Raw genomic sequence first — 57,671 nt, forward strand, 5'->3', positions numbered from 1 at the left:
GGGGAGCTTCACGCAGCACTAGTCGAAGGCGCGGGGGAGCTGCTGGAGTCGCTGCGTCTCGTTGACGACTACCGTGGCGAGGGCGTTGCTGACGACTCGAAGAGCCTGACGTTCGCGCTGCGCTTCCGTGCACCGGATCGCACGCTGACGGCCGCTGAAGCAACCGAAGCGAAGCTCGCCGGCGTGGCTGTCGCGGCCGAGCGGTTCGGGGCGACGCTGCGCGAGTGAGAGCGTCCGCACTGGTAACACGTGAGCGGCATGAAGGCTGCACTCGCCATCGCTGTAGATGACAGGCCCCGCGACGCGGCCTTTTTCGTCGAGTCTGCGCTCCATGATCTGCAGTGCGCTGACGTCGACCTCAACCGGTACGACGCGAATCGTGCGGCTCGGATTGCGGATGCTGTTGCCCTCGCTCGTCGCAACCCCGGGGTGTACGTCCATGAGGTGGGCTCAGACGCGGCAGATCTCGCGGAGCGTGCGGCGGTCTTCGATATTGCGATGAGACTTAAGAGCTCCGAAGCGTATGTGAAGAGCGTGCTGTTCGTCGCGCGAGATGCAATGTCGCACTTGCCGGCGCTGTGGAGTCATGCTCGTGATGGCTTCGTGTCGATGTACCTCGTTGAGCGCACCGTGGGCGCATTGCTGAAGGTTCGAGCCCCCGCTCGCGCTACGCGCGAAGAGCACGATGCCGAGCGCGAAGCAACGCGGCTGATTGATGAAGCGACCTCAGATTGGGCGTTCACCTGCTCGCCGTCCACCTTCTTGCGTAGGCTTCGCACGCTCGTCGAGCGGCTAGCCCCCGAGTCTCCCGAGGTTGAACATGCGCGTGCTCGTCGCGACCGCCGCATGACGGTGCAGCACGAGGACAACGGGATGAGCTGGCTCAGCATCTACCTGCCGACGATCGAAGCACTGGCGATCAAACGTCGGGCCACCTCGACAGCGAAGCATCTGCAGAAAGATCCACGTGAGATTCGCACGCCTGATCAGCTTCGCGCCGACTTGTGCTCTGCCTGGCTACGCGGCGTCGGTACCGATCGCGCCGTCGAAACGAAGATCTTCGTCACGATTCCCTTCCAGCTGCTGGAAGGTGGCGGTGGGATCGCTGATCTCCCCTTGCCTCAGGCAGAGATCGTCGGTCACGGGCCGATCGATTCGCTCACGGCCAAGCAGCTTTTCCTCGAAACGAGCGTCTTTCGTCGAGTGATCGTCGATCCGATCAACAGCGTTGTTCTCGATATGGATCGTCGAAGTCGTCGGGCAACACAGACACAACGAGACTGGCTGATTCTTCAGCACGGCACATGCGCCAGAGACGGATGCGATCGTCTGGCGTTGGATGCCGACATCGATCATGAAACGCCCTGGGTGCAGGGCGGCAAGACGAACGTCAACGAACTCCGGCCGCTGTGTCCGCGCGACCACGTGAATCGACATCGCACTCGAGCGATCTACCGATCGCGCCCCGATCGCTCAGTCCAGGTCATCACGCCAACTGGTTTTCACAGCAGCGCACCGTCGCCTGTCAAGGATGTTCTGGCTCCCTTCTGAGCAAATCTGGTGGGGTGTAACACCGTCTGCAGTCACTCGATTTGCAGTTCTCCGTAAACCAGCGCTACTGTCACGACATGCCTTCGGCCGTATCCGCCTCCTCGACGCTCGCTCCGAGCGTCGTTGTTGTGCGTCGACGCCGCAGCCGTCTGGGCGGCCGCCGACTCTAGCGACCCGGAGAAGTCCTACCGCACCTGCGGTGTGGATACCGGTGTCGCCGTATCGGCCTCTGACCCCACGACCGTTAAGGTAGAACCATGACGTATACCGTCGCCGTCTCCGGCGCATCCGGCTATGCGGGCGGCGAAATTCTGCGCCTGCTCGCGAGTCATCCCGATATCGAGATCCGCACCGTCACCGCGCACTCGAACGCGGGCCAGCCCCTCATTGAGCACCAGCCGCACTTGCGTTCGCTCGCGCATCTCACCCTGCAAGACACCACGCCCGAGATCCTCGCCGGGCACGACATCGTGTTCCTCGCGTTGCCGCACGGTCAGTCCGGCCAGTACACGGATGCCCTCGGCGAAGTCCCGCTGATCATCGACGCGGGCGCCGACCACCGCTTGACATCACAGGAATCCTGGGACGCGTTCTACGGCGGAATCTTCCACGAGCCATGGACATACGGTGTCCCCGAACTCCTTGTCAGAGATGGAAAGCAGCGCAAAAATCTCCGCGGGGCCACGCGCATCGCAGCCCCCGGATGCAACGCCTCCACCGTGAGTCTCAGCCTCGCGCCCGGCATCGCGGCCGGCGTCATCGACCCGAGCGACATCGTCACAGTCCTCGCCGTCGGACCATCCGGCGCAGGTAAGAGCCCTAAGACGAACCTGCTCGCCAGCGAAATCCTCGGCAGCGCAAACCCGTACGCGGTCGGCGGCACACACCGCCACATCCCCGAGATTCAGCAGTCGCTCACCGCCGCAGGCGCCGACCAGGTCCGCATCTCATTTACTCCGGTGCTCGTCCCGATGACGCGCGGCATCCTCGCCACCTCGACCGCACCGATCGTCGACGCGTCACTGATGCGGAGATTCGCGCCGCCTGGGAGAGCGCGTACGGCGACGAGAAGTTCGTCCAGCTCCTTCCCGCAGGCCATTTCCCTCGCACAGCCGACGTGCTCGGTGCGAACACCGCACTCATCGGCCTCGCCATTGACCGCGCCGCAGGCCGCGTCGTCGTCGTCACCGCTGTCGACAACCTCGTCAAGGGCACCGCTGGTGCGGCCATCCAATCCATGAACCTCGCGCTCGGTCTGCCCGAAGACCGCGCACTCTCAGTGAACGGAGTTGCACCATGAGCGTCACCGCCCCCGCAGGATTCGAAGCCGCAGGAGTTGCCGTCGGACTCAAGTCGAACGGCAAGCCCGACGCGCTGTCGTCGTCAACCGTGGACCACGCAAGATCGGCGCCGCCGTATTCACGAGCAACCGTGCCAAAGCGAACCCGATCATCTGGTCGCAGAAGGTGGTCATCGACCGCACCGTTGAGGCCATCGTCCTCAACTCCGGCGGCGCGAACTGCTTCACTGGCAGTTTTGGTTTCCAGACCACGCACCAGACTGCGGAGAAAGCTGCCGAGCTCCTCGACGTCAGCGCCGGCGACATTTTGATCTGCTCCACGGGGCTCATCGGCACGGGCGATGAGGCATTCCGCGCGAAGGTCCTTGCCGGCACAGAGCAGGCGATCGCCGAGCTCTCCGCAGAGGGCGGCGATCTCGCAGCCCAGGCGATCATGACCACCGATACCGTCGCGAAGACCGCGATTCTCGAGCGTGACGGCTGGACGATCGGCGGAATGGCCAAGGGTGCCGGGATGCTGGCGCCGGGCCTCGCCACGATGCTCGTCGTGATCACCACGGATGCTGACCTCGAGGCGTTGGACGCCGACGAAGCACTGCGCCGCGCGACCGCGCAGACATTCGACCGTCTCGACTCCGACGGGTGCATGTCGACAAACGATCAGGTGACGTTGCTTGCCAATGGCGCCAGCGGCATCCGCCCGGAGACAGACGACTTCGCAGACGCGCTGACCGAGCTCTGCCAGGAACTCGCGGTGAAGCTGCAAGGTGATGCCGAAGGCGCGAGCCACGACATCACGATCCGGGTCACGAACGCGGTGAGCGAGCAGGATGCCGTCGAAGTCGGCCGCTCCGTGGCCCGCAACAACCTTTTCAAGGCTGCGATCTTCGGTAACGATCCGAACTGGGGACGCGTGCTGGCAGCCATCGGCACTACGAACGCGCAGTTCGATCCGTACAACGTCGACGTCTCGATGAACGGCGTTCGCGTCTGCACAGCCGGCGGCCCCGACCGCCCGCGCGAAGACGTCGATCTCACCCCGCGAGCCACAGACATTCTCATCGACCTGCAGGTCGGCGACGCCGAGGCAACGATTCGCACCAACGACCTCACCCACGACTACGTGCACGAGAACAGCGCATACGCCTCATGACAGATATTCAAGACACCAGTCCCGATCTCGCCGAGCTCAAGGCGACGACACTCATCGAGTCACTGCCGTGGCTGAAGAAGTTCCGCGACCAGATCGTCGTGATCAAATACGGCGGCAACGCCATGATCAGTGATGAACTGCAAGAGGCTTTCGCGCAGGACATCGCGTACCTCCGCTATGTCGGCGTGCAGCCTGTCGTCGTGCACGGTGGCGGCCCGCAGATCTCCAATATGCTCGACCGCCTCGCGATCCCCAGCGAGTTCAAGGGCGGTTACCGCGTCACCAGCACCGAGGCGATCAGCGTCGTACGGATGGTGCTCACCGGGCAGGTCAATCCGCAGTTGGTGGCGAAGATCAACTCGCACGGTCCGATCGCCACAGGGCTCAGCGGTGAAGACGCTGGACTCTTCGGCGGACGTCGCCGCGGCGTCATCATCGATGGCGCCGAGGTCGATCTTGGGCGCGTCGGCGACGTTGTCGAGGTCGATCCGACCCCCGTGCTCGATCACCTGGCAGCCGGTCGCATCCCCGTCGTCTCCAGCATTGCGCCAGACCTCGATAACCCAGGACAGTCGCTGAACGTGAATGCGGATGCTGCGGCATCCGCTCTCGCTGTCGCGTTGAACGCCGCCAAACTCGTGATCCTTACGGATGTGGCTGGGCTCTACGCGGACTGGCCGAATCGGGAGTCGCTCGTCTCGCACATCACATCCACTGACCTCATCGACATGCTCCCAAAGCTCGAATCGGGAATGATCCCGAAGATGCGCGCGTGTCTCGAGGCCGTTGAAGGCGGGGTGGACGCAGCCGCGATCATCGACGGCAGGCTGCCGCACTCGGTGCTCGTCGAACTATTCACCAGCAGAGGAATCGGAACTGAAGTGGTACTCGCAGAAGCAGGAGTGACGGCATGACCGTTTGGCAGGATGACGTCGCACGCGACCTCGTGCAGAACGCGGGGGACCGGTTCGCGCTGCTCACCCGCGGCGAAGGTTCGTACCTTTGGGACGGCGACGACAATCGCTACCTCGACTTTCTCGCTGGTATCGCGGTCACCGCGCTCGGTCACGCCCACCCGGTGTTCGTCGACGCGATCTCGAAGCAGGCGGCAACTCTCGCGCACGTGTCGAACTACTTCGCCACGCCGCCGCAGCTGGCGCTCGCCGCACGCCTGAAGCGACTCGCCGGTGCTGGCATCGATGGCCGCGTGTTCTTCTCGAACTCGGGTGCCGAAGCGATCGAAGCAGCATTCAAGCTCGCTCGCCTGCATGGCGGTGCCGATCGCCCTCGCATCCTTGCGTTGGACAATGCCTTCCACGGCCGCACGATGGCTTCCCTCGCCCTCACCGCGAAAGAGGCGTACCGTGCGCCGTTTGAGCCGATGCCCGGTGGTGTCGAGCACATTCCGGCGACGATCGAAGCGCTCGAAGCAGCGCTGGATGACCGTGTCGCCGCGGTGTTCGTTGAGCCGATCCAGGGCGAAGCTGGCGTCGTCGAACTGCCCGACGGCTATCTCGCCGCCGCGCGATCGCTGACGCTGAAGCACGGCGCGCTGCTCATCGTGGACGAGATTCAGACCGGAGCCGGTCGTACCGGCGCATGGTTCGGGTTCAACCATGAAGGCATCACCCCGGATGCGATCACCGTTGCCAAGGGCATTGGTGGCGGCTTTCCGATCGGCGCGCTCATCACCTATGGGGCGGCCAGCGCGTTGTTCACCCCCGGATCGCACGGCTCGACGTTCGGTGGTAACCCGCTCGGAACGGCCGTCGCAGACGCCGTGCTCGCAGAGATCGAAAGTGCGGGACTCGTCGAGAACGCCGCCGCACGTGGTCAGCAACTGCGTGCCGTGATCGAAGGCATCGAATCGCCGCTCGTTAAAGGCGTGCGCGGCCGAGGCCTGCTCATCGGCGTCGGACTCACCGCGCCGGTCGCCGGCGCAGTGGTCGACGCCGCACAGAAGCGCGGGCTGATCGTGAACGCCGCCAACCCCCAGACCGTGCGCATCGCGCCGGCCCTGAACATCGGCGATGCCGAGATCGAAGAATTCCAGACGCTGTTCGCGGCAGCCCTTGCCGACGTGCAGGCCACGGTGTCTGCCGACGCACAAGCCACGATGACAGCATCCGAGACCGGAAAGGTTCCCGCATGACCCGCCACCTGCTGCGTGATGATGATCTGACACCCGCCGAGCAGGCAGAGATCCTCGATCTCGCCGTCGAACTGAAGAAAGACCGCTGGGCAGACAAGTCGCTTGCCGGTCCCCAGACGGTCGCGGTCATCTTCGACAAGTCGTCGACTCGCACCCGTGTCTCCTTCGCCGTTGGGATCGCCGACCTCGGTGGCTCACCGCTGATCATCACGACCGCAAGCAGCCAGCTCGGCGGTAAAGAGACGCCCTCTGACACCGCTCGCGTGCTCGAGCGTCAAGTTGCCGCGATTGTGTGGCGCACTTATGCGCAGTCAGGGCTCGAGGAGATGGCCAAGGACACGCGCGTGCCGGTCGTCAACGCGCTGTCCGACGACTTCCACCCGTGCCAGCTACTCGCAGACCTGCTCACCATCCGCGAACACAAGGGTGAGCTCAAGGGGCTGACGCTGACGTTCTTCGGTGACGGGCAGAGCAACATGGCGCACTCCTACGCGCTCGCCTGCGTCACAGCGGGCATGCACGTGCGCATCGCGTCTCCGGAGTCCTACGCGCCCCGCGCTGACGTCATTGAGGCAGCAGATCGCCGTGCCGCAGAGACCGGTGGATCGATCACACTCTTCACCGATGCGGTTGAGGCCGCGGCAGGCGCCGACGTGATCGTCACCGATACGTGGGTGTCGATGGGCAAGGAAGAAGAGAAGCTCGCACGGATCCGTGACCTCGGCGGCTACAAGGTGACGCCAGAGACCATGACGCTCGCCGACCCCGAGGCGATCTTCATCCACTGCCTTCCCGCTGACCGCGGCTACGAAGTCGACTCCGAAGTCATCGATGGTGCACAGAGCGTCGTCTGGGATGAAGCGGAGAACCGTCTGCACGCGCAGAAGGCGCTCCTGGTCTGGCTGCTGCGCGAGGGCTGACTTCATGCCGGGTCATTTCGGGACACGTTGGGCACGTCTGAACGGACCGGCACGGATCTCCGGCGTCGACCTTGCGCGTGGCCTCGCCGTCTTGGGAATGTTCGCCGCTCACCTGCTCGTGACGGCGGAGAGCTGGGTATGGTCTGAACCCGGAACGTGGCTCGCGATCGTCGATGGGCGATCGTCAATCTTGTTCGCCACGCTTGCTGGCGTTTCGATCGGATTGGTCACGGGCGGCCGCACGCCGCTCGGCCCAGAGCAGATGAACGTCGCGCGCGGGCGGCTGGCGATGCGAGCTGGCGTGCTCTGGGTGCTCGGCATCCTGCTGATCCTCACCGGGGTGCCGGTGTACGTGATCCTCCCCGCCTACGCGATCCTGTTTCTGATCGTGTTGCCGCTCACGGGACTCAAGGCAGGACCGGTGCTGTGGACCGCGGCGGTGCTTGGCATTGTCATGCCCTTCATCCAACCGCTGCTGGATCGGCTACCCATCTGGCAGGGACCGTTCGCCCTAGAGCTCGATGCGGCCATCGGCTGGCACTACCCATTCACAGTGTGGGTCGCCTTTGTGCTCGCAGGGCTCGGCATCGCCAGAGCAGGCGTCACCCGGCTGAGCGTGCAAATTCGAATGCTGGCGATCGGCGCAGCTCTCGCAGCCATCGGTTACGGACTCGCGGAGCTCTCCCCTCCGGCCATGAATGAGTACTGGCTCGCGGTCTGGACTTCCGAGCCGCACTCGGCCGGTATCTGGGAGGTCATCGGCTCGGGCGGATTCGTCATCGCCGTTCTTGCCTTGTGCCTGCTCATGTGCCGGATCCCGATGTTGAAAGCGGTGACGCTGCCGCTGAGAGCAACGGGCGCTATGCCGCTCACGGCATATGTGATGCAACTGCTCGTATGGACCGCCATTGCAGTGTGGGTACTGAATGACACCGGAAATCTGTTCGGCTTCCGAGAGCTTGACCCGTTCTGGCCGCTCACTCTCGGCACGATCATTGGCTGCACGCTCTGGGCGCTGCTCATTGGCCGCGGTCCGCTGGAGTGGGCGCTCGAGCGAACCTCGAGGATCGTCCGGAGTGCCCCGAGTCAGGTCGGTAGGCTGGACGAATGAGCGACGCGAAGAACGACGGCACGAACGAAGGCGCTCTCTGGGGTGCACGATTCGCGAGCGGACCGTCGCCTGAGCTGGTAGAGCTGAGTCGATCCACGCACTTCGACTGGATTCTCGCCCCGTATGACATCGCTGGCTCCCACGCGCATGCGAAGGCGCTCGCCGCGGCCGGGTATCTCGAGCCCGACGAAGAGCAGCAGATGCATGCAGGTCTGGATGCTGTGGCCCACAAGGTCGCCGACGGCACGCTGCGCCCCGTCCCCTCCGACGAGGACGTGCACGGTGCACTAGAGCAGGCGCTGATCGTTGAGCTCGGTGCAGAACTCGGCGGACGCCTTCGCGCAGGCCGCAGCCGCAATGATCAGATCGCCACGCTGGTGCGGATGTACCTCATCGACCACGCCAAGGTCATCGCCCGTGACATCCTGCGCGTCATCGACGCTCTTGTCGCTCAGGCCGAAGCACACCCCAACGCGATTCTGCCCGGCCGTACGCACCTCCAGCACGCGCAGCCCGTGTTGCTTGCTCACCATCTGCAGGCACACGCCTGGCCGCTGGTGCGCGAGCTCGAGCGTCTCGTCGACTGGCGCGTCCGTGCCGGCGCCTCGCCCTATGGTGGGGGAGCGCTCGCCGGCTCAACGCTCGGTCTTGACCCCGCACTCGTCGCCCGCGAGCTGGGTCTTGACCGCCCGGCCGAGAACTCGCTCGATGGCACCTCTGCGCGTGACGTCGTTGCAGAATTCGCCTTCATCACGGCGATGACCGGCATCGACCTCTCACGCCTCAGCGAAGAGATCATCCTCTGGAACACCCGCGAGTTCGGGTTCGTCACGCTGCACGACAGCTACTCGACCGGGTCGAGCATCATGCCGCAGAAGAAGAACCCCGACATTGCCGAGCTCGCGCGGGGAAAGTCCGGTCGCTTGATCGGTAACCTCGCGGGTCTCATGGCCACGCTCAAGGGACTGCCGATCGCGTACAACCGCGATCTGCAGGAAGACAAAGAGCCGGTCTTCGACTCGGTGAACACCCTCGAAGTCGTCCTGCCCGCTTTCGCTGGTATGGTCGCCACGCTCACGTTCGACACCGCGCGGATGGCAGAACTCGCGCCGCAGGGCTTCTCGCTTGCGACCGATGTGGCGGAGTGGCTGGTCAAGCGTCGCGTGCCGTTCCGCGATGCTCACGAGATCTCGGGCGCGCTGGTCAAGGCATGCGAAGCACAGGGGATCGGTCTGGAGGATGCATCGGATGAACTGCTCGCGCAGGTCTCGCCGCACCTCACCCCAGAAGTACGCGAGGTGCTGAGCATCGAAGGCTCGGTGGCATCTCGCACCGGCGCCGGTGGCACAGCCCCTGTGCGCGTCGAGGAGCAGCGGGCCGAGCTGATCGCTCGTGCCCAGTCCGCGGCCCACGCCCTCGGGCTGTAGGACGCTCGACCACACCGCCCATTGCCAAGACGCAGATACCTTGAGATACTTCTTCACAAGTATCTCTTAGTATCTCAAATCTGGAGCGCCGATGCAGCCGAGCCCGTACACCCCCGGGTGAGATCGCTCGAGCCGTTCCTGGCCGAGGCGAGCGGATCGAGGAGTTCAACGAACGACTCTCGCTCATGGTCGACCTGCAGCGGCTGATCGGTCGCATCCATGTCGCCTTCGGCGAACGCGGCATCGGCAAGACCTCGCTGTTGCGCGCGTATCAGCGCCTCGCCGAAGAGCGTGACGCGCTGTGCATCTGGGTAACAGCGGGGGAGAGCGGCGGACTGGTCGCTCAGATCATCGACGGCATCCGCGAAGCCACCAGCTCATGGCCGCAAGAGGCGGCGAAGTCAGTCCGTAAGCATCTGGACGAACTCACCGTCACCGTCGGTTTCCCAGGCGTTGCCTCGGTCAGTGCGAAGAGCACGCAGAATCCACCGGTCGAGGCCGTCGGCGCCAGAGCGCTGGAAAAGCTGATCCGCACGACCACCGCAGATCGCAAACGCGTGAAGGCCTTGATCCTGTTCATTGACGAAGTGCAGTCTGCTGATGCCGACGGCATCCGCACCCTCGCTTACGCGTGGCAGCACCTGCAGGCTGAGGCATCCGATATTCCCGCTGCCGTCTATGCCGCCGGCCTCCCCAACGCACCAGAGCAAATCGCGGATGCCGTCACCTTCAGTGAACGCTTCGCCTACCGGCCACTCGAGATGTTGACGGTCGGCGCACAGGTCGCGGCGCTCCGTGAACCGGCCGCTGAACTCGACGTGGCGTGGGAATCTGAAGCACTCGAGCTCGCGGCCGAACTCGCCGCCGGTTATCCCTACGCCGTGCAGCTGTACGGTGACGCCGCCTGGGTGGCAGCCGGGCGACCGGATGCGGGCAGTACGATCACCGCGCGCAACGTGAAGACTGCGCAGACTAGCGTCGACCGCGACCTCCGAAATCTATTCGCCGCTCGCTGGGCCAACACGACTCCCAACCAGCGACGATTCCTCACCGCGGTCGCTTGGTTACAGGAGAAGAGCGACAGCGTCGATCGGGCAGACCTCGCCGAAGTACTCGACGTGAGTTCTCGCAGCCTTTCCTCTGTGCGTTCGCGCCTGATAGCGAAGGGCTTGATCCGCTCTGAAGGGCACGGCCGCGTGACGATTCCCGTCCCCGGCTTTGCCGGCTACATCCGTGAACTTGAAGACGATCCGCGGTAGGTGAGTGCCTCCTCGGCGCTGATAGCCTGGAACGCGTGTCAATTCCCGCTCTGACGACTGCCGCCCCCGCGATCGACCCCACGTTTGAAACGTGTGGGACGAACTCGTCTGGCGTGGCCTCGTCCACGTGTCCACTGACCAGGAGGCGCTGCGCGCCCTTCTCGCTGGCGACCCGATCACTTATTACTGCGGGTTTGACCCGACCGCACCGAGCCTGCACCTGGGTAACCTCGTGCAGCTGCTCCTGCTGCGTCGTCTTCAGCTTGCCGGGCACAAGCCGCTCGGTCTCGTCGGAGGCTCGACCGGCCTCATCGGCGACCCTCGGCCGACAGCAGAGCGCATCCTCAACACCCGCGAAACCGTGGAGGAATGGGTCGGACGGCTGCGGACACAGGTCGAGCGCTACCTCAGCTTCGAGGGTGACAACGCCGCACGCATGGTGAACAACCTCGACTGGACCGCGCCGATGTCGGCCATCGACTTCCTTCGTGAGATCGGTAAGCACTACCGTGTCGGCACGATGTTGAAGAAGGACGCCGTCGCTGCGCGCCTGAACTCCGATGCGGGCATCAGCTACACCGAGTTCAGCTACCAAATCCTGCAGGGGATGGACTTCCTCGAGCTTTACCGTCAGTACGGCTGTGTCCTGCAGACCGGTGGGAGCGACCAGTGGGGAAATCTCACCAGCGGCACCGACCTCATCCACCGCGTCGAGGGCACATCTGCGCACGCGATCGGCACCCCGCTGATCACGAACAGTGATGGCACGAAGTTCGGCAAGAGCGAGGGCAACGCGATCTGGCTCGACGCCGAGATGTGCAGCCCGTACCGGATGTACCAGTCTGGCTGGGCACCGCGGATGCCGACGTCATCGAACGTCTCAGGATCTTCACGTTCCTCACCCGGGCGGAGATCGAAGAGTACGCGCAGCTCGTGGAGACCGAACCGTTCCGTCGTGTCGCGCAGAAGCGTCTGGCCCTCGAAGTCGGCGTCACCGTGCACGGCGAAGCTGCCACAGCCGCGGTCATCGCGGCATCCGATGCACTCTTCGGCCAGGGCGACCTGACCGCATTGGACGCCAGCACGCTGCGCACTGCCTTGGAAGAACTCCCGAATGCCACGGTTGAGACCGGCAGTGCAGTGGTGGATGCGCTCGTTGCCACCGGACTGGTGTCGAGCCTGTCCGATGCGCGCCGCGCCATCAAGCAGGGCGGCGTTTCGCTTGACGGCGCAAAGGTCGAGGACGAGTCGGCCACCGTGCATGGCACTTTGCCCGGCGGCGTATCGGTGCTGCGTCGAGGGAAGAAGACGCTGGCAGGCGTGTTCCTCAGCTGACAGGCATGTCGGCCGGTAACATCAGTCACCGTTCGGTGAGGACTGAAGGAGACTGATCGCCATGCCCAAGGAAGCTTTGTTCCGCCGCCCCGGGCGCGTCGGCTGCAAGTCGACGATGTCCTTGTGGTGAAGAAGTCACGTCTTCGGACAGCAATCAGCGGCACTGTCGTCGGAAACTTCATGGAGTGGTTCGACTTCGGTGTGTATGGCTACCTCGCCGTCACCCTCACCACCGTGTTCACCGGTGATCTCGAGGGCGGACTCGGACTGCTGCTCACTCTGTTCGGATTCGCGATCTCATTCCTGGTGCGTCCGCTCGGTGGCTTCGTGCTCGGACCGCTCGGCGACAGAATCGGTCGTCAGAAGGTGCTGTTCTTCACGATGGCGATGATGGCTGCCGCCACCGCGCTGATCGGGGTTCTGCCCACTTCTGCGCAGATTGGCCTGTGGGCGGTCGTCCCTCTGTACCTGCTGAAGATGATCCAAGGCTTCTCTACGGGTGGCGAGTACGCCGGTGCGACGACATACGTGTCGGAGTTCTCGCCGGACCGCACTCGCGGGTACTGGTCTTCGTTCCTTGACGTCGGCTCCTACATCGGCTTCGCCGCTGGAGCATCCGTCGTCGCGCTCACCACGTGGATCGTGGAGTCTTCCGCCGGTGCGGACGGAATGGTCGACTTCGGATGGCGCATCCCGTTCCTCGTCGCCATCCCGCTCGGCGTTGTCGCGATCTGGTTCCGACTCAAGATTCCCGAGACTCCGGCATTCGAAGCCGAGCAGGCGTCTGCCGTGGCCGAGGATGCTGAGAGCAACGATCCCATGGCTCGACAGGGTCTTCTCGGCATCTTCCGCCACCACTGGCGCGTCATCCTCATCGGCATCGCGCTGGTCTCAGCCACCAACACTGCGGGGTATGCGCTCACGAGCTACATGCCCACCTACCTCGAGACCGAGGTCGGCGTATCGAACCTGATGGCAGCACTCGCCACGGTTCCGGTGCTGGTGGTGATGAGTGCGTGTCTGCCGCTCATCGGCAAGCTCTCCGACAAGATCGGACGTCGTCCGGTCTATGCGATCGCTGTCGGATCGACCCTGGTACTCATGATTCCTGCGTTCATGGTGATGCAGATCGGCGAAGAGTGGGCCGTGCTGGTCGCACTCATGATGGTCGCTATCCCCGTCGCCTTCTACGTCGCGATCTCGGCATCGGCGCTGCCCGCGCTGTTTCCGACAGCGTCCCGCTTCGGTGCGATGGCGGTCGCTTACAACCTTGCGGTTTCGCTCTTCGGCGGCACGACCCCGTTGTTCAGCCAGGCGTTGATCGAACTGACCGGCAACACCTATATGCCGGCGTTCTACATCATGTTCTTCGCTGCGCTCGGCGGGGTCGCACTGCTGACTATGAAAGAAACCGCGCAGCGTCCGCTCCTTGGCTCGTTCCCGACTGTGGAGACGCGGGAGGAAGCGGTGGAGATCGTCGAACACCAGGACGAAAATCCATTCATCGACACGAACACGATGCCTCTTCCTGTCATCGAACCTCCTGCTGAGCCCGTGGGGCGGTAGTGCCTTTCACTCCGAGTCACGCGCTGATTGCACTCCCGTTCCTACGCACGCGGCTGGTGCCTGCGGCGATTGCAATCGGCGCGATGACACCAGATCTGCCGTTGTTTTTGCGCGGCATCGGAATCAACTACGCCTTCACCCACACGCTCGGAAACGTCGTGTGGACGGCGCTGGTCGCGTTCGGGCTGTTCTTGATCTGGCGGGTGCTGTTGCGGCCGGCCGTTGGTGAGCTCTCGCCTGGGTGGTTGGCATCGCGGCTCCCGGCAGAATGGGGCATTGGTTCCCGCCTTGCCGCGCAAGAGGCCGTCGGTGTCGGACAGGGTCGGTGGTATCCGTTGCTACTCGCAGCATCCTTGCTCCTGGGAGTTGCCTCGCACATCGCGTGGGACCTGTTCACGCATGCCGACCGCTTGGGCAGCCGCCTCTTCCCAGTGCTCGCGCAACAGTGGGGACCTTTGCAGGGCTTCAAGTGGCTGCAGCACGGGTCGAGCATCGTTGCGTTGGTGATCCTCGGGATCTGGGCACTGATGTGGTTGCGACGCCGGGTGCCGGGCGAATCTGTGAACCGGATGCTGCCCACGTGGGTGCGGGTTGCGTGGTGGGGGTCACTACCGGCCATTCTCGTTGCCGCGGTGGTGTTCGGACTTGCGGCCTACGGCCCGTTTACCGCGGAATTCACGCCGCAGCACCTGGCATACCGGATGCTTCCACCGGCGTGCGCGATCTGGGGTGTGCTGACGCTGGCGCTCTGCGTCGCGGTGGGCGCTGTTCGCGCACTGCGCCGCTGAGTCGCAAACTCGGAGCATCACCAACTCGGAGCATCACCAGCCCACGTGCGGGGCGGAGCGAAAGTGAATCCAGGCAGCGCGGCGCGCGCCGTCGTCACTGCCTGCCCGCTGACATCGAACTGCTGACTGTGGTCGGCGACGTCGACCTCGCGTTCCGGTTCGGGGTCCTGGAGGCGAGGCATCCCGAGCAATTCTGCGGCGATCCGGCGCAGGGAGGTGCTGACGTGCCAAGTTCCGCCCTCTTGAGCCTGCCGCGTAATCGCTCGACAGACGGATGCCGCGAGCAGGTAGCCGGCACTGTGATCAAGCGCTTGCGCGGGGAGGGCACCCGGACGCCCGCCGTCGGGGGACTCAATGAGAGCGATCCCCGACTCCGCCTGTACGAGGCTGTCGAAGCCGGCGCGGTCCGGTTGATCGACGCCCCAGGCGCTCAACTGAGCGATCACGAGTCCGGGGTGACGCCTGGCGAGGTGTGCCGGCGACAGCCCGAGACGCGCGAGCGCGGCAGGTCGATAGCCGAGGACGATGACGTCTGCGGCCTCGAGCAGGTCCGTCATCTGTGTCGAAGTTGCGTCCAGCAGTGCAGAGCGTTTGCCGTGACCGGTATCGAGGTGTTGCCAGTCGATCTCCGGTAGGTGCGGGGGATCGATGCGCAGAACGTCGGCACCGAGCAGAGCGAGAGTACGAGTGCAGACCGGGCCTGCGATCACCCGTGTGAGATCGAGAACGCGGATGCCGTCGAGTGGCGTTGTGACGTTCGGTCGAACTTCTCTTGTGCGTGGCGCAGCCTCGTCGATGCGACGGACATCGACCAACGGTTGGTCGCGTAGCGCAGCGTCGCGCGCGCGGTCCTCAGCCTTGACCGCGACGGCGAGGCCGCCGGCGCGGGTGATGCGTTCCACACACGTGTGCACAGTCGAGCCTGCGAAGAGGGCGCGGATCTCGTCTGGGTCAGCTTTCGCGGACACCTCAAGAGCCGAGCGGAACGCACGCGCATGGTGGGGGTAGTTGCCATGTGTGCGCACCCAACCATCGGATGCTGCCCAGAAGCCGGAGTACGGGGACCAGACTGTGGGCGCGCGGCCGTCGACGAGGAGAATCCGATCGCTGCGGTATGCCATGGCGATCCGGTCGGGATCGGGGGAGTGGAGATGCGAATCTTCTCGACCAGATGCAAGCGACGCTGCCGTCACACTTGCCCACGCGAGCGCTCCGACGGCGAGGCGAGAGGGGAGCGGTACGGGGTGAACAGGATCGGGAACCGTACGTGCGATCTCTCGATCAAGCCCGAGATCGGAGGCGATGCGAACGAGGAGTTCGCGGCCCGCGTTCGTATCGTCATTCATGGCGCGATCGTACCCGTCGGAGCCGTCCAGAACACGGAAAATGCCCGTGATCAGGAGTGTTCTTTTTCGGCGGCTCGGCGACACGCCCGGCGGAGGGCCTGGATTTGCCCACTCCAGCAGATCCCACGTAAGTTATTACTTGTTCGCCCCACAGGGTTGAGCGAGGGCCGAGGCCCAGCTCCCCTCAAGCGGTAGACAACTCCACTCCCAGAACATCAGCTTCGGCAGATGATCCGGGAAGGAGATTCAGCCTGTTTCTGGACAGCTGGTCACGTCGAGTTCTGCTCGGCGCGTCAGTTTGACAAACGGAACAAGCTGGGTAAGATTGAGAAGTTGCCTTCGGGCCTGACTGTGATGGTTGGGTCGTGGGAGCGTCCGATCCTTGAGAACTCAACAGCGTGCACTTGTCAAATGCCAAATTATCCTCGTCCATTGACCTTTTGGGTTGGTGGTTGAGAATTCCTTTGGATCAAAGACCAGCTTCCGGGGTTGGCATTTTAAATGAAGTCAGTTTGATTCATTTCTTTGGTCAGTTCAAACTCGCTGCTCACACCTTTTTCCGGTGTGTTCAGTTTTTTTTCTTTTACGGAGAGTTTGATCCTGGCTCAGGATGAACGCTGGCGGCGTGCTTAACACATGCAAGTCGAACGGTGAACTAGGAGCTTGCTCTTGGGGATCAGTGGCGAACGGGTGAGTAACACGTGAGCAACCTGCCCCTGACTCTGGGATAAGCGCTGGAAACGGCGTCTAATACTGGATACGAACAGCGACCGCATGGTCAGTTGTTGGAAAGATTTATTGGTTGGGGATGGGCTCGCGGCCTATCAGCTTGTTGGTGAGGTAATGGCTCACCAAGGCGCGACGGGTAGCCGGCCTGAGAGGGTGACCGGCCACACTGGGACTGAGACACGGCCCAGACTCCTACGGGAGGCAGCAGTGGGGAATATTGCACAATGGGCGCAAGCCTGATGCAGCAACGCCGCGTGAGGGATGACGGCCTTCGGGTTGTAAACCTCTTTTAGCAGGGAAGAAGCGAAAGTGACGGTACCTGCAGAAAAAAGCACCGGCTAACTACGTGCCAGCAGCCGCGGTAATACGTAGGGTGCAAGCGTTATCCGGAATTATTGGGCGTAAAGAGCTCGTAGGCGGTTTGTCGCGTCTGCTGTGAAATCTGGGGGCTCAACCCCCAGCCTGCAGTGGGTACGGGCAGACTAGAGTGCGGTAGGGGAGATTGGAATTCCTGGTGTAGCGGTGGAATGCGCAGATATCAGGAGGAACACCAATGGCGAAGGCAGATCTCTGGGCCGTAACTGACGCTGAGGAGCGAAAGGGTGGGGAGCAAACAGGCTTAGATACCCTGGTAGTCCACCCCGTAAACGTTGGGAACTAGTTGTGGGGTCCATTCCACGGATTCCGTGACGCAGCTAACGCATTAAGTTCCCCGCCTGGGGAGTACGGCCGCAAGGCTAAAACTCAAAGGAATTGACGGGGACCCGCACAAGCGGCGGAGCATGCGGATTAATTCGATGCAACGCGAAGAACCTTACCAAGGCTTGACATATACGAGAACGGGCCAGAAATGGTCAACTCTTTGGACACTCGTAAACAGGTGGTGCATGGTTGTCGTCAGCTCGTGTCGTGAGATGTTGGGTTAAGTCCCGCAACGAGCGCAACCCTCGTTCTATGTTGCCAGCACGTAATGGTGGGAACTCATGGGATACTGCCGGGGTCAACTCGGAGGAAGGTGGGGATGACGTCAAATCATCATGCCCCTTATGTCTTGGGCTTCACGCATGCTACAATGGCCGGTACAATGGGCTGCAATACCGTGAGGTGGAGCGAATCCCAAAAAGCCGGTCCCAGTTCGGATTGAGGTCTGCAACTCGACCTCATGAAGTCGGAGTCGCTAGTAATCGCAGATCAGCAACGCTGCGGTGAATACGTTCCCGGGTCTGTACACACCGCCCGTCAAGTCATGAAAGTCGGTAACACCTGAAGCCGGTGGCCTAACCCCTCGGGGAGGGAGCTGTCGAAGGTGGGATTGGTAATTAGGACTAAGTCGTAACAAGGTAGCCGTACCGGAAGGTGCGGCTGGATCACCTCCTTTCTAAGGAGCAACTGGCAGCTTCGGCTGTCCAGACCCCAGATCGAGAACATACGTTTCTCGCTGGGAGCTCATGGGTGGAACATTAGACAAGATGCTGGAGGAAGGTTTCCTCTCTTAGTACATCGCCTTTGGGTGATCGGAACGGGGGTGGGAGTTGGGTGCCGGCATATGCACGCTGTTGGGTCCTGAGGGACCGGAACCGATCGTTGTCCTTTTGGGGGCGGGGGTTGTGACTGGTTTTTCTGGACCTTTTGCTGTTTCTGACCGTTGGTTGGGGATGGTTTAAGGTACCGCCCGTACTTTGAGAACTACACAGTGGACGCGAGCATCTTGCAGCTGATCTTCGGATCGGTTGCACAAGATGATCTTAAAGATCATTAGTCAATTTCAGATACACACCTTTCGGGGTGTGTGTCGAGTTTTGATTCAAACTCATGTATCAAGTCTTTAAGAGCAAACGGTGAATGCCTTGGCATCTGGAGCCGAAGAAGGACGTAGCAATCTGCGATAAGCCTCGGGGAACTGATAAGCAAGTTTTGATCCGAGGGTGTCCGAATGGGGAAACCCCGCTGGGCGGCGTGCCGACCTAGTGCTCCCGCCTGAATATATAGCGGGTAGAGGGAACGTGGGGAAGTGAAACATCTCAGTACCCACAGGAAGAGAAAGCAACCGCGATTCCGTTAGTAGTGGCGAGCGAAACCGGATCAGGCTAAACCGAGTGTGTGTGATATCCGGCAGGAGTTGCATATTCGGGGTTGTGGGACTTTTCAGTCATCTCTGCCGAGATGGCGGTGTTACAGAAGCGTATAGACGAACGGTCTTGAAAGGCCGGTCATAGAGGGTGCCAACCCCGTAGTCGAAATGCGTGTTCTGGCGCGAAGAGTATCCCAAGTAGCACGGGGCCCGAGAAATCCCGTGTGAATCTGTCAGGACCACCTGATAAGCCTAAATACTTCCAGATGACCGATAGCGGACAAGTACCGTGAGGGAAAGGTGAAAAGTACCCCGGGAGGGGAGTGAAATAGTACCTGAAACCGTTTGCTTACAAACCGTTGGAGCCTCCTTAGTAGGGGTGACAGCGTGCCTTTTGAAGAATGAGCCTGCGAGTTAGCGATATGTGGCGAGGTTAACCCGTGTGGGGTAGCCGTAGCGAAAGCGAGTCTGAATAGGGCGATTCAGTCGCATGTCCTAGACCCGAAGCGAAGTGATCTATCCATGGCCAGGTTGAAGCGTGTGTAAGAGCACGTGGAGGACCGAACCCACTTAGGTTGAAAACTGAGGGGATGAGCTGTGGATAGGGGTGAAAGGCCAATCAAACTTCGTGATAGCTGGTTCTCTCCGAAATGCATTTAGGTGCAGCGTTGCGTGTTTCTTGCCGGAGGTAGAGCTACTGGATGGCCGATGGGCCCTACAAGGTTACTGACGTCAGCCAAACTCCGAATGCCGGTAAGTGAGAGCGCAGCAGTGAGACTGTGGGGGATAAGCTTCATAGTCGAGAGGGAAACAACCCAGACCACCATCTAAGGTCCCTAAGCGCGTGCTAAGTGGGAAAGGATGTGGAGTTGCTTTGACAACCAGGAGGTTGGCTTAGAAGCAGCCACCCTTGAAAGAGTGCGTAATAGCTCACTGGTCAAGTGATTCCGCGCCGACAATGTAACGGGGCTCAAGCACGCCACCGAAGTTGTGGCATTGATATTATTGGTAGGCCTTCGTGGTCCAGCCGTATTGATGGGTAGGAGAGCGTCGTGTGGCCAGCGAAGCGGCGGTGTGAACCAGCCGTGGAGGCTACACGAGTGAGAATGCAGGCATGAGTAGCGAAAGACGTGTGAGAAACACGTCCTCCGAAAGACCAAGGGTTCCAGGGTCAAGCTAATCTTCCCTGGGTAAGTCGGGACCTAAGGCGAGGCCGACAGGCGTAGTCGATGGACAACGGGTTGATATTCCCGTACCGGCGAAGAACCGCCCAAGCTAATCCAGTGGTGCTAAGTATCTGAATCCTCATGACCGGATCCCTTCGGGGTGATGGGGTGAGGCCTAGCGTACGACCCCATGCTGGTGCGGTTAGCGTATTAACAGGTGTGACGCAGGAAGGTAGTCCATGCCAGGCGATGGTAGTCCTGGTGCAAGTGCGTAGGCCGAACGGTAGGCAAATCCGCCGTTCACATAGGCTGAGACACGATGCGGATAAAAAGTGGATGATCCTATGCTGCCAAGAAAAGCATCGACGCGAGGTTCTAGCCGCCCGTACCCCAAACCGACTCAGGTGGTCAGGTAGAGAATACCAAGGAGATCGAGAGAATCGTGGTTAAGGAACTCGGCAAAATGCCCCCGTAACTTCGGGAGAAGGGGGGCCTTCGGCGTATAGGGATTTACTCCCAAAAGCGTTTGGAGGCCGCAGAGACTAGTGGGTAGCGACTGTTTACTAAAAACACAGGTCCGTGCCAAGTCGCAAGACGATGTATACGGACTGACGCCTGCCCGGTGCTGGAAGGTTAAGAGGACCGGTTAGCCGTAAGGCGAAGCTGAGAATTTAAGCCCCAGTAAACGGCGGTGGTAACTATAACCATCCTAAGGTAGCGAAATTCCTTGTCGGGTAAGTTCCGACCTGCACGAATGGCGTAACGACTTCCCAACTGTCTCAACCGCGAACTCGGCGAAATTGCATTACGAGTAAAGATGCTCGTTACGCGCAGCAGGACGGAAAGACCCCGTGACCTTTACTATAGCTTTGTATTGGTGTTCGGTGTGGCTTGTGTAGGATAGGTGGGAGACTGTGAAACCGTGACGCCAGTTATGGTGGAGTCATTGTTGAAATACCACTCTGGTCATATTGGATATCTAACTTCGAACCGTAATCCGGTTCAGGGACAGTGCATGGTGGGTAGTTTAACTGGGGCGGTTGCCTCCCAAAAAGTAACGGAGGCGCCCAAAGGTTCCCTCAACCTGGTTGGTAATCAGGTGTCGAGTGTAAGTGCACAAGGGAGCTTGACTGTGAGACTGACAGGTCGAGCAGGGACGAAAGTCGGGACTAGTGATCCGGCAGTGGCTTGTGGAAGCGCTGTCGCTCAACGGATAAAAGGTACCTCGGGGATAACAGGCTGATCTTGCCCAAGAGTCCATATCGACGGCATGGTTTGGCACCTCGATGTCGGCTCGTCGCATCCTGGGGCTGGAGTAGGTCCCAAGGGTTGGGCTGTTCGCCCATTAAAGCGGTACGCGAGCTGGGTTTAGAACGTCGTGAGACAGTTCGGTCCCTATCCGCTGCGCGCGCAGGAAATTTGAGAGGATCTGACCCTAGTACGAGAGGACCGGGTTGGACGAACCTCTGGTGTGTCAGTTGTTCCGCCAGGAGCACCGCTGATTAGCTACGTTCGGGATGGATAACCGCTGAAAGCATCTAAGCGGGAAGCCGGCCTCAAGATGAGATTTCCATACCCCTTGTGGGTGAGAGGCTCCCAGCCAGACTACTGGGTTGATAGGCCAGATGTGGAAGCACGGTAACGTGTGTAGCTGACTGGTACTAATAAGCCGATGACTTGATAACACACCAATGTTTGTTGGTGCTACGCGTCCACTGAGTGGTTCTCGATGTACGGTCGAGAACCCTAAAACGACACACTTGCACGTGTTTTGTGCGTGTTTGTGTGTTCCTTTAGGTTTGATTGAAACATCAATAGTGTTTCGGCGGCCATAGCGTGAGGGAAACGCCCGGTTACATTCCGAACCCGGAAGCTAAGCCTCATAGCGCCGATGGTACTGCAGGGGGGACCCTGTGGGAGAGTAGGACACCGCCGGACTTCTTCGTTGAAATGGCCACCCAAAGCTGGGTGGCCATTTTGCGTTAACAGACCAGAAAGGTCTTCACATGGCTCGTCGCCTCACTGTATTCGCTGCGCTCATTCTGACCGGAGCTGCCCTAACTGCGTGCAGCGGTGGCTCTGGCACCGTGAGTGCGAGCAATGAGTTCGACCTCGTCCAAGCCGGTACCCTTACCGTCGCCACTGAAGGAACCTACCGTCCGTTCAGCTTCCATGAGGGCGGCGGCACTGGCGACCTCGTCGGCTACGACATTGAGATCATCGAGGCGATCGCCGACAAGCTCGACCTCAAGATCGAGTTCAAAGAAACGCAGTGGGACGCGATCTTCGCTGGCCTCGACGCGAATCGCTTCGACCTCATCGCGAACCAAGTGACGATCAATGACGACCGCGAAGCGAACTACCTCCTCAGCGACCCGTACACGGTCTCGCACGGAGTGATCGTTGTCCCCAAGGACGACACGACCATCACCTCATTCGATGACCTTGCTGGCAAGACCACCGCACAGTCACTCACCAGCAACTGGTACACGCTCGCTACCGACAGCGGCGCAAAGGTCGAGCCTATTGAGGGTTGGGCGCAGGCCGTGCAGCTGCTGCAGCAGGGTCGCGTCGACGCGACTATCAATGACGAACTCACGTTCCTCGACTACGAAAAGACTGAGGGTCCCACCGGCCTGAAGATCGCAGCCGAGACGGATGACGCCGGCGAGCAGGCTTTCGCATTCACGAAGGACAAAAAGGTTCTCGCTGAGGCTGTCAGCGGTGCGCTCGCTGAGCTGCGCGCAGACGGCACCCTCGCTGATATCAGCACCAAGTACTTCGGCGTCGACGTCAGCGAGTAGCCATGGATCTGTGGGAATTGTTCCTGAACTCGATCGGGCCGATCGCTCTGGCGGGTCTCACCGGGACGATCCCACTCGCGCTGATCTCCTTCGCGTTCGGGCTCATGCTGGCGCTCGGCGTAGCGCTGATGCGCATTTCCGAGCACCGCCTTTTGTCGGGTATCGCTCGCGTCTACATTTCGATCATTCGCGGCACACCGCTTTTGGTGCAATTGTTCGTAATCTTTTACGGCATGCCTTCCATTGGCATTGTCGTAGACCCATGGCCCAGTGCCATCATCGCGTTCTCGCTCAACGTCGGCGGCTATGGCGCTGAGGTGATTCGCGCAGCGATTCTCTCTGTTCCCAAGGGCCAGTGGGAGGCGGCATACACGGTAGGTATGGGCCGTTCCCGTACATTGGCGCGGATTATTCTGCCGCAGGCTGCTCGAGTGTCGGTGCCGTCGCTTTCGAACACCTTTATCTCGCTGGTGAAGGACACTTCGCTTGCATCGCTGATTCTCGTTACAGAGCTTTTCCGCATTTCCCAGCAGATAGCGGCATTCAGCTATAAGTTCATGGTTGTCTATCTGACCGCTGCGCTTGTCTACTGGGTAATCTGCCTCGTGCTTTCAATGGGCCAGGATGTGCTGGAGAAGAGGCTGGATCGTCATGTCGCGCGCTGATCGCACCGCTGCACCGCTGCTAACTGCACGGGGGCTGCGCAAGAGCTTCGGAAACAACGAGGTTCTCAAAGGCGTCGACCTCACTCTCCACCGCGGCGAAGTCGTCGTGCTGATCGGGCCGAGCGGTTCTGGAAAGACGACGGTACTTCGCTCGCTCAACGGCCTCGAAACACCGGATGCCGGCATCCTCACTCTCGACGGCGGACCAGAGATGGACTTCACCTCTCGTCCATCCAAGAAGACCCGCTTCGCTCTGCGGGACCGCTCTGCGATGGTGTTTCAGCACCACAACCTGTTCCCGCATCTCACGGTATTGAGCAATGTGATCGAGGGCCCGTGGCGCGTGCAGGGCGTGCCGAAGGACGAGGCGGTTGCGGCGGCCAGAGAACTGTTGGCGCGCGTTGGCCTTGACGACAAGGAAGACGCCTATCCGCACGAGCTCTCCGGTGGTCAGCAGCAGCGGGTCGGCATCGTGCGGGCGCTCGCGCTGCGTCCAGATCTACTGCTGTTCGACGAACCCACGAGTGCGCTGGATCCGGAACTCGTTGGCGAGGTTCTGCTCGTCATCAAGGAACTCGCAGACGAAGGATGGTCGATGGTGGTTGTCACGCACGAGCTTGCCTTCGCGCGTGAAGCGGCAGACCACGTGCTCTTTCTCGACGGCGGCGTCGTCGTCGAAGAGGGCACTCCGCAGCAGCTCTTCACCGCACCTACGCACGAGCGTACCCAGCGGTTTCTCACTCGCATCATGCGTCCTCTCGACGGCGTCTGACACCCGCGAGAGTTCAACGGCCTGTGACGACTGGCACCACCAGGCTCGCGGCAATCCCGATCATGATCACGGCGATCACCCCGTCGAGGATGCGCCATGCTTTCGGTGTGTTTAGCCAGCGGCCGAGGTAACGGGCTCCGTAGCCAAGCGCCGAGAACCAGATGATGCTGGCGGCGACGGCACCGGACGCGAACAACCACCGCCCATCTCCGTGCGTCGCGGCGATCGATCCCAGCATCAGCACCGTGTCGAGGTACACGTGCGGGTTCAGCCACGTCAGCGCCAGAACCGTAAGTATCACTGACGCGAGCCGGCTGCTGGAAGCAGCATCCGCTCTTTCACCATCGCTCACCCGCAGGGCCTCGCCCTCGCCGCGAAACGCCCGCCGTGCGGCAAGTAGCCCGTAGCCAAGGAGGAAGGCGGCTCCCAGTAGACGTGCGACGTCGACGAGCCACGGCATCGTCTCGAGCAGGTAGCCGAGCCCCGCGACTCCGACGACGATGAGGACGGCATCCGACAGGGCGCAGATCACGACAACGGCGAGGACATGCTCGCGGCGGATGCCCTGGCGCAGGATGAAGACGTTCTGCGCGCCGATCGCGATGATGAGGGAGAGGCCGAGGCCGAGGCCAGCAAAGAAGGAGAGCACACGTCGACGCTAGAGCAGTCCGTGCATTAGCGCCAACGATGCTTGCTACAGAAGCATTAGCCTGAGTTATGTGAGCGTGATGACACCGGAACTAGCGGCGACCGTGGCCGCCATCGTCGATGAGGGCAGCCTTGATGCCGCAGCGCGAACGCTGCATATCACGCCGTCCGCGGTGAGCCAACGGCTGAAGTCTCTGGAGCAGCAGCTCGGACGAATCCTTGTCGTGCGTAGCAAGCCCGCGCGCGCCACGCCTGCAGGCGAAGCTGTGGTGCGGATGGCGCGCCAGATTGCGCTTCTTGAACACGACACCCTTTCCGAGTTCGGGGTTGGCGATTCCGAGCGGAGAGTGAGCGTACCCCTGGCGGTGAACGCCGACTCAATGGCTACGTGGTTTCTCGCGCCCCTCGCGCGTCTGGCAGCGGCGCACGACATCGATTTCGACCTGCACCGAGATGATCAGAACTTCACAGCGCGCTTGCTGGAATCTGGCACAGTGATGGCGGCCGTGACCTCAGAGTCAGCCCCTGTTTCTGGCTGTGCGGTGACCCCGTTGGGAGTGCTCAGCTACGAAGCTGCAGCCACGCCAGCCTTCGTTGCCCGCTGGTTCTCGGGCGGCGTCACGATCGAAGCGCTGCAGCGGGCGCCGTTCGTCGACTTCGATCGACGTGACGCGCTGCAACGCGAGTGGCTACGCGCCCACGGCGTCAGCGAGCGCGGGGTTCCACGACACTATGTGCCTGCATCGCATGACTATGCGCAGGCTGTCACACTCGGACTCGGGTGGGGCATGCTTCCGCGGAAGCAAGCTTCGACAGCGGTCGCATCCGGCGCGTCGTACGCCTCGGCGGCGAACCGCTGCGCGTGCCTCTCTACTGGCAGCAGTGGAACCTGCAATCGCCACTGCTCGACGCCATCGCTGCAGAGGTGGCGGCGGAAGCTCGGCGGGCGTTGGAGCCCTAGTCGGCGAGGGCGAGCGCGCGAAAGGCATCGCGCTCGCGGAGGGCATCGCGGCGGCTGGGTGCGGCGTTGATGCCGGCCGTCGGGGGACGCTGGCCGGTAGTGCGGTGGTAGAGCTCGTCAATGAGTCGCGTCGCGAGCCCGACGAGCTGCCCGATTTCGCGGTCGTCACGATCGATCCACACGCAGCGCGGCTCGTCATGGATGGGTCGGAAGTTGTCGTGCTCTTCCCAGACGAACAGCGTGCGCTCAGCACCGAGCACGTGCTGCTGCCACCAGCCTGACGAAGGTAGGTGCGCGGAATCGTCCGCCAGTTCTTGTTGGTGGTCTTAATCTCAGCGAGCAGTACGCGCCCGCCAGGATCCTGAACGACACCATCCGGCGTGGCCAGGTGTCGAGGCTCGGCCTCGGCGCGGAATAACGCAGATGAGGGCTGGATGCCATGCGTCGCGGCGACCCAGGCGGCGATCTCCGGCTCCCGAAGCCGGCCGTGATCGGTGTAAGCGTTGCCGCCGAAGCGTGCTCCACCGCCGAGTTTCGCGTCAGCGGCACGACTGATCGACTTATCGCTGGTAAGTCCTGCAACATCGGTTGCGGTGATGCCGCGTGCACGTGCTCGGAGCCAGGCGACGCGGTCGCGGGAGTCCGCCACGATGCGCGCCTGAAGTTCCGAATTCACCCTTCGAGGCTACCCCGAGGCACAGACTCTGAGCGCCCTGCCGCGCCGGAGCGGGCGTCACCGGAGCTCAGCGCAGCGACGGCCAGCCCTCGGGCAGCGTGGCCCCCGCGGGATATTCTTCGAGCGGCACTTCATGATTCGTCCAAGCGGCTTGAATGGGCTCGATGATTCGCCAGCACTGCTCCGCAGCATCCCCGCGCACAGAGAGCATCGGATCGGCGTCAAGGATGCCGGAGAGCACTTCAGCATAGGCGAGCAGCGCACCCTTGCCGAGATCTGCGGTGAGAGCGACGCGCTCAAGCTCAAGGGGGTTATCGGCGCCATTGACATTGAGCTCGAGAGACATCTGGTCAGGGCCCAGTGAGAAACGCAGGATCGCGCCCTCGGTCGATCCGACAAGCCCGACCGGAACATGCCGTACGGCGCGGAACCGAACGACGATCTCTCTGGCCGGGTTGTCGAGCGCCTTCCCTGAACGGAGCGTGAACGGCACACCGGCCCAACGGGCGTTGCGCACTTCGAACGTCGCCTCGGCGAGTGTCTCGGTCTCGCGCTCGGGCTTTACATCTGGCTCATCCACATACGACGGCTTCTTGTCGCCGTCGATGGTGCCGGCGGTATATCGCGCCCGGCGTGAGGATGCAGCGGGGTCGTCGTTCCACACCTCGGTCGCGCGCAGCACTGCCGAAGTCGCGCCTCGGAAGTCGACCTCATCGAGTGTGGCTGGCTGCTCCATCGCGAGGACGGCGAGCACCTGCAGCAGGTGGCTCTGGATCATGTCGACGAACGCGCCCGCACCGTCGTAGTAAACCGCGCGTCCTTCGAGCCCGAGCTTCTCGTTGTAGATGATCGCGATCGACTCGATGCTCTCCGCAGACCAGAGCGGCTCCAAGATGCGATTCGCGAAGCGGGCGCCGAGCAGGTTCAACGTGGTGGATTTTCCTAGGAAATGATCGACGCGGAAGATCTGCTTTTCCGGCACGAGCTGAGCGAGCCGGATGTTCAGCGCGCGAGCGCCGGCTTCGTCTGTGCCGAATGGTTTCTCCAACGCCAGCATTGCGCCATCCGGAATGATCTCCGCAGTGAGAGCGTCACAGGCCTTCGCAGCCACGGCCGGAGGCACTGCGAAATAGATCGCCACCTGACCCTCAAGTCCCTGCAGCAGAGTCGTCAGATCAGCGGCCTGGGTGATGTCCGCCTGGTGGTACTCAACGGTGACGCGGTCGACAGCGGCCTCAGCATCCGCCGAGCCGAAAGACGTGCGCACAACTTCACCGAGCTGGTCATCGGTCCACTCCTGCGTGCCGGCGCCGATCAAACGCACGGTGCGCTTCGGCTCCGTCGTGAGCAGCTGACCAAGAGCGGGGAGGAGCAACCGGGAGGTCAGATCACCGGAAGCACCGAAGATCACGAGCGTGGTCGTATCAGCCATGCCCCTACCGTACGCGACGGAGCGTCTCTGAGAATAGGGTCGGTAGCGGGGTGGAAGCCGCGTTCTCACCCGGCCCCACCCCGCAATCGCGGTTCAGTATGCTGCGGCGCCCGACTCTGCGACCGAATGATCCTGCTCGCCAGAGCCTCCGCTCACTCCGACCGCGCCGACGACGACTCCGTCGCGTGACAGGGGGATTCCACCGGCGAAGATCGCAACCTTGCCGCCGTTCGTGTTCTGGATGCCGAAGAACTGCTGCGTCGGCTGCGAGTTGTCGCCGAGGTCCTTCGTCGAAATGTCGAACGCCTTCGAAGTCCATGCCTTGTTGATCGAGATATTGACGCTGCCTATCCAGGCGCCGTCCTGTCGTACGTGAGCGACGAGGTTGCCCCCGGCGTCGACCACTGCGATGTTCATCGGCTGGCCGATTTCATTCGCGCGCTTCTCTGCAGCAGCGATGACGCGACGAGCGTCTTCAAGAGTGACTGACATGTGTGTTCCTTTCGTTGCGGGTTTAGGCCTTGATGTAGCCGTTGGGGTTGAGTACGTACTTCTTGGCAGCGCCCTGATCGAACTCGGCGTACCCTTGCGGGGCATTTTCGAGACTGATCGGGGTCGCATGAACTGCCTTTGCGATCTGCACCTTGTCGTGCAGGATCGCCATCATCAGTTGTCGGTTGTACTTCATGACAGGGCATTGACCCGTCGTGAACGACAGCGATTTAGCCCAGCCGGTGCCGAAGCTGATCGAGAGCGACCCGACCTTCGCCGCCTCATCGATTGCGCCAGGGTCGCCTGTCACATAAAGCCCCGGAATGCCGAGCGCGCCACCTGCCGCTGTGACGTCCATGAGCGAGTTCAATACGGTCGCGGGTGCTTCCTGCGCTGCGTGTGAGCCGTGTCCACGCGCTTCGAAGCCGACAGCATCGATGCCGCAGTCAACCTCAGGAACACCGAGGATCTGGTCGATTTGGTCCTTGGGGTCGCCCTTCGAAACATCAACCGTCTCGCAGCCGAACGAACGCGCCTGCGCGAGACGTTCCTCGTTCAAGTCGCCGACAATCACTGCGGCCGCGCCGAGTAGTTGCGCGCCGACAGCAGCGGCCAGACCGACCGGTCCTGCGCCGGCGATGTAGACAGTTGATCCGGGGCCGACGCCAGCGGTGACCGCGCCGTGGAAGCCTGTCGGGAAGATATCGGAGAGCATCGTCAGGTCAAGGATCTTCTCGAGAGCCTGGTCGCGATCAGGGAATTTGAGAAGGTTCCAATCGGCGTACGGCACCAGGACGAATTCAGCCTGCCCGCCGACCCAGCCGCCCATATCCACATACCCGTAGGCGCTGCCGGGGCGATCGGGGTTCACGTTCAGGCAGATGCCGGTCTTGCCTTCCTTGCAATTGCGACAGCGCCCACACGCGATATTGAAGGGCACCGAGACGATGTCACCCACCTTGATGAACTCGACGTCCGGACCCACCTCGACTACCTCACCCGTGATCTCATGACCGAGCACAAGACCCGCCGGCGCCGTCGTGCGACCGCGCACCATATGCTGATCGGATCCGCAAATGTTCGTCGCCACCGTCCGCAGAATCGCTCCATGCGGAACCTTGCGCCCCACATTCGCGGGGTTCACGCCCGGGCCGTCCTTCAGTTCGAACTCGGGGTAGGGCGTGTCGATCACTTCAACGACGCCTGGCGCTTTGAAAGCAACGGCTCGATTCGTAGCCACGTCAGTTCTCCATTCCCGGGCTGCACCGCCCGTTCACCGGTGGGGCTCATCGCCCCTCGCATTGAGCTTCGTCCGTACTTGTGAGTAGTGCTATCCCTCACTTGGATCGTCTTCTCCACCCAAACGGGTGGTGAGCTACGGTAGCGGCATGCCTGACGGTGAATTTGAGCATCTGCCACGTCTGTCCGTCGCTATGCGTGCGCAAACGCTTGCGGATGCGGCGTCCCCCGACGACTTGCGGCTGGCACGAACGTCATCGGGTGAACGCATGGAAGTTCTCACCGAACTCGTCGACGAGTACTCCACCACCCTCGAATCGATCCTTGCCGTCCTCAGATCCAGAAGGACAGATGATGGGGCAGCTCGGTCGGTAGCCACTGCGATCGCGGCATCCGGCCTTGTCCACCTTCGGACCGCCAGCGATCGCGTACGCACGTCGGCGGAGGAGCCGGTCACAACCGCATTCGAACGGCTCCGTGAGGACCTGCGACCGCTCGTACGCTACCGAGACATTGATGTGCAGTTCATCGAGCCACCCGAGGATGGGCGTCCGCTGCCGAGCGAAGTTGCCCACGGGGCTCGAGCTGTGGTGCGTGGGTCTGTCCTCGCGCTGATCGACAGCCCGGAGGTCGAACGCGTCCGGGTTCAATGGGGCTGCGATGGCACGAATCTTCTCATCGACGTGCGTGATGACGGACGCGGCGATACTTCCGACGATTCCGTGTCGATGCAATCGGTGAGTCAGCGTATCCACGCACTCGGAGGCCAGATTTCAATGACCGCGACCCCTGGCTGGGGAACTGAAATCGCGATCGTCATACCTCTTGATCCACCACACGCGCCACCAGGAAGCACGGAGGCATGGGATCTGCGCCCTCGAGAGCTTGACGTACTCAGGCGACTCGCATCAGGTCGCCGCAACCGTGACATCGCAACCGATCTCGCCATCAGTGAGAACACCGTCAAATTTCACGTCGCAAATATTTACCGAAAACTTGGTGTGACAAGCCGTACCGAAGCCACCGCCCTCTTCTTGCGGGCCTAATCGCACGGCGATGCAGTGACGTGCGACAATCTACCGATGCCTGCACCGATCGAGGACTACGCCCTGCTGAGTGACTGTCGCACGGCAGCGCTGGTATCGCGCGATGGCAGCATCGACTGGCTGTGTCTGCCGCGCTTCGACGCTCCGTCGATCTTCGGAGCGCTGCTTGGGGATCCGACCCACGGGTGCTGGACGTTACGCCCCACGGATCCGACTGCGACGATGCAACGGCAGTACATGCCTGACACGTTCATTCTCGTCACACGGTGGGAGAGCGCGGATGGCGTCGCCGAGGTGCAGGAATTCATGCCGATGAGCGATAAACGCACGGACGTGGTGCGCCGGATCGTCGGCCTTGAGGGAACTGTCCACTTCACTACCGAGCTGCGGATGCGCTTCGACTACGCGCGTGCCGTGCCGTGGGTGCGCCAGACAGGGACATCTCACGCCCCGGCATTGCGCGCCACTGCGGGTCCCGACGCCGTCGTCGTGCGAGGGTCGCGCTCTCTGCAACCGATCATGCGCACTCCGGGAGCATCGTGGTGACACCCGGCGACACCCGCGACCTCACACTCAGCTGGTTCCCGTCTTACACGTCAGAGCCGAGTGCACTGCACGTCGACAAGGCGTTCGCGCGGACGCGTTCTTGGTGGCAGGGATGGGCGAGGCTGATCGCACACGAAGGACCGTACCGCGACGCGGTGGTGCGTTCACTTCTGGTGTTGCGAGCCCTCACGCATCGTGATACCGGCGGCATCGTGGCGGCTGCGACGACTTCTCTGCCTGAGCAGTTCGGCGGGGCGCGCAACTGGGATTACCGCTACGTCTGGCTGCGGGATGCCTCGCTGACGCTCGAGGCGCTCATCGCGCACGGCTTCGTCGAAGAGGCTCACCAGTGGCGACGATGGTTGCTGCGCGCCGTCGCAGGTGACCCGGCAGACGTGCAAATCATGTACGGCATCGCCGGCGAACGCGACCTGCCGGAACGTGAGCTCACCAGCCTGCCGGGATATAACGGCTCAACCCCCGTGCGGATCGGCAACGGTGCAGTCGATCAGTACCAGGGAGATGTGATCGGCGAGGTGCTTGTCGCGCTCGAGGCTGCACGCATGGTGGGGCTTGAGGAGTCGAAGTTCTCCTGGCCGCTGCAGCGGGTTCTCATCGAGCGTGTCGTCACAGCGATAACGCTTCCCGATAACGGAATCTGGGAGATCCGCGGCAAGGCGCAGTTCTTCACCCACTCGCGGGTGATGATGTGGGCGGCTCTCGACCGCGGCGTGCGCGCCGTGCGTGAACAGGGGCTCTCGGGCGATGCCGACCGGTGGGCACAGCTGCGCGACCAGTTGCGCGCTGAGATCGACGCGCGCGGGGTGCATACAGGCGGCTACTTCGTGCAGCACTATGAGTCGGATGAGGTGGATGCTTCGCTGCTCGTGCTCCCGCAGGTTGGTTACTGCGATGCTGATGACCCCCGCATGCTGCGAACGGTCGAGCAGATGGAGAACACGCTCATTCGTGACGGGCTGCTGATGCGGTATCGGACGTCATCAGGTGTTGACGGGCTCGAGGGTGGCGAGCATCCGTTCTTGGCCTGCAGTTTCTGGCTCGTGGAGCAGTATGCGGCCAGCGGCCGCGAGGATGATGCGCGCGTGCTGATGGACCGCCTTGTCGCATTGGCGAATGACGTGGGTCTTCTCTCGGAGGAGTATGACGTCGACGGTGCGCGCCAGGCAGGTAACTTGCCGCAGGCGCTCTCGCATCTCACGCTCGTGCGCGCTGCAGATGCGCTCGCCGGGCACTCGGGTCGCGCCGCGCACCGTCGCTGATTTTCACCCCGTCGTCGCGCCGCTGATTTGAGGGGATGCTGTCGATCAGGTAGAGTTGTGCATAACCGAAGACCGCCGGTCATCGTGTTGTGCGAAAGCACGGCATGATCGAAGCACTGCTTTAGCAGAGGCCCGCGCAGGGGACATGATCGTTTCTCCAGAAAACTGGATTCCACGCTCCGTCGCTTGCGCCGGAGCGTTTTTGTTTTTTTTGCGGGTGGTTGAGGTTGATGTCTCACGGACGTGAGTCATCTCGTACCCACCAAGGAGTGACTATGGCGCAGAAGGATGCATCGGTCGCCGAGCTCACGAAGTCATTCGAGAACTCGAACGCCGTCCTGCTGACCGAGTACCGCGGTCTGACGGTTGCCCAGCTCAAGGAGCTGCGCGACAGCCTTCGTCAGAACGCAAACTACGCCGTGGTGAAGAACACGCTGACCAAGATTGCCGCCAACAAGGCGGGAATCAGTGCGCTGGATGACGACCTTCAGGGTCCGTCGGCTGTCGCATTCGTTCACGGTGACTTCGTCGCCGCGGCGAAGGCTCTTCGTGACTTCGCGAAGGTGAACCCGCTGCTCGTGATCAAGGGCGGCGTGTACGAGGGCAATGCTCTCAACGCCGACGAGGTCAACATGTACGCCTCGCTTGAGAGCCGTGAGGTTCTGCTGGCGAAGGCTGCAGGCATGATGAAGGCGACGATGGCCAAGGCTATTGCCACCGTCGACGCTCTTCGCGAAAAGCTGGAGACCGCAGAGGCCGCGTAAGCGACCAGCGTTTTCTTCCCACAAACCCCATCAATCTAGGAGATACATCATGGCTAAGCTCACCACTGAGGAGCTGCTCGAGCAGTTTTCCGGCCTGACCCTCGTCGAGCTCAACGACTTCGTCAAGGCGTTCGAGGAGAAGTTCGAGGTCACCGCTGCTGCCCCCGTCGCCGCTGCAGGTGCCGCTGGCGCTGGCGCTGCTGAGGCTGAAGAAGAGAAGGACTCGTTCGACGTCGTTCTCGAGGCTGCTGGCGAAAAGAAGATCCAGGTCATCAAGACGGTCCGCGAGCTCACCTCGCTCGGCCTCGGCGAGGCCAAGGCTGTCGTTGACGGTGCACCCAAGGCTGTGCTTGAGGGCGCAACCAAGGAAGCCGCTGAGAAGGCAAAGGAAGCCCTCGAGGCTGCCGGCGCAACGGTTACCCTCAAGTAATCACGTCTCAACGCTTTGCTGCGAAAGCCCCGGGTTCACCCGGGGCTTTCGTGCGTCCGGGCCAGATGGTTGTGGTGTTGTGATCTTGGAGCGTTGTGGGAGCGGTCTCAGGTGAATAGATTGGCAGGAGCGGTCGAATTCGTCCGCAGCGCGAGAATATGTCTCGCGCGAGTCAAGGAGGCACTCATGGTCATGTCCAGGCGTAGAGCTCTGCTCGCATCGCTCGCGATTCCGACTGTTCTGGGGATAGCGCTTGTCGGATGCGCTGAATCCACTGGCGGTGGAGGCGGCGGCGACGGAACCAAGACTGTCCGTATTTCGGGTGGCATCACAGGCACTGAGGCAGACGACCTCAACGCCACGTTCACACAGTTCACCAAGGACACTGGCATCAAGGTCGAGTACACGGGTGACAAGTCCTTCGAGGGCAACATCGTCACCAAGGTGACCGGTGGCGACGCCCCTGACATCGCGATCGTTCCGCAGCCGGGCTTGCTGAAGACTCTCGTTGACACGGGCAAGGTCCTCGAGGCACCTGACGGTGTGGCGACAGCTGTTGATGCGAACTGGTCCAAGGACTGGAAGAGCTACGGCACGTTCGATGACAAGTTCTACGCGGCGCCCATGCTCGCGAACCTCAAGGGCTACGTCTGGTACTCGCCGGCGAAATTTGCAGAGTGGGGCGTTGAAGTTCCCAAGACCTGGGACGACCTGCTGACGCTCACCGACACGATCCAGCAGAAGTCCGGAGCGGCACCGTGGTGTGCTGGCTTCGCATCGGGTGACGCCTCGGGATGGCCGGGAACTGACTGGATCGAGGACCTCGTGCTTCGCCAGTCCGGACCGGATGTCTACGACCAGTGGATCGCGAATGACGTCAAGTTCACGGATCCTGCGATCAAGGATGCCTTCGACGCAGTCGGCTCCATCCTGCTCAACCCGGCCTATGTCAACGCCGGATTCGGCGACGTCAAGAGCATCAACTCGACGGCATTCGCTGACGTTGCGGCAAAGGTGGCAGACGGCACGTGCGCGCTTACGCACCAGGCGTCCTTCCTGTCGGCGAACTTCCTCGATGTGAAGAACGCCGCTGGCGAGGTGCCCACGGTCGCCCCCGATGGTGACGTGTACGCGTTCATCCTCCCGGGAATGACCGATGGTCAACTGCAGGTCGAGGGTGGTGGCGAGTTCGTCGCCGGGTTCTCCGACGATGCCTCGACCGTCAAGGTGCTCGAGTACATGGCATCGCCGGAATTCGCCGATGCGCGCGTGAAGCTCGGTGGAGTCATCTCCGCTAACCAGAAGGCTGACCCGTCACTGGCGTCGAGCGAGTTCCTGCAGGAAGCCATGACAATCATGCAGGACAAGTCGACGGTCTTCCGTTTCGACGCGTCCGACCTGATGCCGTCGACTGTCGGTTCTGGATCGTTCTGGAAGGGCATGGTCGACTGGGTCGATGGAAAGCCGACCGACCAGGTACTTTCCGATATCCAGGCAGGCTACGAGAACTAAACGCGGACAGATCTGATCTGATCGCTGCTTGACGACCGGAGCGGGGCCGGGCTACGCGCCCGACCCCGCTCCGCGCTATCGTCAAGTGAGTCCGATGCCGTACTCAGAAGGGGTTTCCATGTCGCAAGCGACCGCCGAGAGTGTTGTAGCCGCCGAGCAACAAGCGGTGAATGTGCATGGCGGCGATCCGAAGGGTCGCATGATCACGCGTACCGTCGTGATCATCGGGTTCGTGCTCGTCGCCGCACTGATTTTTGCGCTCATCTTCAGTGCCCCGGTCGAGGATCCTGCGCGGATCACGATCGGTTTCTCGCTGAACAGCTTCCTCGTCTGGATGGGCGGGCTGCATCCGCTCGTGCAGATACCGATCGTCCTGGCGGCCTTCGGGGTCGTGGTGGTGATCATTCTCGTGCTCATCGAGTACGCGCCTCGTTCGGGGCGGCGCTACTTCGTGATGCGCTTGGTCGCTTGCCTTTTGGTGCCGGCACTCGCGTTCTTGCTACTACGCCCCTACTCGAACGCGGTGTTCTACGTTGTGGCGATCTCGCTGCTCGTTGGCGCGCTGCTGTTCTTCGCCGACTACCGGTCTCGCCAGGCGCGGGGTATCTGTTCCAGCTGACGTTGTTCTTGGCTCCGGCGGCGACGATGCTCGTGATCGGGCTGATCTATCCTGCGGTCTCCACGTTCGTAAAGTCGTTCTTCGACAAGACCGGGGCGGAGTTCGTCGGCCTGGAGAACTACTTCTGGGTGTTCACGAACCCGACTGGCGCCGCATCCGTCATCAACACGCTGATCTGGGCATTGCTGGCTCCGACGATCTCCGTCGGAGTCGGACTCGCGTATGCCGTGTTCATCGACAAGGCGCGTGGCGAGAAAATCCTTAAGGTCCTCGTGTTCATGCCCGTCGCGATCTCGTTCGTCGGCGCGGGCATCATCTGGAAGTTCATGTACGACTACCGTCAGGGCGACCAGCTCGGGCTCCTGAACGCGATCGTCACCATGTTCGGCGGCGACCCCGTGAACTGGCTCGCAGTGAAGCCCCTGATCAACACGATCATGCTGTTGATCGTGTTCATCTGGACACAGACCGGCTTCGCGATGGTCATCCTTTCTGCGGCTATCAAGGCTGTCCCGATCGAGCAGATTGAGGCCGCAGAGCTAGACGGAACCAATGCGTGGCAGCGATTCACCAACGTCACGGTTCCGGGCATCCGAACTTCTTTGATCGTCGTTCTCACCACAATCACAATTGCTTCGCTGAAGGTCTACGACATCGTCGCAGTGATGACCGGAGGCCGCGACGACACCACCGTGCTCGGCTTTGAGATGGTTAATCAGCAACAGCGCTTCCAGAGCTACGGGCACTCGTCCGCGCTTGCGGTCGTGTTGTTTATCTTCGTGCTGCCGCTGATCATCTACAACGCCCGATCGATGCGCAAGCAGAGGGAGATCCGCTGATGAGTGCCACCCCAGTCGCCGTCGTCACAGAGACGCGCACGAAGCGGCAAGTTGAGCGTGACACCCGCCGCAATGAGGCCATCGCTCACAAGAAGTTGACGTCGAAGGGCGCGACGATCGCAGCAGTGATCATCGCGATCTTCTGGACGATCCCGACGTTCGGTCTGTTCGTCACCTCGTTCCGACCCGGGGCGGACACGCAGTCGACCGGTTGGTGGACAGTGTTCACCAACCCTGAGTTCACACTCGACAACTATGCGGAGGCGCTCACAGCGGGCGGAACATCGACGACCCTGGCCTCAGCGTTCATCAACTCGTTGGCGATCACCATCCCGGCGACGGTCTTCCCGATCGTGTTGGCGTCGATGGCGGCATACGCCTTCGCATGGATCGACTTCAAGGGTCGAAGCATGCTCTTCATCTTCGTCTTCGCGTTGCAGATCGTTCCGCTGCAGATGGCGCTCGTGCCCCTGCTGAGCCTGTTCTCTGAGGGGCTGACGGTCAATGATGTGATGATCTTCCCCGGATTCGGCCTCAACGATGTGAGCTACAGCTTCGCGCGAGTGTGGATCGCCCACGCAATCTTCGCGTTGCCGTTGGCCACGTTCATGCTCCACAACTTCATCGCCGAGATTCCCGGTGAAATCGTGGAGGCTGCTCGTGTCGACGGTGCCGGTCACGGACAGGTGTTCTTCCGGATCATCCTGCCGCTGGCAATGCCCGCGATCGCGTCGTTCGGAATCTTCCAGTTTCTCTGGGTATGGAACGACCTGCTCGTGGCAACGATCTTCGCGTCGCCCGGCGCGCTGCCGATCACTCAGGCATTGAACTCCCTGTCCGGTACGTGGGGGAACCGCTGGTTCCTGCAATCGGCCGGAACGTTCATCTCGATCATCGTTCCGCTCATCGTGTTCTTCGCCCTGCAGCGGTTCTTTGTCCGAGGCCTCCTGGCGGGTGCAACAAAGGGTTGACTCGTCGGTAACACGGCATCGGCCGCCCGTAGGCTTGATTCATGAATTACGCCGAACACATCGCTGACCTGGTCGGCGACACTCCGCTTGTGAAACTGCAACACGTCACAGCGGGAGTGGTGTGCACGGTGCTCGTAAAACTCGAGTACCTCAACCCGGGCGGATCATCGAAAGACCGGATCGCGAAGCGCATCATCGATGCGGCAGAGGCATCTGGTCAGCTGAAGCCCGGGGGTACGATCGTCGAGCCGACGAGCGGCAACACCGGCGTTGGTCTTGCCCTTGTCGCCCAGCAACGCGGGTACAAGTGCGTGTTCGTGCTGCCTGACAAAGTCGGCGAAGACAAGATCGACGTGTTGCGCGCCTACGGGGCCGAGATCGTCATGACGCCGACATCGGTTCTGCCTGAAAGTGCGGAGTCGTATTACAGCGTCAGCGACCGTCTCGTGAAGGAGATCCCCGGGGCATTCAAGCCGAACCAGTACGACAACCCGAACGGTCCGCTCAGCCACTACGAGACCACCGGGCCAGAGATCTGGCGTGACACCGAGGGAAAAATCACCCACTTCGTCGCGGGTGTTGGCACAGGGGGCACGATCAGCGGCACCGGACGGTACCTGCGAGAGGTGTCCGATAACCGGGTCCGCATCGTCGGCGTGGACCCTGAGGGCAGTGTCTATAGCGGCGGCACGGGGCGGCCCTATCTCGTCGAAGGCGTGGGCGAAGACATCTGGCCAGGCTCTTACGACCCGCGCGTCCCGCACGAGATCGTCGCGGTCGATGACGCCGAGTCCTTTCGGATGACACGGCGCCTCGCCCGCGAAGAGGGAATCCTCGTCGGCGGCTCCAGCGGGATGGCTGTGGTCGGCGCACTCCGCGTGGCGGCGACTCTGCCAGCGGATGCCGTGATGGTGGTGCTTCTGCCCGACGGTGGACGCGGCTACCTCTCGAAAATCTTCAACGACTCCTGGATGCGCTCCTACGGCTTCAGCGACGTTGAGGCGGGGGAGACGGTCGCCGATGTGCTGGCGGCGCGCGCCTTGACGGCTGACCGTAAGATTCCTGATCTCGTGCACGCGCACCCGAGCGACACCGTGCTGGAGGCAATCAGCATGATGACCGAGTACGCGGTGTCGCAGCTCGTCGTGCTGAGCGCTGAACCGCCGGTGATGATGGGTGAGGTGCTCGGCGCCGTCGACGAGAAAGGTCTGCTCGATCTGCTGTTTCGCGGGGATGCGAAACCGAGTGATGCTGTCGGCGCTCATGTCGGCGAGCAACTGCCGCTCATCGGTATTCACGCCACTATCGATCAGGCGCGCACGGCGCTTGCCGAAGCTGACGCGCTGGTGGTCACAGAGGGCGGCAAACCGCACACCGTGCTTACCCGTCAAGACTTGCTCGCCTACCTCTCCCGTTAAGAACACTGACTCGAGAACGCTGACTCGAGAAGGCTGACCCGAGGACGCTGACCCGAGCACGCGGACGCGGGGCGTAACAGGCGCGACTTCGGCAGGGGAGACAGACGTAGGCTGGGGGCATGTCTGACCACGCTTTCGCCACCCGAGCCATTCACGCAGGACAAGAGCCCGACGCGCGGACGGGTGCGATCATCCCGCCGATCTACCTCGCGTCCACTCACGTGCAGGACGGTGTCGGTGGCTTCCGCGAAGGCTACGAATACAACCGTGCGGGCAACCCCACTCGCACCGCACTCCAGACGCAGCTTGCTGCCCTCGAAGGCGGCGTGAGCGCGCTCTCGTTCGCGTCGGGCCTTGCGGCCGAAGACGCGCTGCTGCGTGGCATCCTTCGCCGGGCGACCACGTGCTTCTTGGCAACGATGTCTACGGCGGCACCTACCGCCTGCTGACGAAGGTGCTCGCACCGTGGGGTGTCGAGACCACCACGGTCGAGCTCGGCGATGCGGATGCCGTGCGCGGGGCCCTCCGCCCCGAGACGAAGATCGTCTGGCTGGAGACGCCGAGTAATCCGCTGCTGAAGATCGTCGACATCGCGGCGACCGTCGAGCTCGCGCACGCTGCCGGCGCCATCGTCGTGGTCGATAACACCTTTGCATCACCGGCGTTGCAGCAACCCCTCGCGTTCGGCGCCGATCTTGTCGTGCACTCGACCACGAAGTACCTCGGCGGACACTCTGATGTGCTCGGCGGCGCGGTCGTATTTGCCGATGACCGATTCTACGAGCAGGTGAAGTTCCAGCAGTTCGCGGTCGGGGCAGTGTCTGCACCGCTCGACGGCTGGCTCACCACACGCGGCATCAAGACGCTCGCGGTACGGATGCGCCAGCACACCCAGAACGCGCAGGCCATCGCTGAATGGGCTGAGGCTCGTCCTGAGTTCGAGACCGTCTTTTATCCCGGGCTCGCCTCGCACCCCGGCCACGAGATCGCCGCGCGTCAGATGAGTGGATTCGGTGGGATGCTGTCGCTCGCGCTCGCCGGTGGTGCCGATGCGGCACGCGCCTTCGCGGAGTCGACCAAGGTGTTCCAGCTCGCCGAATCGCTCGGCGGCGTCGAATCGCTTATCGGCTACCCCTCGGAGATGACGCACGCGTCGGTGAAGGGCACCGAACTCGCCGTTCCGGAGAACGTGATTCGTCTCTCGGTCGGCATCGAGGATGTCTCCGACCTGATCGCCGATCTCGAACAGGGTCTCGCCAGCATCGCCCGCTGAGCGCAGGCCAGCGGAGGTCGCGCGGCGCTAGCATTGAGGGATCTTGAACGATTCATCCGAGCCTGACGTCCCCACGCCCGAATCCGATCGCACTTCCGACCTTGATCGCACCTCTGATCTTGAACGGACCTCTGATCTTGAACGGACACAGACCGGCAGCATCCGTGCCATCACCGGCACATTTCGCACCAGCACGCCCACCGCGGCGATCCGCACGCTCGGAGCGAATCCTGCGACGGCACCGATCATGTTGCACCCCGGCGACGCGATTTCGACCGGTCGCCGCACGCTCTACATCATCCTGCTCGGAGCGCTGACAGCGCTCGGGCCGTTCACGATCGACCTGTACCTGCCCGCTTTCCCTGTGCTGGAAGCAGACTTCAACACCACGCGACGGCGATTCAGCTCACGCTCACCGGCACCATGATCGGTTTCGCGGTCGGCCAGCTTGTCGTGGGGCCGCTCAGCGACAAGATCGGCCGGCGGATGCCGCTCATCGTCGTCACCGCTCTGCATGTGCTCGCAAGCATCGCTGCGGCGGTCGTCCCGGATCTCCTCCTTCTCAGCGCCGCACGCGTGCTGATGGGAATCGGAGCAGCCGCGGGCGGCGTTGTGGCCATGGCCATCGTCCGCGACCTGTTCGGTGGTCGTCGTCTTGTGGTGATGCTCTCGCGCCTCGCGCTGATTTCGGGTGTTGCTCCAGTCGTCGCGCCGCTGATCGGATCGGCGCTGCTCGAAGTCATGGAATGGCGCGGCATCTTCATCGTGCTCGCCTGCTACGGCGCGGTCATGTTCGTCTCAACCATCGTGTTCATCCCGGAGACACTGCCGAAGGCCCGTCGTCAGGACCAAGCCACGACAACCGTGTGGCAGCGCTACAAGAGCGTGCTCAGCGACAGAGTCTTTCTCGGCGTGCTGGTCATCGGTGGGATGACGTTTTCTGGCTTGTTCTCGTATCTTTCCGCCTCCCCTTTCTTGTTCCAGCAGCTGCATGGATTGAACGCGCAGCAGTACGGGCTGCTGTTCGCTGCGAACTCGCTCGGTCTCGTCATCGGCGTGCAGGCTGCGTCACGGCTCGCTGCGCGATTTGGGCCCCAATGGGTGCTGGCGTTTTCGACCGGGATGCTGTTGGTGGCAGGGTCCGCGATCATCGTCACCGATCAGATGGGGCTGGGCCTTTGGGGCACCGTCATCCCCCTGTTCGTGTTCATGACCGCCTGCGGTTTCACGTTCCCATGCATGCAGGTGCTCGCCCTTGACCGGCACGGGAAGGCAGCCGGGACTGCGGCGTCGATCCTCGGCGCAAGCAACAATGGCGTGGCCGCGATCATCTCTCCGGTGGTCGGGCTGATCTCGGCCGGCGCTGGGATCACAGCGACGACGATGGCCGTGGTGATGGTGGGTTGTTCGGTCGTCGCGATCCTTGCGCTCTGGCTGATCGTTCGCCCGCGCACCGTGGCGATGCTGACTCCCTGATCCGGCTGATCCGGCCGATCCGCCGATCAGCCGATCAGCGTGAGCAGCAGGCGCGAGGGGTCGGATGCCTCGACCTCATGGAGCACCTTCGGAGCGATGTAGAAAACTGCTCCAGGCAGCAGAATATGCTCAGCGTCTTCGATGCGCAGCAGCACTCGTCCGGCCACCACCTGGATGAGCAGCGGCACGGGAGCAGAGTGCTCTTTCATCACCACGCCCGCATCGAACGCGAGGTGTCGCAGCTTGAAACCGGGCCCATCCAGAAGCTTGTCCGGGGTGACTCGTCCCTCCCGGAAAGGGTTCTGGGCGGCAAGCTCATCGATGCCAGCGGCGATGAGTTGGCTGTGTTCACTGATCACGGCGACTCCGTTCCCGCAGCCTTCGGCCGCGTCATCTGAATCATACGGCGGGAATACAGGCACAATGAGTGGATGACGAGACAAGCGCTGATGTGGTGGGGCCTCGGGGCCCTGGTGCTCGCCGTCGTGCTCGGCGCGACGATTTCCGGTGTCTTCGGATTCGACGCGACAGCACTAGATATCTGGTGGAACGAAGTGATGGGACAGGTGCGCTCGGCGTTCTTGGTCGGTTTCGCGTACGTTCTCAACTTCATCGGTGGCGGATGGGTTGCGACGTTCGCTATTCCGCTGGCGATTGCGGCAATACTGCTGATTCTGAGGCGCTGGCGTGCCGCGCTCTTCGCACTGCTCGCGTTCATCGTCAGTGCGGGAATCGTGCAACTTCTGAAGCACCTCTTCGGACGCGCTCGTCCGGGGGAGATGCTCGTGCTTTCTGATTACGGTTCGTTCCCCTCGGGCCATACGGCAAATGCGGCGACCATTGCTGCGGTCGTTTGCCTGCTGCTTCCTCGCGTGTGGACCGTGCTTGTCGGTGTGGCGTGGGTGCTGGCGATGGGTTTCTCCCGCACGCTGCTGTCGGTGCACTGGCTGAGCGACACGATCGGCGGTGCGCTCGCTGGCATCGCCACCGTACTTCTGCTCGCAGCGCTGCTGCTGCCTTGGCTGCACCTACGGCCGAAGCCCGCTGAGCCCTTGGCTGCGCTGGATTGATGTGCGGTATCCGGCCCTACCGCCCTGCTGATCGCTCGGCGCTTTTCGACATCTGCGTGCGCACAGCGGATGCCGGCGCAGACGCGAGGGGACTGTTCAGTGATGATGACCTGTGGGGTCTGCTGTTCGCGGTTCCTTATGCCGAACGGCATCCGGATCTCGCCTGGGTGGTCGAGGCGGACGACGGTCGGGTGGTCGGATACATCGTCGCCACCGACGACACGGATGCTTTCGAACAGTGGTTCCGCGATGAATGGTGGCCGCAGTTCGTCGAGCGCTTTCCTCGGCCGACTCTGCCGGATTCGCGCGAAGAGAAGATGATCGACTACGCCTACGGAAGAGGCCGCGACGGCGAGCCGAACGCGGGGGAGTATCCCGCGCACCTGCATATTGATCTGCTCCCAGAGACTCAAGGACAGGGGCTCGGTCGTCGGCTGATTGAAACTCTCTTCGCCGAGCTCAAGCACCGTGGAGTGCGGGGCCTGCATCTCGGGATGGATCCCGCGAACATCGGCGCTGCCGCATTTTATGAACGCCTGGGAATGGAACGGCTCCCGACAGCTGACGGCGGGAAGAGCTACGGCGTGACGTTCGGCGTAAACGACTGAAGGCCCCGCATAGCGAGGCCTTCGATCTTTGGCGGTGACGGAGGGATTCGAACCCTCGGTTGCTTGCACAACACACGCTTTCCAAGCGTGCTCCTTCGGCCGCTCGGACACGTCACCAGGGAACAACCTGTCCATCCTATCCGATTGGGCGCGCACCCCAAGCCACTCGAGTGACGGGCCAGCGAGGGGCGGCTCTAGAGTGGAGACACTCGAAATCGTTGAGGGGAGTCGGCGTGACGGAAAGCCACACACGTCGTCGGTGGGCGCTGCAGATGCAGCAGCCGCTGCCCTCTGCGACGCTGTTCGATCGGATCGCGTTCTTGGCGGGCGCTGCAGCAGCGCTGTGGCTCGCCGCCATTATCGCCATCCAGGGAGTGCGCACGCCCTGGGCGCTGTTCTGGTTCATTCCGGTGTGGGCGATTCTCGCTTACCTCATCCTGCCGCGGCTGCACCGGATGCTCTCTGACCTCTATGTTCCCGACTACTTCTTCGGACGCACTCGAACCGCTGACGGGCTGCTCGGTGACCCGGTCAATCTTGCTGTCGACGGCTCGGCCGCACAGCTCGACCAGGTGATGACAGTGGCTGGTTGGCACCGTGCCGATGAAATCACCGCCGCGTCGACGTGGCGGATCATCACGTCCACATTGACCCGCCGAAGCTACCCGACTGCTCCGGTATCGCCGCTCATGCTCTTCGGCCGGCGGCACGATATCGCGTACCAGCAGGAAGTCGCGGGCAACCCGAAACAGCGTCATCATGTGCGGTTCTGGCACTGCCCGCCAGGATGGCTCCTCCCCGGCGGAGCGAAGGTCGGCTGGCTGGGGGCTGGCACCTATGACACGGACGTAGGAATTTCGTTCTTCACCCTGCAGGTCACCCATCGGATTGATCAGAATACCGACGTTGAACGTGACTACGTCGTCGCATCAACGCAGGGCGCGAACCCCGAGGTCTCAGTGCGCATACTGCGCGATTTCACCACTGGATATCACTCCCGCAACGGCGGTGGGGATCAGTTCATCACCGACGGTGACCTGCCGATTATCGACTTGTTGAACGTGTCCGATGACGGTACCCAGCAGACCCTGGCGACTGAGGCCGCGCGGTCGTCGACATCGGTGGCAGCCCGTGCCCCACTGTCGACCATCGTTGCGGTGGCGATCGTCGCTCTCGTTGCCGCAATCCAGCTGATCGACGTATTTGGTGATGGTGAGGTGTGGCAGGTTCTGCGCACTCAAGGCTCAGAGGGCGTGATCGCGATCATCGTCGTGCTGGGCATCTATGCGGCGATGGTGCTGGCTCAGCTACTGATGGCCGTGCAGGTGCTTCGGCGGGGGAGGCGCGCGAGAGCAGTACTGATGGCGCTTTTGGTCATCAGCATCCTGTTGATGGCGATCGACTATCTGGATGGCACGGCCGTACTGGGCCTGGATTGGACTCTGCTGACCGCCTCGGTGCAATGCATCGCGCTTCTCGCGCTTTCCAGCGAATCTTCGGGTGCGTGGGCGCGACGCAAACGTCGGCACGCTGAGCCGGAAGCCGTTGAGGCGCGTAAAATCGCAGGATGGCCACCCCCAAGATCGTTCTCTTTTACGCGTTCGCGCCACTCGCTGACCCCGAGGCGATCAAGCTGTGGCAGCGTGACCTGGGTGAGGCGCTCGGCCTTCGCGGGCGCCTGATCATCTCGAAGGATGGCGTCAACGGCACCCTCGGCGGAGACCTGCCCGCGCTGAAGAAATGGCTGCGCTCGTTTCGCGCATACCCCGCGTTCAAGGATGCCGACATCAAATGGAGCGAAGGCACAGGCCTCGACGACGAGGGCCGCAGCCTCGACTTCCCGAAGCTCAGCGTCAAGGTGCGCGAGGAGATCGTCTCGTTCGGTGCTCCGGGGGAGCTGAAGGTCGATGAGAACGGTGTGATCGGCGGCGGCACCCGACTGAGCCCGGATGAGCTCCACGAACTCGTCCAGTCACGAGACGACGTCGTGTTCTTCGATGGGCGCAATGCCCTGGAAGCGGAGATCGGCCGCTTTCGAGGTGCGGTGGTGCCTGACACCGAGACCACGCGTGACTTCGTGGAACTGCTGGACTCCGGCGCGTACGACGATCTGAAGGGCAAGCCCGTCGTCACCTACTGCACCGGCGGCATTCGCTGCGAAGTGTTGTCGAGTCTGATGAGTGCACGCGGTTTCGGGGAGGTATATCAACTCGACGGTGGCATTGTTCGTTACGGGGAACGCTTCGGTGACGATGGGCTCTGGGATGGCTCGCTGTACGTGTTCGACAAGCGTGGCTCGGTCGACTTCAGTGATCACACCGCCGTGATCGGCGAGTGCGTCGGATGCGGTGCGCACACCAACCGGACCGCAAACTGTCCTGACTCCTCGTGCCGACGCCAGTTCGTCGTCTGCGAGAACTGCGATGCCGTGCCGTGCGAGGTCCACGCGGCGGCATCCGTCGACTGACCAGCGCCGCACCTGTCGAGCGCAACGCCTACGACCGGGCGGGTGCACGCAATGTGTCGACGGCGAGCAGCGATCGCGGCAGGAAAAGCGCGGCCACGCGCGTCCGGGCATCGACACTGTGGCGAAGGTTTACGCTCACGCGAGCGAGGGCCCGCGACAGATCACCTGACTGTTCGGCGGAACGTGCGTAGCTCGCGTGCTCGATCGCGCTGACCAGAACGTGCACCGCCGCGACATCCGCTCCCCGCTCACGAAGTTCCGCGCCGCGAACGCGTGGAGTATCTGCCTCTGACACCGGCAGACCCAGATCGATCATGGTGGCTTGCAGCTCACGCCATGCGCTCGCCGCATCACCACCGTGCGCTCGTGCGCGGCGCCGCATCCGCAGCGCCGTCCGCGTCAACGCCGGAAGCAGCACGACGAGAAGCAAGCCGAGTGTCACAAGCGCCACTGGCGTGGGATCGAGTCGTTGCAGCTCACCATCCGCGGTGGATGAGTCGTTCTGGTTTCGGTCGAGCTCCGGTGCGGTCGTCGCTTCTGCCGACGGTGCCGCACTCGGCGCAGTATCAGTCGGTCCGGAAACCGATCCGCCAGCCGTGGCCTCTGATTGAAATTCGGTCGGTACGCCCAGAGAGACGGTCGGCTCGAACGGCACCCAGCCAATGCCCTCGAATCGCACTTCTGGCCAGGCATGCAGCTGGTCGCTGCTGACGACATAAATGAAGTCGTCCCCGCGCTTCTCGTCTGACAGTCGCCCTGGAAGGTAGCCGACCACGATCCGTGCCGGCATGTCGAGGGACTGCGCCATCAGCGCGAAGGCGCCGGCGAAGTGGATGCAGTATCCCGTTCGCGCGTCAAGGAACGCGGCCACCGCCTCAGCTCCGGTGCCGTCGAAGCCTCCTTCCACTGGGGCATCCAACGAATAGCTGAATTGGGCGCGGAACCAATCCTGCATAGCGATAAGACGGTCGTAGTCGTTCTCCGCGCCAGCGGTCACCTCAAGAGCAGTCGCCGCGATGACCGGGGGAAGTTCGTCGTTGACACGTGCATCAGCGGCCAGCAACACGGCGTCGGCGGCCCTGATCTGCTCCAGCGTCGGCTCCACGGTCGAGGCGGTGACGGTGTAGTCCTCGCCCCGTGCCTCCTGTGATTCCGAAACAACAGTGCGATTGAGGGGCATCACATCCCATGCTGTCGCGGCGCCAACGATCTTCGTCGCGGGGTAGGGCACCGGCAGCCGTGAACTGGAGATGCCGTTGACGCGGATAGAGGTGCGTCGATCGATCGTGGCGATGTCTTGCGACCAGTCTGCTTCTCCGAAGCCGTCCGCCAACGGCTGCACGTCGCCTTCATCGGGCTGCCAGACTCGTCCGTCGAAACGCGAAAGCGTCGCGATCCGCAGATACGGAGCCGCCTTCTCGCTGGTCGCCAATGTGATGACATCGAATGGCGCCGGTCGCCGAAGATCGTCACCGAGCCGGAGTGAAGGGTTGAGCGCGACGCTGCCGCTCGCGCCGATCCAGGTAGCGGAGACCGGCAGCGCGGGTGTAACCACGAGCGCGACGACGATCGCCGCCGCGCCGATCCCGACCGCAACGACCGGCGATGTCCGGCGCGGTGTGCGTCGATCATGACGGATGCTGTGCCGCAAAAGGAACGGCGCCAGCACGGCCAGCATCACGAACCAGGGGATGTTCGCCTCTCCCAGCGTGACGATCATCGGTAATGCCCCGACTGCGGCGACGAGGAGAACGGCGAGCAGCGTGACGCGAACCGCGATGAGCTGATCAAGCAGGATGGAGACCACCGCGAACCCGATGCCAAGCATGGCGCTCAGCGCCAGTGTGGCGTCGAGTGGGGCAGTACCGGACTGCACCTGTAAAAATGCGTCGGCAGCGAGAGAGGTGAGTGAACTAATCGTCGTACCGGTGGGGATGATGCCGAGGAAGGCGCCCTGCGGCAGAACGACAAGCGTGAGCGTGCACATCGCGGCGAGTACTTGGATGAGCAGCGGCCACAAACCGCGAAGGACCCGACTTACTCGTGACAGTCGCGCGAATATCCCGCTGACCGCGACTACGATGACGACGCCCAAGCAGGCAAGCGACCAGCTTCCCGCAGCGATAACCGACGTGTACGGCCACAGCGCAACAAAGCTGGCGCAAGCGGTGAGTAATCCTGCGGCCAGAGTGCGCCCTCGTCGCTCATCGGCCCCGTCTGCCCACGCAGTGTCATTCGTTGACGCATCCCCGCGCCGTTCATCAGACGACATGGCCACCGCCGGTCGCCATTCTCGAGGGCAGTGCGTCTTCCCAGGCGGACGCGACGTCGTCGGTGAGTTGCGCGGAGGACCAGCCAAGGGCAGCGGCGGCATCCACTGCGCCGGGCAGAGGGTCGGTTACGAGCATGATGGGGGCTGTGGCCCCACCGTGCCGCAGCAGTGCGGCATCGTCCTCTTCTAGCTGACCAGTGATCAGCACGAGCGGTCCCGGCGGAGTGCCGTCAAACAGAGTGACGATGTCGCGTCCCTCGCCCTGCGGAGCCACCAGCGCCAGTGCGACCAACAGGTTGTCGCGATCGTCTTCGTGGCCGCGGAGTGCGCCGAGTACAGTACCTGCGGAATCGAGCACATCGACGCTGTAACCCTCGTTCACCAGGTGCAGTGCGATTGAGGCGCAGGCCGAAACAGCGGTCTCGAAGGTCGGGTCAGCGTGATCAGTGATTCGATCCCACCGGCGTGCGGTGCGATCGAGCACGACGAGTGCGTCCGGGCTGGACTCCTCTTCCTCTTGCCGCACCATCAGATCGCCCCGGTGTGCTGTGGCGCGCCAGTGGATGCGCCGCATCGAGTCGCCGGATACATATCGACGCGGCGACAGGTTGTCGCTGCCCTGACCGAGCCGGGTTGACGAGGTGTGGGCGGTGCCGCCAGCAGCACCGACGTTGCTGCTCAGGGGAGCGAGCGGTACGACCTCGGGAACGACGGTGACCGTGCGCGTCTCGCCGAACTCCTGCTCGCGCTGGGCGAATCCGAAGGGGTCGATAGTGCGCAATCTCAGCGGCCCGATGGCCCAGACTCCACGCCGCACCCCGGTGATCTCGTAGCGGAGGCGCGTGCCGTTCTCGGTGGGGAACTCGCCGCTCGCCTCGCCAGCCACTGCTGAGGGAAGCCGGTCGTGCCAGATGCCGTTGGGGATGCGCAGCGCCCGCAGATCGAAGCGCACATCGACCTGCGATTCTTCGCCGACTGTCAGCAGATCAGTGGAGATTCGCCTCGTCACTGCGCCGCTGCGCCGAGGAACCTGAACGACAATCACCGCAAGGATGACGAGCAGGAACAGCAGCATCGCGACGTAAAGCATGATCGGTGCTGCCATCAGATTCGCCGCGATCACGCACGCCACCCCCGCCAACAGCGCGGCTGCGCCACGGTAGGTGAGAAAGCGACGGCGACGCATGATCGGTGTCGTCAGGTTCTTGCGACGAGTGGAACGCGTACGCGCTCCACGATCTGGCTCAGCGCCGTCTCCACGGGCTGTGTTCCGGCGCGGTGCACGCCACGTGCGGGAAGCAGCCGATGGGCGAAAACAGGTATGAGCAGTGCGGTCAGGTCATCCGGAATCACGAATTCCCGGCCATCCAGAGCCGCCCATACTTTCGCTGCCCGCACGAGCTGCAGCGTCGCGCGGGGGCTAGCGCCCAGGTGCAGGTTCGGATCAGTGCGGGTGGCTTGAGAAAGGGCCACAGCGTATTCCTCGATCGCGGGGGAAACGTGTACAGCACGAGCCCAGCCGATCATCCGGGCGATTGCCGCGGCATCTGCCACCGGAGTGATCGCTGCGAGCGGGTTCACGCTGTCGCGTTGACGAAGCATGAGGGCTTCGGCTGCGGCATCCGGGTACCCCATCGAAATGCGCATCATGAAGCGATCCCGCTGCGCTTCGGGGAGCGCGTACGTGCCCTCCATCTCGAGAGGGTTCTGGGTCGCAACGACGAGGAATGGGTTCGGCAACGGATGGGTGTGACCGTCGACGGTGACCTGGCCCTCTTCCATCGCCTCTAACAGTGCCGATTGCGTCTTCGGGGAAGAGCGGTTGATTTCGTCGGCGATGACGATCTGGGCGAACACCGCGCCACGCTTGAACTCGAACTCGCGATCGATCGGGTTGTACACCGAGACGCCGGTGACGTCGCTGGGGAGGAGGTCAGGGGTGAACTGGATGCGGCGGACCGTGGCATCCACACTGCCGGCCAGTGCGCGAGCGAGCATCGTCTTTCCGACCCCTGGAACGTCCTCGATGAGGAGGTGTCCTTCGGCGAGCAGACACACCAGCGCGTTGCGCACGGCATCCGGTTTGCCATCGATCACTTCGCCGATCGATGCCAGGATGGCGGAGGTCTGCGCGGCGAACTGCTCGGCCGTAATCTCGGGCTTGGTGTGCTTCATGCGCTGCCTTTCGCCCTCCGTTGGGTGTTATTCGATCGTAACCTGCGAGCAGGTGCTCCGGGCTGGAACGTTCAGGCGCTGTAGCCGATGTCAGCCCCAGATTCGTGCGCGCGGCTCGGTCGGATGAATGTGGCTCTGCGTACTTCGCGCGACACGGAGCAGGGCCGCTCCTTCGAAGCCGCGAAGCTCGTGGAGTGTGCAGCGTCCGACCGCTCGACCCCAGTGTTCACTGAATTGCTCGGCATCCGCGCGTCGGCGACCGATCATGCGGGGGACCGGGAGGAGTGTCCTACCGGGGGAGAGTCGATCGGCGAGCTGTGCCATCGATCCGAATCCTCGTGTTGCTCCACGGTCGATGCGCAACAGAAACCGCGGATTCTGAACCGGTGAAAAGAGCTCCTGCAACGCATCTGCGATGCATCGTCGATCGGCTTCGCTTCCAGCGAGCTCAATGCGGATCCCCCCGGCGTCCCCCGTCTCGTTGTGGACAGTGATCGCGCTCTCGTCGAAAGGGCCGATCTTTCGCGATTCATACAGGGTTCGCGCGATCGCGACGGCCGCGGCACGGTAGGTTTCCGCCGGCCGAGTGTGGCTACGCAGGGCGCGAGTCCACACCGGAACGGCCGAGATCGCCGCGATGGCCAGGCCGCCCGCGGCCGCGACGCCGAAGCCCGCAACGGGCATGATCTCGATGATGCCCCATTCGCTCAGCATCATGGTGAGCGTGCCTATTCCGAGGGTGCCGAAGCCGAACCGGGTTATCGCGCCGGTGGCGATTGCCGGGGCAGTGCGGAACAGCGGTGCGGTGCGTTGAGTGCGCCGCACCGATACGACATCCCGTTCGCCGGACACGTAGGGCAGCCCGATCCGCCAATCTATGCGCGTCTGCGCTCTGGTGGGTAGCCAGGACTCGGTGATCCGATTGATTTCGTCAATGGTGGCCGTCGGGTCTTTGCCCAGCACCCGGTCCAAGGCGGTCTCGGCTGCGGCCGGCAGCGCGTTTCCGAGGCCGGAGATGATGAGGGCATCATCGTCGGCGCTCAACCCCCATAGGTAGCTGTGCTTTCGGCGCAGGCGACGCGGTTCCGCAGCGTCATCGAGCGCGACGTCGGCGGGGATGAGACAGGCAACCGACCAATTGTGTGCAACTTTTTCTGGCCAGGCCGGATCAAGCCGGAGGGTTCTGCCGCGCAGCTGCTGGGTGGCGGATGACGTCGCAACTGCGGTCAAGTCGATGAGCGTATTTACTGCGGGGCAATCCCATCCCTCTCCGAGCAGGCCGCGAGTGCCGACCAGTAGACGAACGCGGCCCCGGCTGATCAGCTCAGACACCGCCGCAACGACCCGGCCGCTTCCCACGCCGGGCACTCGAAGCTCACGGGTGGGGCCGTAATCGTCGGTGATTTCGACAGCCGTGCCGAGCAGATCAGTCAATGCCGTTGCGATCGCGCCGCGTCGGCGTCGCGCACGCGCAAATGCTGTGCAGTGACGAGGACCGGGGCTAACCGTGCGGTCAGCTGGTCGCGTGCGAGCAGGTCGAAGACGCGCAGAGCGCCGGCCGCGTCATCCCCGGATTGCCCGCGATGGTTGCCGTGCACCACGAAATCGGTCACGACCACTGCGCGGATGCGGTTGGCATCGGGACCCGCGAGTTCCCTGTGCAGGATCTCGACGGCCGAATGGTCTTTTGCCGCTGAGAACGCAAGCGTTGTCTCCACCGGGTTTCGACCGCGCCGGATACCGCGATCGGTGAGGTGGTACCCGAAGTCCGCGAGAGACCGGCGCACGTACTCCCACTGCTTCTGCGCGTCGGGATCGGAGAGCAGCCGAGTGTGCGCGAAGCGCGAGAGCACGGTGAGGAGGTCATCGGTGCTGCATCGGTCGAAGAGCGTCGTCGGAAGGGCAGCGACGAGGGGGTGCTGCGGGGCGACCTCGCGCAACACCACGGCACAGGAGCGGGTGAGGGGGAAATCTTCGGCGAGGGCTCGGTCAAGTTGGACGAGTGGATCCTCGTCCTCCCCGCTGGCGGGCAGCAACTGGGATTCCAGGTATGAGAGTCCGTCCGGTGTGGAGAGCACCTGGAACATCAGCTCGTACAGCAGCCCCTCATGGTGCCGGATAAACCCCGCTTCCGCAGGGGTGGGCTCGGTGAACCAGACATGGTCTCGGTACGGTGCGAGGTGCCCTTCCTTCACGACGGCGGGAGTGGGGACTTCATAGTCCACTTTGCCGAGGAGCTGGTCGTAGTTCTCGAACTCGGTCTCATCGTCCGGCGAGGGCAAGGTCGCGGTGAGTCCGATCAGTAGGCCTGTGCCGCCGCGCTCGCGAATTCGCCCAGCGAGGTACGCCACAACTAACGCCCAATGATCAAGCAGGTGATGGCACTCGTCCAGCACGATCGTCTCGATGCCGGCTTCGACGATCGCATCCATCAACTCGACGGCATTCTGATGCAGGACACGCGCGAGGTCATCGGGATGCTGTCTGGTAAATCTGCTCCGCAGGCGACTCACGCGCGTCGGATGCCCTTACGGAACCTCGCCGCATTGTCGACCGCCAATTCGGCGAGCCATGTTTCTGCATTCACCTCACTGCGTCCTGAGGCGATCAGCTCGTCGACCCAGCTGGCGCGTGCGAGATCCTCAAATGGGGAGCCATCGCCGGTAACGCTCAGCAGTTGATAGGTGAGTACCGTGACGTCGGCGAGGCGTGCAGGGTCGGCTGAGACGGAGGAAGGATCGGGAGCGATTTCGCGTGCAGCCCGCAGCCACTGGTGCCGGATGGTTGTTGTTGGGACGAGCACCAGCGTGCGATGTCCCTCGCGTGCGGCGAGCAGCAGACCCAGCAGAGTCTTGCCGGATCCCGGCGGGGCGACGACGTGCAGCGGTTCGCCGCCGGAAGTGGGAAGCTGCGCGAGAACTTCGGCCTGATAGGTCCGCAACGTTCCAGTGAAGTGCCAGGAGGTCAACGGCGCAGTATCAATGGGCAGATCACCACTGGGCAGATTCATGTGCCCCCTGTCGCATCGGAATCAGTCTTCAGAGCCTATCCGGCGTCGGTTCTTCCTTCCGTCGCAGGCCGGGTAGACTGTTCGAGGCTCTCCGCGTGGCAGCATCCAGGCCAATTCCCCCAGGACGGAAACGTAGCAAGGGTAACCGGGCTCTGCTGGGTGCGCGGAGGGTCTTTTCTTTGCCCGGATTCGGGCCGACCATCCAGCCTGGCCTGCGAGGATCGTGGTGTGAGCACTTCCGTTGCCCCTGATCGTTCGAGCGCTTTTGTGCGCTTCGCGTCGCCGGTAGCGCTCCTCGCCCTGATGTGGGCGATCCAGCTTCTGGACGCCATCCTGCCCGGCTCGTTCACCGGATTTGGCCTGCGCTCTTGGGATCTGGGGAGTCTGCAGGGGCTCGTGCTCGGTCCGCTCTTGCATTCCGGCTGGCCGCACCTCATCGGAAATACCCTGCCTTTCCTCGTGCTCGGATGCCTCGTCGCCGTCGAAGGCGCAGGTCGATTCTGGCTCGTGACGGCGGCTACGGCGCTCGTCGGCGGTGCGGGTACCTGGCTTCTCAATACTCCCGGAACCCTCACGGTCGGTGCATCCGTTCTTGTGTTCGGCTACTTCGCGTACATCGTCGTGCGGGTGTTCTCTCCGCAGCCGATCGCGCATCGCGTCGCCTACGCGCTGATCGCCTTCATCGTGATCGTGTTGTACGGCGGCTCAGTGTTCACGGGTATTTTCGGCGCGAGCGCGGGCGTCTCTTGGCAGGCGCACGTATTCGGTGCGATCGGCGGTGCGATCGCCGCGCTGACAGGCCTGCGTCAACGCAAAGATCGCCCGGCGTGAGCACCACCCGTACCCGCCGCACGCGGAAGAGCCGACGCCGCACACGTTCCGCATGGCCCGCCATCCTGATATTGGGCACGCTGACCCTTACCGTTCTGCTTGCCGTGCTCGTACCGCTCGCGGCGTCGCGCGACCCTCTCGCGCTCTGCGTCGACGAACCTGCCTCATTTCCTGCGTCGGGCATCGCTGGTTGGAAGGGCGACCAGCTGGAAAACGCTGCCACCATCATGCGCACGGCGACCGTGCAGGGATTCGACCACGACGGGCAGGTCATCGGCGTCATGGCAGCCATGGGTGAAAGCACACTGCACAACATTGGCTACGGCGACTGGGAGACCTCGGGGGTAGAAAACCCCGATGGCTCCCGCACCACGAGCATCGGGCTGTTTCAGCAACAGGAATGGTGGGGGAGCGTCGAGACCAGGATGGATCCGGCGAGTGCCGCCGCGCTCTTCTACGAGCGCCTCGGGCGGCTCACCGGCTGGCAGGATATGACGCCGTCGCACGCGATCCACGACGTGCAGATCAACACCGACAGCGAGCACTACGCAAGATTCGAGGACGACGCGACGACGATCGTCGACGCGCTCTCCGGGCCGTGCCCGGCCTGAGCTGACCCGGCCTAAGCTGACAACGTGGCACGGAGCATCTACATCACCTCGGCCGAAGGACACACCGGCAAGTCGACGATCGCGTTGGGCGTGCTCGATGCGCTCATCCGCGTGACGCCCAGGGTCGGCGTCTTCCGCCCGATCGCACGGTCGTCCGCCGAACCCGACTATGTGCTTGAGCTGCTGCTCGCACACGACGGCGTGCACCTCGACTATGACGACTGCATCGGCGTCACCTACGACGATGTGCGCGACGATCCAGAGCGCGCACTGTCAACCATCGTCTCGCGCTTCAAAGCTGTCGAGTCACAGTGTGAAGCGGTCGTCATTATCGGCAGTGACTACACCGATGTCGCCGCCCCTGCAGAGCTCGGCTACAACGCTCGTATCGCCGCGAATCTTGGAGCACCGGTGCTGCTGGTGCTCAGCGGCCGCGACCAGCAGGCCAGGGCCGAACAGCTCGGCACCTCTACTCCTCGCACCGCTGCGGAGGTGGGCCAGATGGCCGCTCTCGCGTTCGCTGAGCTACACGAAGAGCGCGCAGAGCTCTTCGCCGTCATCGCGAACCGCGCTGACCCCGACGCACTGCAGCAGACCCTCGACGCTGTCCGTGCCGTGCAGTCCGAGTCGACGCCGGTGTGGGCGATCCCAGAGGATCGCACGCTCGTGGCGCCTTCGATTCGTGGCATCCTGTCGGCGGTCGACGGCACGCTCGTCAAGGGCGACCCTGAGCTGCTTACCCGCGAGGTGCTCAGTGTCGTCGTCGCCGGCATGTCGATGGTGAACGTGCTGCCTCGTCTGACTGAAGACGCCGTCGTCGTAATCCCGGCCGACCGCACCGAGGTGCTGCTTGCCACACTGCTCGCCGATGCCGCCGGCACTTTCCCGTCGATCGCCGCGATCATCCTGAACGGACCGTTCCCGCTGCCAGAGCCGATCGAGCGGCTTCTCGACGGGCTCGCACCGACCGTGCCGATCATCACGACCGACCACGGCACGTACGACACCGCCGTGCGGGTGATGGGTGCCAGAGGGCGTCTTGCCGCCGATTCGCGTCGCCGCTATGACCGTGCCCTGGGCCTGTTTCAGACCCACGTCGACATCACCGAGCTCGCCACCCAGCTCGGGCTTGCTGAGTCGCGCGTCGTCACGCCGCTGATGTTCGAGTACGGGCTCATCGAACGTGCCCGCGCCGACCGCAAGCACATCGTGCTTCCGGAAGGAGCGGATGATCGCATCCTGCGGGCCGCCGCGACCCTGATTGCGCGGGATGTCGCTGACCTCACGATCCTCGGCGAGGAGAGCGACATTCGCGAGCGCGCTACGGAGCTGGGCATCGATATCGCGGCCGCGCAGATCATCAGTCCGACGGACCCCGAGTACGTCGAGCGCTTTGCTGAGGAGTACGCACGGCTGCGCGCGCACAAGGGCGTGACCCTGTCTCAGGCCGCAGACACCGTGACCGACGTCTCCTATTTCGGCACCATGATGGTGCACCTGGGGCTCGCCGACGGCATGGTCTCCGGCGCCGCGCACACGACGGCGCACACGATCCGCCCGTCGTTCGAGATCATCAAGACACGTCCGGGCGTGGACGTCGTCTCCAGCGTCTTCCTCATGGCGCTCGCCGATCGAGTGCTCGTGTACGGCGACTGTGCGGTGGTCCCTGATCCGACCAGCATCCAGCTCGCCGACATCGCTATCTCTTCAGCGGCGACGGCGACGCAGTTCGGCATCGAGCCGCGAGTCGCGATGCTGTCGTACTCGACGGGAGAGTCGGGCACCGGCGCCGACGTCGAAAAAAGTGCGAGAGGCGACCGCCCTCGTGCGCGAACGCGCTCCAGAGCTGCCGGTCGAGGGACCGATCCAGTACGATGCCGCAGCCGACGCAGCGGTTGCAAAGGCGAAAATGCCAGACTCGGCCGTCGCCGGGCGCGCGACAGTGTTCATCTTCCCGGACCTCAATACCGGCAACAACACATACAAGGCCGTGCAGCGCTCGGCCGGCGCCGTCGCGATTGGTCCCGTGTTGCAGGGGCTGAACAAGCCGATCAACGATCTGAGCCGGGGAGCCCTCGTGGATGACATCGTCAACACAGTCGCGATCACAGCGATTCAGGCGCAAGGAGTGGAGCGGGCCGAATGAGCGTCGTCCTGGTTATTAACAGCGGATCATCCTCGCTAAAGTACAGCCTCATCGATATGGAACACGAGCGCCCTCTCGGTGAGGGGCTCATCGACCGGATCGGTCAGGATGTCAGCTCGATCTCGCATACCGTTCGTCGAGTCGCTGATGGCGAGCCTGCACCGACCGTGCTGGACGCCACCCGTAAGAGTGAGCGCACGATCGCCGACCATGATGAGGCATTCGCGGTCATGCTCGAACAATTCGACGCCTATGGCCCGATTCTCGCCGAGCACCATCCGGTCGCGGTCGGCCACCGAGTCGTGCACGGCGGGGCTCGGTTCTTCGCCCCCACTCTCGTGACGGATGCCGTCGAGCAGTCGATCGGTGAACTCGAGGTGCTGGCACCTCTGCACAACCCGGCCAACCTCGCAGGTATCCGTGCAGCACGAGCGAAGTTTCCGGGTGTCCCGCACATCGTGGTGTTCGATACCGCGTTCCACCAGACTCTGGCGCCCGCGCGTACACGTACGCGATCGATGCGGCGTTCGCGGCCAAGCATCGGGTGCGCAGGTATGGCTTCCATGGCACGAGTCACAAATATGTCAGTGAAGAAGCCGCAGCCTTTCTCGGTCGCGACCTCGGCTCGCTCCGTCAGCTGGTCTTTCACCTTGGCAACGGTGCCTCGGTCACCGCGATCGACGGTGGCCGCTCGGTAGAAACGTCGATGGGGCTCACTCCTCTCGAAGGGCTCGTGATGGGCAC

39 protein-coding genes, 1 tRNA gene, 3 rRNA genes, 1 other RNA gene and 10 pseudogenes (2 of these 54 only partly in view) are annotated in these 57,671 nt (G+C 62.8%); 40 read left to right on the top strand and 14 right to left on the bottom strand.

The genetic code is table 11. The features are described 5' to 3' along the window. From pheT to DC31_RS07915, 13 genes and pseudogenes are all read left to right on the top strand, one after another. Nucleotides 1–228, top strand: a pseudogene (pheT, locus tag DC31_RS07855) (phenylalanine--tRNA ligase subunit beta) (it extends 2,267 nt beyond the left edge of the window). 30 nt (nucleotides 229–258) lie between these two features. After that, entirely contained in the window at nucleotides 259–1,551 is a 1,293-nt protein-coding gene (locus DC31_RS07860; protein WP_036278723.1) for an HNH endonuclease signature motif containing protein, read from the top strand. Nucleotides 1,552–1,808: 257 nt separating this feature from the next. Continuing rightward, nucleotides 1,809–2,851: pseudogene (gene argC, locus DC31_RS07865) on the top strand (N-acetyl-gamma-glutamyl-phosphate reductase). Next, nucleotides 2,848–4,004, top strand: a pseudogene (argJ, locus tag DC31_RS07870) (bifunctional glutamate N-acetyltransferase/amino-acid acetyltransferase ArgJ). The pseudogenes argC and argJ overlap by 4 nt, the downstream one beginning before the upstream one ends. Then, nucleotides 4,001–4,918, top strand: a complete 918-nt coding sequence (gene argB / locus DC31_RS07875; RefSeq protein WP_036278725.1) for an acetylglutamate kinase — start codon at nucleotides 4,001–4,003, stop codon at nucleotides 4,916–4,918. The pseudogene argJ and the gene argB overlap by 4 nt, the downstream one beginning before the upstream one ends. Then, a complete protein-coding gene (locus DC31_RS07880; RefSeq protein ID WP_036278727.1) occupies nucleotides 4,915–6,156 on the top strand; it encodes an acetylornithine transaminase in 1,242 nt (413 codons plus the stop codon). Before argB ends, DC31_RS07880 begins: the two co-directional genes overlap by 4 nt. After that, complete coding sequence (argF, locus tag DC31_RS07885) at nucleotides 6,153–7,076, top strand: ornithine carbamoyltransferase (RefSeq protein WP_036278729.1); 924 nt, start codon at nucleotides 6,153–6,155, stop codon at nucleotides 7,074–7,076. Before DC31_RS07880 ends, argF begins: the two co-directional genes overlap by 4 nt. A 4-nt stretch (nucleotides 7,077–7,080) precedes the next feature. Next, nucleotides 7,081–8,187: a heparan-alpha-glucosaminide N-acetyltransferase domain-containing protein gene (locus tag DC31_RS07890; RefSeq protein ID WP_051606593.1), complete on the top strand. Its 1,107-nt coding sequence runs from the start codon at nucleotides 7,081–7,083 to the stop codon at nucleotides 8,185–8,187. Beyond that, nucleotides 8,184–9,614, top strand: coding sequence for an argininosuccinate lyase (argH, locus tag DC31_RS07895; RefSeq protein ID WP_036278731.1), 1,431 nt, complete (start codon nucleotides 8,184–8,186; stop codon nucleotides 9,612–9,614). The genes DC31_RS07890 and argH overlap by 4 nt, the downstream gene beginning before the upstream one ends. A gap of 122 nt (nucleotides 9,615–9,736) precedes the next feature. Further along, nucleotides 9,737–10,873, top strand: coding sequence for an ATP-binding protein (locus DC31_RS07900; RefSeq protein WP_036278733.1), 1,137 nt, complete (start codon nucleotides 9,737–9,739; stop codon nucleotides 10,871–10,873). Between the two features lie 35 nt (nucleotides 10,874–10,908). Beyond that, nucleotides 10,909–12,208, top strand: a pseudogene (gene tyrS / locus DC31_RS07905) (tyrosine--tRNA ligase). 123 nt (nucleotides 12,209–12,331) lie between these two features. Next, nucleotides 12,332–13,774 (top strand): MFS transporter, encoded by a 1,443-nt coding sequence (locus tag DC31_RS07910; RefSeq protein WP_235201395.1) that lies wholly within the window; start codon nucleotides 12,332–12,334, stop codon nucleotides 13,772–13,774. Continuing rightward, on the top strand, nucleotides 13,774–14,562 hold the full coding sequence (locus DC31_RS07915) for a DUF4184 family protein (protein ID WP_036278737.1): 789 nt from the start codon (nucleotides 13,774–13,776) through the stop codon (nucleotides 14,560–14,562). Before DC31_RS07910 ends, DC31_RS07915 begins: the two co-directional genes overlap by 1 nt. Before the next feature lie 17 nt (nucleotides 14,563–14,579). On the opposite strand, the gene DC31_RS07920 is transcribed toward DC31_RS07915, so the two are convergent. Continuing rightward, nucleotides 14,580–15,908 carry a CoA transferase gene (locus tag DC31_RS07920; protein ID WP_081813779.1) on the bottom strand — a complete coding sequence of 443 codons (1,329 nt, stop codon included), beginning with the start codon at nucleotides 15,906–15,908 and terminating at the stop codon, nucleotides 14,580–14,582. A 582-nt stretch (nucleotides 15,909–16,490) separates the two neighbouring features. On the opposite strand from DC31_RS07920, the gene DC31_RS07925 reads away from it, so the two are divergent. From DC31_RS07925 to DC31_RS07950, 6 genes are all read left to right on the top strand, one after another. Beyond that, nucleotides 16,491–18,015, top strand: a 16S ribosomal RNA gene (locus DC31_RS07925). A 437-nt stretch (nucleotides 18,016–18,452) separates the two neighbouring features. After that, nucleotides 18,453–21,559: ribosomal RNA gene (locus tag DC31_RS07930) — 23S ribosomal RNA — on the top strand. Between the two features lie 136 nt (nucleotides 21,560–21,695). After that, nucleotides 21,696–21,812, top strand: a 5S ribosomal RNA gene (gene rrf, locus DC31_RS07935). The 16S, 23S and 5S rRNA genes sit together here, the layout of an rRNA operon. 68 nt (nucleotides 21,813–21,880) lie before the next feature. Next, nucleotides 21,881–22,678, top strand: a complete 798-nt coding sequence (locus tag DC31_RS07940) for an amino acid ABC transporter substrate-binding protein (RefSeq protein ID WP_036278739.1) — start codon at nucleotides 21,881–21,883, stop codon at nucleotides 22,676–22,678. A gap of 2 nt (nucleotides 22,679–22,680) precedes the next feature. Further along, on the top strand, nucleotides 22,681–23,343 hold the full coding sequence (locus DC31_RS07945; RefSeq protein ID WP_036278741.1) for an amino acid ABC transporter permease: 663 nt from the start codon (nucleotides 22,681–22,683) through the stop codon (nucleotides 23,341–23,343). After that, nucleotides 23,330–24,115, top strand: a complete 786-nt coding sequence (locus DC31_RS07950) for an amino acid ABC transporter ATP-binding protein (RefSeq protein ID WP_036278742.1) — start codon at nucleotides 23,330–23,332, stop codon at nucleotides 24,113–24,115. The genes DC31_RS07945 and DC31_RS07950 overlap by 14 nt, the downstream gene beginning before the upstream one ends. A gap of 13 nt (nucleotides 24,116–24,128) precedes the next feature. On the opposite strand, the gene DC31_RS07955 is transcribed toward DC31_RS07950, so the two are convergent. After that, nucleotides 24,129–24,764, bottom strand: coding sequence for a LysE/ArgO family amino acid transporter (locus DC31_RS07955; RefSeq protein ID WP_036278744.1), 636 nt, complete (start codon nucleotides 24,762–24,764; stop codon nucleotides 24,129–24,131). Nucleotides 24,765–24,843: 79 nt separating this feature from the next. Here DC31_RS07955 and DC31_RS07960 point away from each other — a divergent pair, with 79 nt between their 5' ends. After that, on the top strand, nucleotides 24,844–25,794 hold the full coding sequence (locus DC31_RS07960; RefSeq protein ID WP_327036848.1) for an ArgP/LysG family DNA-binding transcriptional regulator: 951 nt from the start codon (nucleotides 24,844–24,846) through the stop codon (nucleotides 25,792–25,794). On the opposite strand, the pseudogene DC31_RS17580 reads toward DC31_RS07960, so the two are convergent. From DC31_RS17580 to fdhA, 4 genes and pseudogenes are all read right to left on the bottom strand, one after another. Further along, nucleotides 25,721–26,400 (bottom strand): annotated as a pseudogene (locus DC31_RS17580) (YqaJ viral recombinase family protein). The gene DC31_RS07960 and the pseudogene DC31_RS17580 overlap by 74 nt on opposite strands. Nucleotides 26,401–26,467: 67 nt before the next feature. Then, a complete protein-coding gene (locus tag DC31_RS07970) occupies nucleotides 26,468–27,832 on the bottom strand; it encodes a glucose-6-phosphate dehydrogenase (protein WP_036278747.1) in 1,365 nt (454 codons plus the stop codon). A gap of 93 nt (nucleotides 27,833–27,925) precedes the next feature. Beyond that, nucleotides 27,926–28,324 carry a GlcG/HbpS family heme-binding protein gene (locus tag DC31_RS07975; RefSeq protein ID WP_036278749.1) on the bottom strand — a complete coding sequence of 133 codons (399 nt, stop codon included), beginning with the start codon at nucleotides 28,322–28,324 and terminating at the stop codon, nucleotides 27,926–27,928. A gap of 22 nt (nucleotides 28,325–28,346) precedes the next feature. Beyond that, nucleotides 28,347–29,564: a formaldehyde dehydrogenase, glutathione-independent gene (gene fdhA, locus DC31_RS07980; RefSeq protein WP_036278751.1), complete on the bottom strand. Its 1,218-nt coding sequence runs from the start codon at nucleotides 29,562–29,564 to the stop codon at nucleotides 28,347–28,349. A gap of 148 nt (nucleotides 29,565–29,712) precedes the next feature. On the opposite strand from fdhA, the gene DC31_RS07985 reads away from it, so the two are divergent. From DC31_RS07985 to DC31_RS08030, 11 genes and pseudogenes are all read left to right on the top strand, one after another. After that, the gene (locus DC31_RS07985) at nucleotides 29,713–30,609 is read left to right on the top strand and encodes a helix-turn-helix transcriptional regulator (protein WP_081813780.1); all 897 of its coding nucleotides are present in this window, start codon (nucleotides 29,713–29,715) and stop codon (nucleotides 30,607–30,609) included. A 36-nt stretch (nucleotides 30,610–30,645) separates the two neighbouring features. Further along, a pseudogene (locus DC31_RS07990) lies at nucleotides 30,646–32,435 on the top strand (glycoside hydrolase family 15 protein). A 275-nt stretch (nucleotides 32,436–32,710) separates the two neighbouring features. Further along, nucleotides 32,711–33,199 (top strand): 50S ribosomal protein L10, encoded by a 489-nt coding sequence (gene rplJ / locus DC31_RS07995; protein WP_036278753.1) that lies wholly within the window; start codon nucleotides 32,711–32,713, stop codon nucleotides 33,197–33,199. Nucleotides 33,200–33,248: 49 nt separating this feature from the next. Further along, entirely contained in the window at nucleotides 33,249–33,629 is a 381-nt protein-coding gene (gene rplL, locus DC31_RS08000) for a 50S ribosomal protein L7/L12 (protein ID WP_036278755.1), read from the top strand. A 186-nt stretch (nucleotides 33,630–33,815) separates the two neighbouring features. Then, nucleotides 33,816–35,141, top strand: coding sequence for an ABC transporter substrate-binding protein (locus DC31_RS08005; RefSeq protein ID WP_036278756.1), 1,326 nt, complete (start codon nucleotides 33,816–33,818; stop codon nucleotides 35,139–35,141). Between the two features lie 118 nt (nucleotides 35,142–35,259). After that, nucleotides 35,260–35,760, top strand: coding sequence for a hypothetical protein (locus DC31_RS19350; RefSeq protein ID WP_235201396.1), 501 nt, complete (start codon nucleotides 35,260–35,262; stop codon nucleotides 35,758–35,760). A gap of 2 nt (nucleotides 35,761–35,762) precedes the next feature. Further along, nucleotides 35,763–36,599 (top strand): carbohydrate ABC transporter permease, encoded by an 837-nt coding sequence (locus DC31_RS19355; protein WP_235201397.1) that lies wholly within the window; start codon nucleotides 35,763–35,765, stop codon nucleotides 36,597–36,599. Continuing rightward, complete coding sequence (locus DC31_RS08015; RefSeq protein ID WP_036278758.1) at nucleotides 36,599–37,570, top strand: carbohydrate ABC transporter permease; 972 nt, start codon at nucleotides 36,599–36,601, stop codon at nucleotides 37,568–37,570. Before DC31_RS19355 ends, DC31_RS08015 begins: the two co-directional genes overlap by 1 nt. 41 nt (nucleotides 37,571–37,611) lie before the next feature. Then, entirely contained in the window at nucleotides 37,612–38,988 is a 1,377-nt protein-coding gene (locus tag DC31_RS08020) for a cystathionine beta-synthase (RefSeq protein ID WP_036278760.1), read from the top strand. A 119-nt stretch (nucleotides 38,989–39,107) separates the two neighbouring features. Further along, a pseudogene (locus DC31_RS08025) lies at nucleotides 39,108–40,261 on the top strand (cystathionine gamma-synthase). 247 nt (nucleotides 40,262–40,508) lie between these two features. Further along, a pseudogene (locus tag DC31_RS08030) lies at nucleotides 40,509–41,737 on the top strand (multidrug effflux MFS transporter). Between the two features lie 26 nt (nucleotides 41,738–41,763). Here the strand turns inward: DC31_RS08030 and DC31_RS16920 are convergent. Beyond that, a complete protein-coding gene (locus tag DC31_RS16920) occupies nucleotides 41,764–42,096 on the bottom strand; it encodes a cupin domain-containing protein (protein ID WP_051606596.1) in 333 nt (110 codons plus the stop codon). Between the two features lie 72 nt (nucleotides 42,097–42,168). Between DC31_RS16920 and DC31_RS08040 the strand changes: the two genes are divergently transcribed. Next, a complete protein-coding gene (locus tag DC31_RS08040; protein WP_051606598.1) occupies nucleotides 42,169–42,807 on the top strand; it encodes a phosphatase PAP2 family protein in 639 nt (212 codons plus the stop codon). Further along, the gene (locus DC31_RS08045; protein WP_036278763.1) at nucleotides 42,807–43,415 is read left to right on the top strand and encodes a GNAT family N-acetyltransferase; all 609 of its coding nucleotides are present in this window, start codon (nucleotides 42,807–42,809) and stop codon (nucleotides 43,413–43,415) included. Before DC31_RS08040 ends, DC31_RS08045 begins: the two co-directional genes overlap by 1 nt. A 29-nt stretch (nucleotides 43,416–43,444) precedes the next feature. Here DC31_RS08045 and DC31_RS08050 read toward each other — a convergent pair. Then, nucleotides 43,445–43,532, bottom strand: a tRNA-Ser gene (locus DC31_RS08050). A gap of 116 nt (nucleotides 43,533–43,648) precedes the next feature. Between DC31_RS08050 and DC31_RS18105 the strand changes: the two genes are divergently transcribed. Together DC31_RS18105 and trhO are read left to right on the top strand one after the other, a co-directional pair. Further along, the gene (locus DC31_RS18105) at nucleotides 43,649–45,097 is read left to right on the top strand and encodes an LssY C-terminal domain-containing protein (protein ID WP_235201398.1); all 1,449 of its coding nucleotides are present in this window, start codon (nucleotides 43,649–43,651) and stop codon (nucleotides 45,095–45,097) included. Then, nucleotides 44,983–45,882, top strand: coding sequence for an oxygen-dependent tRNA uridine(34) hydroxylase TrhO (trhO, locus tag DC31_RS08060; protein WP_036278929.1), 900 nt, complete (start codon nucleotides 44,983–44,985; stop codon nucleotides 45,880–45,882). Before DC31_RS18105 ends, trhO begins: the two co-directional genes overlap by 115 nt. A gap of 28 nt (nucleotides 45,883–45,910) precedes the next feature. Here trhO and DC31_RS08065 read toward each other — a convergent pair whose 3' ends face one another. From DC31_RS08065 to DC31_RS08090, 6 genes are all read right to left on the bottom strand, one after another. Further along, nucleotides 45,911–48,154 carry a transglutaminase family protein gene (locus tag DC31_RS08065; RefSeq protein ID WP_051606602.1) on the bottom strand — a complete coding sequence of 748 codons (2,244 nt, stop codon included), beginning with the start codon at nucleotides 48,152–48,154 and terminating at the stop codon, nucleotides 45,911–45,913. Beyond that, nucleotides 48,144–49,340 carry a DUF58 domain-containing protein gene (locus DC31_RS08070; protein WP_036278765.1) on the bottom strand — a complete coding sequence of 399 codons (1,197 nt, stop codon included), beginning with the start codon at nucleotides 49,338–49,340 and terminating at the stop codon, nucleotides 48,144–48,146. Before DC31_RS08070 ends, DC31_RS08065 begins: the two co-directional genes overlap by 11 nt. Before the next feature lie 11 nt (nucleotides 49,341–49,351). Beyond that, nucleotides 49,352–50,329, bottom strand: a complete 978-nt coding sequence (locus DC31_RS08075; RefSeq protein ID WP_036278767.1) for an AAA family ATPase — start codon at nucleotides 50,327–50,329, stop codon at nucleotides 49,352–49,354. Between the two features lie 90 nt (nucleotides 50,330–50,419). Continuing rightward, nucleotides 50,420–51,763 (bottom strand): DEAD/DEAH box helicase family protein, encoded by a 1,344-nt coding sequence (locus tag DC31_RS08080; protein ID WP_036278769.1) that lies wholly within the window; start codon nucleotides 51,761–51,763, stop codon nucleotides 50,420–50,422. After that, nucleotides 51,760–52,842 carry a hypothetical protein gene (locus DC31_RS08085; protein ID WP_152545372.1) on the bottom strand — a complete coding sequence of 361 codons (1,083 nt, stop codon included), beginning with the start codon at nucleotides 52,840–52,842 and terminating at the stop codon, nucleotides 51,760–51,762. The genes DC31_RS08080 and DC31_RS08085 overlap by 4 nt, the downstream gene beginning before the upstream one ends. Then, the gene (locus DC31_RS08090; protein WP_036278773.1) at nucleotides 52,839–53,339 is read right to left on the bottom strand and encodes a DEAD/DEAH box helicase; all 501 of its coding nucleotides are present in this window, start codon (nucleotides 53,337–53,339) and stop codon (nucleotides 52,839–52,841) included. The genes DC31_RS08085 and DC31_RS08090 overlap by 4 nt, the downstream gene beginning before the upstream one ends. 82 nt (nucleotides 53,340–53,421) lie before the next feature. On the opposite strand from DC31_RS08090, the gene ffs reads away from it, so the two are divergent. The 5 genes and pseudogenes from ffs to DC31_RS08110 form a co-directional block, all read left to right on the top strand. Next, nucleotides 53,422–53,518, top strand: an RNA gene (gene ffs, locus DC31_RS17590) — signal recognition particle sRNA small type. A gap of 49 nt (nucleotides 53,519–53,567) precedes the next feature. Continuing rightward, on the top strand, nucleotides 53,568–54,170 hold the full coding sequence (locus DC31_RS08095) for a rhomboid family intramembrane serine protease (protein WP_051606605.1): 603 nt from the start codon (nucleotides 53,568–53,570) through the stop codon (nucleotides 54,168–54,170). Further along, nucleotides 54,167–54,781, top strand: coding sequence for a hypothetical protein (locus DC31_RS08100; protein WP_036278776.1), 615 nt, complete (start codon nucleotides 54,167–54,169; stop codon nucleotides 54,779–54,781). The genes DC31_RS08095 and DC31_RS08100 overlap by 4 nt, the downstream gene beginning before the upstream one ends. Before the next feature lie 24 nt (nucleotides 54,782–54,805). Further along, a pseudogene (gene pta / locus DC31_RS08105) lies at nucleotides 54,806–56,927 on the top strand (phosphate acetyltransferase). After that, nucleotides 56,924–57,671, top strand: a pseudogene (locus DC31_RS08110) (acetate/propionate family kinase) (it continues 472 nt past the right edge of the window). The pseudogenes pta and DC31_RS08110 overlap by 4 nt, the downstream one beginning before the upstream one ends.

The organism is Microbacterium sp. CH12i (assembly GCF_000685355.1).
Classification (GTDB): domain Bacteria; phylum Actinomycetota; class Actinomycetes; order Actinomycetales; family Microbacteriaceae; genus Microbacterium.

What these genes read in the sequence shown, in the direction of transcription:
- DC31_RS07945 (WP_036278741.1), top strand. Translation starts at nt 22,681, where the DNA reads ATGGATCTGTGGGAATTGTTCCTGAACTCGATCGGGCCGATCGCTCTG.
- DC31_RS07920 (WP_081813779.1), bottom strand. Translation starts at nt 15,908, where the DNA reads ATGAATGACGATACGAACGCGGGCCGCGAACTCCTCGTTCGCATCGCC.
- DC31_RS08065 (WP_051606602.1), bottom strand. Translation starts at nt 48,154, where the DNA reads ATGTCGTCTGATGAACGGCGCGGGGATGCGTCAACGAATGACACTGCG.
- DC31_RS07950 (WP_036278742.1), top strand. Translation starts at nt 23,330, where the DNA reads ATGTCGCGCGCTGATCGCACCGCTGCACCGCTGCTAACTGCACGGGGG.
- DC31_RS07890 (WP_051606593.1), top strand. Translation starts at nt 7,081, where the DNA reads ATGCCGGGTCATTTCGGGACACGTTGGGCACGTCTGAACGGACCGGCA.
- DC31_RS07985 (WP_081813780.1), top strand. Translation starts at nt 29,713, where the DNA reads ATGCCTGACGGTGAATTTGAGCATCTGCCACGTCTGTCCGTCGCTATG.
- argB (WP_036278725.1), top strand. Translation starts at nt 4,001, where the DNA reads ATGACAGATATTCAAGACACCAGTCCCGATCTCGCCGAGCTCAAGGCG.
- DC31_RS07960 (WP_327036848.1), top strand. Translation starts at nt 24,844, where the DNA reads ATGACACCGGAACTAGCGGCGACCGTGGCCGCCATCGTCGATGAGGGC.
- DC31_RS08070 (WP_036278765.1), bottom strand. Translation starts at nt 49,340, where the DNA reads ATGCGTCGCCGTCGCTTTCTCACCTACCGTGGCGCAGCCGCGCTGTTG.
- DC31_RS08020 (WP_036278760.1), top strand. Translation starts at nt 37,612, where the DNA reads ATGAATTACGCCGAACACATCGCTGACCTGGTCGGCGACACTCCGCTT.
- DC31_RS08005 (WP_036278756.1), top strand. Translation starts at nt 33,816, where the DNA reads ATGGTCATGTCCAGGCGTAGAGCTCTGCTCGCATCGCTCGCGATTCCG.
- argH (WP_036278731.1), top strand. Translation starts at nt 8,184, where the DNA reads ATGAGCGACGCGAAGAACGACGGCACGAACGAAGGCGCTCTCTGGGGT.
- DC31_RS08015 (WP_036278758.1), top strand. Translation starts at nt 36,599, where the DNA reads ATGAGTGCCACCCCAGTCGCCGTCGTCACAGAGACGCGCACGAAGCGG.
- rplL (WP_036278755.1), top strand. Translation starts at nt 33,249, where the DNA reads ATGGCTAAGCTCACCACTGAGGAGCTGCTCGAGCAGTTTTCCGGCCTG.
- DC31_RS08045 (WP_036278763.1), top strand. Translation starts at nt 42,807, where the DNA reads ATGTGCGGTATCCGGCCCTACCGCCCTGCTGATCGCTCGGCGCTTTTC.
- DC31_RS07880 (WP_036278727.1), top strand. Translation starts at nt 4,915, where the DNA reads ATGACCGTTTGGCAGGATGACGTCGCACGCGACCTCGTGCAGAACGCG.
- DC31_RS19350 (WP_235201396.1), top strand. Translation starts at nt 35,260, where the DNA reads ATGTCGCAAGCGACCGCCGAGAGTGTTGTAGCCGCCGAGCAACAAGCG.
- trhO (WP_036278929.1), top strand. Translation starts at nt 44,983, where the DNA reads ATGGCCACCCCCAAGATCGTTCTCTTTTACGCGTTCGCGCCACTCGCT.
- DC31_RS07940 (WP_036278739.1), top strand. Translation starts at nt 21,881, where the DNA reads ATGGCTCGTCGCCTCACTGTATTCGCTGCGCTCATTCTGACCGGAGCT.
- DC31_RS08040 (WP_051606598.1), top strand. Translation starts at nt 42,169, where the DNA reads ATGACGAGACAAGCGCTGATGTGGTGGGGCCTCGGGGCCCTGGTGCTC.
- argF (WP_036278729.1), top strand. Translation starts at nt 6,153, where the DNA reads ATGACCCGCCACCTGCTGCGTGATGATGATCTGACACCCGCCGAGCAG.
- DC31_RS07970 (WP_036278747.1), bottom strand. Translation starts at nt 27,832, where the DNA reads ATGGCTGATACGACCACGCTCGTGATCTTCGGTGCTTCCGGTGATCTG.
- DC31_RS08090 (WP_036278773.1), bottom strand. Translation starts at nt 53,339, where the DNA reads ATGAATCTGCCCAGTGGTGATCTGCCCATTGATACTGCGCCGTTGACC.
- DC31_RS08075 (WP_036278767.1), bottom strand. Translation starts at nt 50,329, where the DNA reads ATGAAGCACACCAAGCCCGAGATTACGGCCGAGCAGTTCGCCGCGCAG.
- DC31_RS07860 (WP_036278723.1), top strand. Translation starts at nt 259, where the DNA reads ATGAAGGCTGCACTCGCCATCGCTGTAGATGACAGGCCCCGCGACGCG.
- DC31_RS07975 (WP_036278749.1), bottom strand. Translation starts at nt 28,324, where the DNA reads ATGTCAGTCACTCTTGAAGACGCTCGTCGCGTCATCGCTGCTGCAGAG.
- rplJ (WP_036278753.1), top strand. Translation starts at nt 32,711, where the DNA reads ATGGCGCAGAAGGATGCATCGGTCGCCGAGCTCACGAAGTCATTCGAG.